Consider the following 56,347-nt stretch of genomic DNA (forward strand, 5'->3'; position numbering starts at 1 on the left):
CCGCGGCTGCCGGCGTCGGCGACCCCGACGCGTTATCGCGCAGCCCCACGAAGGCCAACCGTTTCGAGCCTCTGTCCCTGATCTCGGCTCTGTCGGTCATGACCGAAAAGCTGGGTTTGGTGTCGACGGTATCGACCAGCTATTACGAGCCTTTCAATGTCGCTCGCATCTTCGCATCGATCGATCAGCTGAGCCAAGGGCCGCGCCTGCTGGAACGTCGTCACGTCCGACCACGACGAGACCGGATACAACTTCAACCGCCAAGGCCTCGATCCGCATGCCGTCCGCTACGATCGAGCCCAGGAATTTATCGATGTCGTGTTCGGGCTTTGGGACAGTTTCGAACGGGATGCACTTCTGCTCGACCGCGAGCAGGGTGTCTATTACGACAAGGAGAAGCTCCATACGCTTGATCACATCGGCAAACACTTCCAGGTCCGCGGTCCGCTGAACATTTCTCCGTCAGCGCAAGGTCGACCTGTGATTGCCCAGGCGGGTGGATCGGAAGCCGGGATGGCGCTTGCTGCCCGCACCTCTGAAATCGTGTTCAGCCTTGCCTCCAATCTCGAGAGCAATCGGGCGTTCTATCAAAACGTGAAGGGAAGAATGCCTGCTTTCGGGCGCGACCCCGACGACATGAAGATCATGCCGGGCATCGTCATCAACGTTGGCGAAACAGAAGCCGAAGCCAAGGCCAAGGTCGATTTCCTGATCGACAATCTGCATCCCGATGTCGGACGCCTGATGCTTTCAGAATTCCTGGAAGCGGATCTTCGCGGTGTTTCCCTTCGACGAACCTTTCCCAGTGGATCGCCTGCCGGCGGAGCCAAAGGGATCCCGAAAGATGTTCGATCAATTGGTGGAGTTTGTGAAGCAGGGTCAAACGGTTGGACAGTTGATCCGCCACTATGCCGAGCGACATACAGGGAACGGCATCACCGGCACGCCCACCCAGATCGCCGACTATATGGAGGAATGGTTCGAGACGCGTGCTGCAGACGGTTTCATCCTGATGTTCCCGACGCTGCCCTCAAGCCTTGACGACTTCGTCAGGCTGGTGCTGCCGGAGCTGCGTCGTCGTGGCTTGTTCCGCGAGGAGTACGAGGGTTCGACCCTGCGTGACAATCTCGGCCTCTCGATGCCGCCGAACCGTTATACGCTGCTGCAAGGATCGCAGCGGCAGGGCGGGCTTGAGATGGACGGCAGCTCTCTTGTGAAATCCAGCGCCGAGCAGTTCAAATCCGCCATGCGACATCTGGCGGGTGCTGTCTGCGTGGTCACCACCGGCGAAGGAGATTTGCGTACCGGTTTCACGGCAACCTCCGTCACTGCGCTTTCCGCAGACGGACCAACCATCATGACCGCACTGAACCGTGGGTCTTCGTCCTGGCCAGCACTTGAACGTGGCCGACACTTTTGTATCAACGTGCTATCCGTTGACCATCAAGCGGTGGCTCATTCCTTCTCAGGATTCGGAGGCGTTCAGGGTGCTGACGCGCTACGAAGGTTACCAATGGTGGCAGATGGAGACCGGAGGACTGGCTTTGGAGGGAGCCTTGGCGAGCTTCGACTGTGAACTGGAAGAGGCGATCATTCACCGCTCTCATGCCATCGTCATTGGACTGGTCAGGTCAATTGCAACGTTCGATGCAAACGAGCCGCTGCTTTACTGGCGTGGTGCCTATCGTCATTTGAGAACCTGACGGCTGTCCCTCATGGGGCCGTCCTGTCTTCGTGCACGTGGACGGATCGATGAGCGAGGTCTCCCTGCTGCCGCCCCTTGCTCAATATCCATCGATGAAACTCCCGGCCGGCGGGCTTGTCGAAGGCGGCTGAGGACCATGCGACATAGTAGGGCTGTGGCATGGGGAGCCGGAGGTCGAATGGCACGATCAGGCGGCCGGCCACAATATCGTCCCACACCATGGACAACTGCGCGAGCACGACCCCTTCACCGTAAAGCGCTGCATCGAGAGCCGCGTTGGTGAATGAGAAGACCAGCGTAGGCTCTATGAATGGGGAGCTTTTACAGTGCGCCGCTGCCCATTGTGACCACCCCGGGGACTGTCCTTCGCTGTCTGCCCATTCAATCTCGATGAGCGGCAATTGCAAGAGATGCTCCGGCCGCGTGACCAGCTCACGGCCTTTGAAGCCGGGCGCGTAGACGGGCAGGACAATATCTGTGAACAGGCGCGCATATTGTCGATGCGGTTCTATATGCCGGCCATAGGTAATGCGGAAATCGGCATCACCATTCTCCAGGTTTGGTTCAGTCAAGTCGCCTTGCAGACGCGCTTTTGCGCCATTGCTGATCTTCTGCCATTCCACCATCCTTGGGGCCAGCCACTTTGCCGCAAGGGAGCGCAAGCTGCTCACGGTGATCGAGCTGGTGGAACGGATTTTTCTCACGGCATCTTGGGCATCCTGAAATTCCTGAAAGCCCCGAGCCAGGAAGTTTCGATAGGATTGCCCCGCACTGGTCAGCTTGACGCTATTACCCGCTCTCGTCACCAGACTGATACCGACAGACCTCTCGAGGCTCTTTATATGCTGGCTGACAGCTCCAACCGTGATGCCAAGGGCTTCCGCGGCAGCCGTCATTGTTCCGAGGCGGCCGAACTCTTCAAACGCCATCAGGGATTTCATCGGCGGAAGGTTTTTTAGGGACAAGTCCGGGGCACCCAAGTTTAATTTAGCTAAAGCAGTCTATATTAAAAGCATGCTTCTTCAATAGGCATTAAATGATAAATTGTTCGATATTGGCTATGAACGCCAATCAAAAGGGGAACGCTGCGGGCCGTCGGTCCGGGCAAAAAAGATGAGGTTACAATGGGAAGTTTCGTCTCAACTATCCGGACTGCTTTCAAGAGATCCGCGGGTGCACACCTTGCGAGCATCGTCCTTGCTGTGAGCGTTCTGGCGCCAAACATTGCCGCTGCCGATGCACTCCAGAAAGCGAAATCTGCGGGCAAGCTGGTGGTCGTAACCGAGATGCAGTTCGCGCCCTTCGACATGAAGGTCGATGGCAAATATGTCGGCGTCAACAGGGATCTCTTCGACGAGATCGGCAAGGAACTTGGTCTTGCGATGGACTACGTCGACCTGCCGTGGACAAGCGTCCTGCCTGGCTTGGAATCGGGGAAATTCGATTTCGTCGGCGCGCCCATCAATGCCACGAAAGAACGCGTCACCCGTTACGCCTTTACCAATCCTTTCGCCTTCTCCGGCAGCGCATTCATGAAGCGTAAGGGCGATGCAGCGGTTACCAAGCCTGAAGACCTCAAAGGGCAGACCGTCGGGGTGGTGAAGTCCAGCGCCATCCTGCGCCAGGTACAACGGTTCAACGAAACCACCCCCGTTACCATTCGCGAGTATTCGGACAACAACCAGCTCTATGCCGATCTCGCAATCGGCCGCGTCACGGCTGCCGCCAGCTCTTTGGCAAACGTCTCCTATGCCGCGCAGCAGCGTCCCGATACGTTCGAAGTCGTTAAGCCGACATTCGGCATCCCGACCTATTACGGCTGGATCGCCCGCAATGACGAAGACAGCAAGAGCCTGATTGCCGCCATCAACGTGGCCCTCGCCAAGGTCATTGCAGACGGACGCATGGCCGCCATCCAGAAAAAATGGTTCGGCGAAGCCTATGATCTGCCGGCAGTCATGCCCGAACCGCAGATCTAACTGAGCAAAGAATGCTGGCGAGAACCCATGCAAACGATATTACATACGCTTCCCTTCCTTCTGGAGGGCGCCTTGGTCACAATCTACATATCGGTGCTTGGAACGATCGTCGGCATTCCGATCGGAACGTTGGTTCTCATTCTGCGCCGTTCCGGAATTGCTGTCGCGGAGTTCTTTGCCCGCACCTATGTCAGCTACTTCCGCTCGGTGCCGCTTCTGGTCCAGTTGCTGCTCTTTTATAATTTCCTGCCGCTTGCCGGAATCGACATGTCGGCGACGATGGCGTCTGTCCTCGCGCTTGGCTTGATCAGTGGCGCCTATGTGGCTGAGATCCTGCGCGGCGTCCATGGCAGCATTTCGCAAGGCCAGATAGAAGCTGCCCGAACGCTTGGCTACGACCCTGTCAGCATATGGCGCACCATCCTGCTTCCTCAGGTGTTTCGCCTGGCATTGCCGGCGCTCATGAACGAACTGACGCTGATGATGAAATCCTCTTCGCTGATCTCGGTCGTCGGTATCGCGGAACTGGCGCGCACGAGCCAGAATATCGTGTCGACAACATTTCGTCCAATCGAGATCTACACCGCCACCTGCGCCATCTATATCGTCATCACGCAGATCCTGCTTCTTGCCGGTCGGATTTTCGAGCACAGAATGAGGCGAGCAGGCCGATGAACTTCGATCTCTCTGCAATCGTCCCCTATGGTCCGGCACTGCTGAGTGGATTGGGCACGACCCTGCTGTGCTGGGTCGCCGGCAGCGCGGGCGCCATGGCGATCGGTTTTGTCGTGGTGCTGTGCCGTATCTCGCCGAGCCGCATTCTGTCCGCCGCGGCCCTGTTTTACACTGAGATCATTCGCGGGACGCCGCCGCTTCTGGTCGCCTTCTTCATCTATGGAGCAGGCCCTTCCTTTGGTCTGGTTCTAGAGCCCCTGCCGGCCGGCATTCTCGCGCTTTCGCTTCACGGCAGCGCCTATATGGCAGAAATCTACCGGGTCGGCTTCAACGCCGTTCCCCGCGGTCATGTCGAAGCCGGCATCAGCTTGGGACTTCCACGCCTTGCAATCTTCCGTCGGATTCAGGCACCCGAAGCTTTGGTCGCAATCACGCCGTCACTTGTGAACGCATTGATCGTCGTCAGCAAGGAGACCTCTGTCCTTTCCATTATCTCGGTCCCCGAGCTGACTTACGAGGTTCAGAAAATGTCCATCGAAACATTTGCAGCTTTCGAATCCCTGTTCGCGCTGGCCCTCGGTTACTGGATCGTCGTCAGTTCCATCGCCAGGGCCGGCCACTATATCGAACGCCGCGTCATGCGGCACACTGTCAGGAGCGAATAATGGCGGAAGAAATGGTCCGTATCGCCAGCGTTTCGAAGTCATTCGGTCCGTTGAAGGTGTTGCACGACGTCAATCTCGTCGCCGAGAAATCCGAGGTCCTTTGCCTCATTGGGCCGAGCGGGTCTGGCAAGAGTACGCTCCTGCGCTGTGTCAATTTCCTTGAGTCCTATGACGAAGGCGAAATTCTGGTGGAGGGCAAGCTGATGGGCTACGACATGTCCTCGGGCGCGCGCAAACTGATGCGCGGGGGGCAGTTGCGCGCCATGCGACGCAGCATCGGCATGGTCTTTCAGCACTTCAATCTGTGGCCTCACATGACCGCCCTCGACAATGTCGCCGATCCGTTGCGGCAGGTAAAGGGAATGTCCAAGGCCGATGCTCATCGCAAGGCGATGGAGACTTTGGAGAAGGTGGGACTGGCGGCCAAGGCTGACGGTTATCCCGCGGCCCTTTCGGGCGGACAGCAGCAGCGCGTAGCAATCGCGCGGTCGCTTGCCATGGACCCTCATCTGATGCTGTTTGACGAGCCGACCTCTGCATTGGATCCAGAACTTGTCGGCGAGGTGCTTCAAGTCATGCGCGATCTGGCGAAAGAGGGGATGACGATGATCGTTGTCACGCATGAGATCGGCTTTGCAGCGCAGGTCGCCGACAAAGTTGCCTTTCTTGACGGAGGCCGGATCGTTCGCTGCGGCCCTCCACGGGATGTTCTCTATTCTCCAGAGGAGCCGCGCCTCAAGCAGTTTCTCCAGACCTATCACGAACGCAATCAATTTTAGGAGGGGCGGCCATGCCAACCCGCGATATTTCCATATCGGACGTCGTGCTGCGCGACGGGCTGCAGCTCGTCGACACGGTGTTGATGCCGGAGACGAAGATGCAGATTTTCGACATGCTTTACGCAGCCGGCGTCAGGTCATTCGACGTCACAAGCTTCGTGCCGCCGGCGCGATTTCCACAATATGCAGATGCTGTCGAGTTGGTCGCCCATGGCCGCAGCAAACCAGATGTTTTCCTCTCTGCGTTTGCGCCCAATCCCAAAGGGGCCGAGCGAGCGGTTGCCGCAGGCGTTGACTCCGTGAGCTTCGTGGTGTCGGCAAGCGTCAGCCACAACCTCGCCAATGTCCGCAACACGCCGACCGAGCAGATGGAGGCGGCGAAGGCGGTCAAGATCTCCATGGCCTCCGCCGAGCGCCCGGCCCAGCTCGTCCTGGCGATTGCCTCGGCATTTGGCTGCTCGATTGAGGGGGCTGTCGATCCTGAAAGCGTCTTCAGGCTTGCCGAGCAGGCGCGCGACATCGGTGCCGACGAGATCTGCATTTCTGACACAGTTGGGTATGCCAGCCCTCGGCAGGTGAAAGACATCGTCGCGGGCGTCCGATCTGCGGCAGGTGCGGACATTCCGTTGCGCATTCACCTGCACGACACGACCGGAACCGGCATGGCCTGCGCCTACGCCGCTTTGGAGGTCGGGATCACCCGTTTCGATGCGGCGCTCGGCGGTCTTGGCGGCTGCCCGTTCGCGCCGGGTGCATCCGGCAACATTTCGACCGAAGACCTTGTCTACATGATGGAGACGTCAGGTCAGCGCACGGGGATCGACCTCGAAACGCTTCTGATCGCCACCCATGCCCTTCACACGTTTCTTCCGAACGATCCCATGCCGAGCCATATTTTCACGTCGGGGATTCCCAAAGCATACGGAATGCGCACATGACCAAGACCCTTCCCTTAAGCGGCATCAAAGTTCTGGAATTTTCCCAGATGATCATGGGGCCATGCTGTGGTCTGATCCTCGCCGATCTCGGCGCTGACGTGATCAAGATCGAACCGATCAAAGGTGATCGCACCCGCAATCTGACGGGTCTTGCCGCCGGTTTTTTCGACACGTTCGGTCGCAACAAGAAAAGTGTGGCGCTCGATCTGACGCTCAATGAGGACCGTGCCGTTCTCGATGACCTGATTGCCGAAACGGATATTCTGATCGAGAATTTTCGGCCTGGCATGATGAAAGCAACAGGGCTGGACTATGAGAGCCTGAAGAGCCAACATCCAGAGCTAATATATTGTTCGCTCAAGGGGTTTCTCGCGGGCCCCTATCAACATCGTACCGCGCTGGACGAGGTCGTCCAGATGATGAGCGGTCTCGCATTCATGACGGGATTGCCAGATCGGCCGTTACGAACCGGTGCGTCCGTCAACGATATCATGGGCGCCATGTTCGGCGTGATCGGTATCCAGGCGGCATTGCGCGAAAGACAAACCACCGGTCTCGGCCAGGAAGTGCAAGCTTCACTCTACGAGAACGCTGCCTTCCTGATGGCTCCCGCCATGCTGGCGGAGGTCATAACGGGCCAGGCCTCGACACCCTTCTCGGTCACCGAACGTCCTTGGCCGGCCTACGATCTTTTCGATCTCGCCGATGGCAACAAACTGTTCGTCGGTATTGTCGGTGACCAGCAGTGGCATGACTTCTGCGTGGCCTTCGAAAGGTCCGGCTGGCTGGCCGATCCCCGACTAGCAAGCAATGCTTTGCGCCAGCAGGCTCGCTCTTGGCTTATTCCCGAAATCCGCAGTCTGTTCCTGTCGCTCGACGCACCCGAGGTGAAAGCCACTGTCGAGCAGCTTGGCCTGCCGTTTGCTCCGGTCTGCACACCCATCGAGTTGCTGGACGATCCGCATCTCAACGCGAACCATGGCATGATCGACGTGGTGCTGAGCAACGGAATGGCCTCCAAGCTTCCAGCGCTGCCGCTGACGCTCGGCGGAAAGCGTCTCGGCGGAACGCGGCCGCGAGCGCCGCATATCGGCGAGCACACGTCCGAAGTCGCCCGCTCCAGCACGTTCGCTGCGCCGATCACACAGGTGGAGTGACAGGGAACGAACCGACGCTTTGTCGCGAAACGCCGTCAGGTGAAACCCCGCCACTCAGAGTAGGCATCAAACAGTTGGAGTCCGACGTGAAGCTCGTCCCAAATCCGGCAATTGCCGACCTTCCGCTCTACAATGCCGGCATGAATATCGAGTTTGCACGGAAGGTCAGTGGTAGATCGCAGATTGCTGCGCTCGCCAGCAATGAGAATCCATATGGCTGCTCGCCTAAAGTCCGAGCGATGTTCGCGTCGGATCTGTTTGATCCGTCGCGTTATCCGGACCCTGGTTGCACGGCATTGCGGGAGGCGATTTCAGCCAGAACCAATGTTGCCCTCGAGAATATCGTGGTGGGCAACGGATCCGAGGAAATCGTGGCAGCCATTTCCCGCGCTTATTTGGTCACTGGAAGTAGAGCGCTGACCGTCACGCCGAGTTTCGGCCTGCATGAGATCGATCCGATCGCGGCCGGTGCAACGGTCACGAAGATCCCGATGACGCAAGATATGGAGTTCGATATTGCCGCGCTTGAGGTGGCGCTCGCCGCGAAGCCTGCCGTCTTCTTCCTGCCGACACCCTCCAACCCTGTCGGTTGTACGCTGGGCATGCTTCAGCTTGAGCGTCTTGCGGCAGCCACAAGTCCGGAGACCCTCTTCGTCATCGACGAGGCCTACTTCGAGTTCCAGAATGAAGTCGACGGGACGCGGTTCTTGGGTCGCAGCGGTCTCAACTGCGTCGTTCTGCGGACGTTTTCAAAAGCCTATGGTCTGGCAGGCCTGCGGGTCGGTTACGGCCTGTGCTCAAACGCCGGGATTGCCGATATGCTGAAGCGCGCCAAGCCGCCTTTCGACGTCAACTCCGCTGCGCAAATGGCAGCGACGATCGCGCTCGGCGATCAGGAATGGATGGAAGCCTCTGTTGCAAAAATAACGGCGGAACGTCAGCGCGTCGCGCTGCAAGTCACCGATCTTGGGCTGTTTGCCGCGCCGTCGTCGGCAAATTTCATCTTCGTAAGAACGCCGAAGCCGGGTTACGAGGTGGCACAGGCTCTTTTGATGAACGGGGTCGTCGTCAAGCCCTGGAAAGAAGCCGGTTTTGACAACTGGCTTAGGGTATCGATCGGCACAGATGTTGAGAACGATATGTTTCTCACAGCGCTGAAAGAAGTGATCACACCTTAACCGCGCTCTTCAATGGCGAGTTTTGAATTGCTGGACCAATTTGGGTTAGTCGCCTTTTCGGTCCGCCAGTCCAACATAACTGGTATCGAAATCTGCGTGTGCCGAATGTCGACCAATGCAATTGCCTAGCTGAATAGCCCAAGCCAATCTGCAGCTCTCAAAATCAAATCGCTTCCTTAACTAAGTTGTTTGTTCTCGTACGTCGGTTCACATCCCTTCAAGGCGAAATGGAGTAATCGCGAACATCAATGTGGTGGACATCCATTTAGAGCAGACCTGTGCGCCGGGGGCCGTCGGTCCCGGTTTCCGGCGTCGCCGTCGCTATGCTAAACCTCCTACGGCAACCCTTTTAACCGGTCTTGCGGGAGGCGAACGGATTTCGCAGTTTCTGCTGCATCTGGTATGCCCTTTGTTTTGGACGTCTGCGCAACGACCCAAGATCTGTCGCTCCGCGAAACTGCGCGGTTGTGAACCTTGCTCACCAGATTGGCTGAAAGCGTCCCCCCGGCAACAAGGTTGATCTGCCGATCGCGCCGTGTTTTGAAGTAAGAAAATTGGCGGCGGGGCTATGACAAGGAACAGCAGAACAGTTTGACACGTTTTCGGAGCAGGCTGCGGACGATCCGATTTTCACCCGTGTCGCATCCAAATCCGCCAAACCCGACAAACATGCCATCCCGATGAGTGAAGAGGACATGGCCCGGCATCTCTCGCAGACGGGCCGCTACCGCATCCTTACGAAACTGGTGCCGCGCGCGGTTGCGCCAAACCCGCGCCCGGAGTATCCCCCTCAAAAGTCTCGTTCTCGACACGGAGACGAGGGGGTCTCAAAGCGCGCAAGGATGCGTGATCCGCTTGAGAAACTCAACGCGATCATCCCCTGGCTTGTGTTTGAGAAGCCATTGGCGAAGACGCTGAAGCGGTCTGAGGAGCCGAAGGGCGGCCGACCTGTCTCCCCGTCGTGTTTGATGTTCAAGAACTTGGTGCCGCAGGCAATGTATATTCGTCTCCGAGGATCAGGCCGAGTCCGTCATCCAGGACAACCGGCTGTCATTCATGCCGTTCCTCGCTGCCCGGGAACCCAACCGTGCTTGAAGCCTCTTTCGCCCTCCGGCAGCGCGACACCAACCCGGCGACGGCTGGTGACCCCCCCAGACTGCAAATTCGACATCAATAATTCGGCCACGTCTTCGTAACTTACGATGAGTTCCGGCAACCTCGCCTTCATCATTAGAGCCAGGACCAGACCTGGCACCCACCGGGTCCAACGACCGACGGGGTAAGGCAGTTCGTCAAGCGAAACACGCAAGTCTGGGCGCGGTAGTCCCGGGAATGAGGCGATCATAGGACCTGGACACATGAGCGACCAATCGGCTCGCGAGCGTTCAAGGCGGCGCCAGTTGACCTCATGCCACCGATAAATCGGGGGGACGCCGGGTAATGCGACGCCGACCCTTTCGGTATGGGGTACGTTCAGAAGGGCTGCACCTGCCAAGAACCACATTCGATGCGGCGCGGGCAAAGCTTGCTCCCCCACGTTAACGACAGCGCTCACCAGAGACGCGAAGCTTTCGCCTTCTGTCACGTTCCCGGCGGCATTTACCAGCGCATCATGCCCGAGGATCGCCTGATGAAGCCCAGTCGAGTCGGTCGCGTCCCCGACGACAACCTTGAACGGCCATGGCTCAGGTAGTCCCCAAGCCTGCTCAAACCGAGTACGATCTCGAACGAACGCCGTCACGTCATGACCATTGGCAAGCCCCCGGGAGACCAGCCGCCGACCAAGGTTCCCTGCTGCACCCAAGATAATGACTTTCATCGTAGCGCTCCTGCCGGCGAACCGCTCAAAAAATATTGGCGATGATCCGCTCGACGTCACGCGAGACGACTGGCTTGCGACAAAGGTGAAGATCGCAAAACAGCGGTTTCGAGACCGATACCCCGGGAGAGGCAAACACGAGAAGCGGGATCGCTTTGACGCTAACCGTCACGTCAATGCATGGCTCCACGTCTACACTGTCTGCATCAATGAACGCTAGGGCAATTTCCGGATGCTCAAGCAGAGCACGACCGGCAGCTGGAGCTGTCGGTGCGAACAGCACATCGTACCCAAAGCCGTTCAGCATCAGCTCGTAGTCGAGTGCGTAGTCCGAACGGCATTCGATGACGAGTGCTTTGACTTTTGAGGCGATCAAACGATCCGAAGGTGCTACAATGACGCTATTCCGATGCTGCTGGAATGATGGCGGCGCCATGCGCCAGTTCGAACGAACCCGGCTGGTTCAGTTTACCCTCACCGATCCGCCTCAACATCAACTCCCGGAAGAGAGGTGCAAGACCTTGGTACCGATCGTGATTGAGAGTATCGATCGATGTCAGTTCGGAGATGTCGATAATCTGCACCCCCTCCTTGAGTGCTTCTTGGCGCACCACCGGACTATCGACGGAAAGCGAGCCGATCCGCCGCCTGTCCGTTGCCAGAAGTCTCGATATATCAAGCGCGCGGTCATCCTTCGTCACGAGGATCACCGGAGCGATCGGTAGCTTTCCGATGACCTTCATCTGCTGCCGGAAGACCTGTTCATCGATATCGGGGGCTGCCAGAACCAGCTGAAGAGGAGGAAGCGCTTCGTCGTGGCCGGAGAGTTTGAGTTGGCGAACAGCCTCCACCGTCAGCAACGCCCCCATGCTGTGGCCGAGCAGGATCACTTCACCGCGCCTACGCCCTTTCGTGACGTCAAGCAAAAGATCGGCAAGGTAGTCGCGCGAATAGTTGACGGAGTCCCGATCGGCGCCATACCCGTCAACAGTTCCTTCGGATGGCCAGGAGAACAGGATCGGCACGGCATCGGAGCCGGACGCCTCCTTCATCTGGGCCAGACGATACAGTGACTCTGGAAAATTGTTGTTGAAACCGTGGACGTAGATGCCGATCCTCGGCAGGCCGACGGAGCCCCGGGTCGAGGCCTGTGTCTGCACCTGGTCAAGAAACTCCGTCCGCGTCAAAATCTTGCGGTCCAGAACCGAAAAGCCAGAAAGGCTATAACCGACCTTGCCTTTGTTCGCTGCGGGAACCACAATCCTGAAGCGGGCATAGCTTAGGGCAAATGCCTTATCCGCTGTATAGACAACGGAGCCTTTCTGTTCTTTCACGGACCGAGTCGTCGCTGCAAATACGGTCACCGTGGAGCCTCCCGGTTGACCGGTCGCGCCAATCTCGATGGCTGGTTGATCAGGCCGCGATGCACAACCGCCCAGGAAGACAAGCGCGAGCAAAGCCCAACCGACCCGGCGCAGTGAGAGAATTAGAAAAGCGATCTGTTCAGGCACTTGATAGTCTCTCATTTCAGCTGAACACATCGGCGACATACCGCACGGACTCGCGCTCTATCCGGTCGGACCATGCCTGTGCCTCTTCGGACGAAGCGCCGGTTGCCTCGCGATAAATGTTGAGGAATGCATCCCGCACCGCGGGCGCCATCTTCTCGCCGTCGCCGCAGACGTAAACATGTGCGCCCTGGCGGAAGAGGTCCTCGATCTGCTTGCGATCCTGCCAGATCCGATCCTGGACATATCGGGCCTCGGAGGAGCCAGAGCAGGCGAGGCGGACGGATACGACGCCGTCCTCTTCCCAGGCCTCAAGTTCCTGTCCGTGCAGATAATCCGTGTCCGGATCGCGGATGCCGAAGAAGAGTAGAGCTGGACCGGTCTGCACGCCTGCTGCCTTGCGGGCAGCCCGTTCCTGCAGGAAGCCTCGAAATGGCGCGATGCCACTTCCGGCACACACCATCACGATCGGAACGGAGTTATCTTCCGGCGGACGGAAACCGCGCTGGCTGGGGCGAACCGCGACCGTGACGGGATCGCCCGGCTGCGCCTCCGCCAGAAAGGTCGAGGTAACGCCCTTGAACTGACCACTGCCCGATAACGCCGGCCCATCGAGAACGGAAAGCGTCAATGAGCAGACGTCGGGAGCTACGAGCGGTGACGAGGCGATCGAGTAAAGGCGGACCTTCATCGGCGGCAGAGCGGCGAGGAACTTGCCCAGCGGGAAGTCGGCCGACATGAAGCGCTCGGTGAGCTCGAGCAGGCTGACCCGCTTTGCAAGCAGCTCTGCCTTGTAGACGCCAGGATCGGCAAGCCGCTCCGCCTCCCGCCGTTCTGGTGGACACGAAATGGCCTCAACCACCGCGCGGACCTGCGCTTCGGTCACCGGCTGCTGCAACTCGACATAGTTTGCAAACAGCTCCCCTGCGCTGGTCGGCTTGTCGAGTGGAAGGGAAGAAAACGCCCCGGGCGCCCCGTGCAAGACGAGCTCGGTATCTTCACTCAAGCCAAACCTGCGAAGCACCCGTGCCACGACGTCTGCGGGATTGCGGGCAAGCACCGCCAGGTAATCGCCGGTCTGGTACGACATTCCCTTCGGCAGTCTGATTTCCAAATGCCGTTTGGAGCGCGTCCCGGGTTTGGTGATATCGACGAGTTCGGTGTTGGATACGACGGTTCCCCGCTGCAGTTCCTCCAGCCGCAACAGCCGTTCGCGCTCGCCTTTGCGGATTTCAACTTCGACACCTGCAGTAGAGGTCGTTTCTTCAGGAGCTTCCTGTCCAAGAGCCCGGGCGATAGCCGGCCAGAATGCGCTCAGCCATTCATCAAATGCGCCAAACAGATCACCCCCGGCGTCGGCTTCGCCTCGTGGGAGAATGGATATCGCTCTCGCCTGCAGGAGAGCCGCTTCTACACGCTTCGGAACTGCCTGCCAGGTGCGCGCCCATTGACGATTGCCGCAGCCGAACACAGCGACCGGGCGACCCTTGAGCATATCAGGCTGAAGGGCTTCCGCCCAGGCAAGGAATTGCCCTGCATTGTCCGGAGGCTGGCCCTCGTATGAAGCGGTCACCACGACAAACGGCACCCCAACCGGAACGCCGGAGGCATACTCATCAGCAGTTGCGACGATCGATTTGTAACCGCGCGCCTGTGCCTCGCTTCCAAGCTTCTGCGCAAACGACTCCGAGGTTCCTGTATTGCTGCCGTAAAGGACGAGCAGCGGTCCACGATCTATGGGCGAGTTCGCCTGCGGCCTGGAGAGTGGCCGGATCGAGGCTATGGGGGCTCGGCTTATTGGCGTACCTGCCGGAACATCCCGGCGCCGCGCCCGTATGCGAAGTTCTTTCGGCTTCAGCGTCAGGGATTCGCCGACGACAAGCTGATAGTTCCTGTCGACAAGCTCGATATCGAAGCGTTGCAGCATCATCGCCAGCACCAACGTTGCCTCCTGCATGGCAAACCCGCGGCCGATGCAGGCCCGCTGGCCGTTCCCGAACGGCTTCCAGGCATGCGGTGGCAGCTGTTCGGCATTCTCCGGTGCAAAGCGCTCCGGGCGAAACGCCTCCGGCTCGTCCCAGACCTTGCGGTCGCGGTGCAGGATGGGAGACAGGACCAGCAGAACATCATCGGTCTTGACGGCATATTTGCCAGCGATCGTCGTGTCCTGGAGGGGATGCACCGCGAAGGCGGGGGCGGTCGGCCAGAGCCGCAATGTTTCCATCAGAACCTGTTCGACATATTTCAGTCGCTCGAGGTGCTGAACTGTCGGGGTGTCGCCTCCCAACACGCCATCCACATGGGCCCGAAGCCTGGTCAACACCTCCGGATTTTTAAGCAGCAGAAAAGTCACGAAGCTCAGCAGGCCGCTTGTCGTTTCGTGGCCGGCGACGAGGAAGGTGATCATCTGGTAGCCGATATTTTCCCGGCTCAGAGTTTCCCCAGTTTCTTTGTCCTTTGCCGTCAGCATAACATCCAGAAGGTCGCCGCGCTCTCCAAGCCTCGGATCGCCCAGCCGTTCTACGATCAGGCGATCGGCCACCTCTCGCAAAGTTCTTGTGTCCGCGTCGAAGCGGCGATTGCGCAGCAACATCAGCTTCGAGGCGCCTTGAGGAAGTCGCGAGCGGTTGGCCCCTTCCTCCAGCGCGCCCGTCATGGCTGCAACGAATGGGTGCATTTCGTTCTGGTAAAAACTGTTGAAGCGGTAATCGAAAGCGCAAAGCGCGATCGTATCGAGCGTCAGCCGGGTCATATTGTCGGCGACATCGATCTCTGCGCCCGCGCCGAACCGCTCCCAGCGCACCATCATCTGTTCGGCCACGTCGAGCATCCGGTCGAACATGTTACGAAGCCCAAGCGGGCCGAACGCTGGCATCAACAGGCGATGCGCCTTTCCCCAGTTCGGTTCTTCGTCATAGGCGGTGAACAAGCCGTCCTTCGCTACCGCCCGCAATTCCCGCAGTGGCGGATGGAGCGCCTTGCGGAAGCGGCTTTCGTCGCAAAGTTCGGCTGTCAATTCCTGGTTGCTGACGATAATAATTTCACGTCCAAAGGTCTCAAGGCGGTAGATCGGTCCGAGTTCTCGCGCTAGCCGCATCAGGCTCTGGATCGGGGCGTCAGGATCGATGGAGGTCACATGTCCGAGGATCGGCAGTCCTCTTGGCTGAGGTATGGGCTCAAGCTTCGACATAAGTGCTGCTCCTCAAGGCGTTCGCAATGGCGGTCGGCCTTACGACATGTTTGGCATTGCACAGCGAACAGGAGATGGGATTGTGATGTTTGACCCGATCGCCCGTTCCGATTAACTGCGGTGGGTAATGACATAGGCCGGAAACCCATTGGTTTCCAGAGGTGAGACCGTTTTTTTGGAGGACACGATGGAGGGCACGGACGCCAGATCAAGGCTTATAGAAGCGGCAACGGCTGAGTTCCTCGCTCGTGGCTACGAGCAGGCCAATGTCGGCAGGATCGCGTCGGCGGCCGGAATATCAAAAAAAACCGTCTACAAGCACTTCAATTCCAAGGTGGATTTGCTTCACGCTGTCATGCACGTGAGTATGGTTGCAAAACTTGTTGGCATCGGACCCCTTGATCTCGATGTGCCTCCTCGAGAAAGGCTTGCGGCCCATCTCCATGCCTTCGCGGAACTGGCGTTTTCCACAAGGGGCATCACCTCCTATCGCCTCTTTATGAGCGAGGGGGTGCGGTTCCAAGAAATGGCAAAACTTTATATTGATGCTGTTTCTATGTTCGGCATCGAACCCTTGGCTCGTGACCTCGCGGCCTATGTCGGCGCCAACAAGCTGTCTCTTGACGATCCCGTCCTCTCAGCCAGGATGCTGATGGCGATGGTCTTTGCCGAACCGATGCGTGATGCCGGCATTGGTGTCACCAAACCTCCAACGGCTGAAGAGGCAATGAAGTTGATCGAGGTAGCTGTTGCGCTGTTCCTTCAGGGAACAAGTCCCAAAACGGCAGTGCGGCCACAACGCTCATTCGCTGAATAGAGCCGCTGTCTCAAAGGGCGACATCACAAGATTTGCCCTGGACCGCTTGCAAGGCAACGGGCTCGGCGCAGATCGCAGGAAACACAAACTTAGAGACGTCAGCGATAACCGGCTCGAAATCTGGAGAGGTCGACGGTTCGATATGGTTCAAGGCGGTAGTCTTCGACTAAAAATGTCGGATAGCATCGCTCATTCCACTGCCCGTTCATGACGGCTCCGCCATCGCTGCATAGATCGCCCGACTGAGATCGGCTGAAAATCGGCCGGCGCCGGACATGCCTTCGAATGCGGTGTTGGTCAGTGCCACAACCGTCAGGCGGTTGCTTGGGTCAATGAACCAACTGTGCCCGTAGGCCCCGCCCCAGCGCCAAGTCCCCGCCGGCTCGGCCACGCCTGCAGCCTGGCTGTCGCGCAGCACCGAAAAGCCGAGACCATAGCCCCAGCCCGGCGAACCCTCGATTTCAATTCCGGGGATCTGGTCGCGCGCCATCTCGGCGGCAAGGTCGGCCGTCATGATATCGCCGCCACCTTGCAGCAACGCTTCTATCAGCAGCAACACATCGGACGCTGTGCCGACCATACCGGCGCCGCCGGAAGGAAAAGCCTTGGTATCGAACACACGTGATGGATCCATGATGACGCCGGCCATACCGGGGAGTAACGGCAGGTACTCCGGCTCGTGCATCCGGCGGGGACGTGGCGTGGCGTCCGCGTATGCAGCCGCAACCCGGGATAAATCGGAAAGCGCAAAACCGGCATCCTCAAGACCGAGCGGCTCGGTGATGAGCGTGCGGATGGCCTCCGGCAGGGCGAGCTCTGTTGCCGCCTCAATCACCGCACCCACAACATCTATCCCCAACGAATAGCGGAATGCCGACCCCGGCGCGAAGGAGAGGGGGACGCCGGCAAGGCGCCGGATGTTGTCGGTAAGGGTCAGGTCGGAGCGGTCCATCCCGTCGGAGACCCCGGCTCGGGAGAGCGGCCCGTCTTCCGGCTCGAAGAAGCCATAGCTGAGCCCTGCGCTGTGGCTGAGGAGATGACGCGAGGTGATAAGAGCGGGTCGTCCCTCGAAGGTCGGCGTGAACGCGGGCAACCATTCCGTGATCGGTCGATCGAGATCCAGTTTCCCTTGGCTGACCAGCGCCAGGGCAGTAGCAGCGGTGAAGAGTTTCGAGACGGAGGCCAGCCGGAAGATTGCGTCAGTTCGCATCGCCGTGCCGGCCTCCCGGTCGGCGAGGCCTGCTGCGCGGCTCCAGATTATTTCGCCGTCGAGTGCGACGCGGACGACGGCTCCGACGATGCGCTCGGCTGCAATCGCACCGTCGATCACGGCGTCCAGGCGCGATGCGATTGAAGAATTTGAGGATGTCATGAGAATTTCCTTTGGATCAGGGATGGGCCGCCGCCGGGAAGGCATGATGGCGGGCGCAAAGGGTTGTGATGAAGGCCGGGAGTAGGAGGACAAGAATGGCTGGGGCGAAGCCGCCAACGCCACTCTGCTGCAGGATCAACCCGCCGGCGATTCCGCCACCGGCGATGGCTAGGTTCCAGGCGGTGACCAGCATCGACTGGGCAACATCTGCAGCATCGCCTGCGGCATTCGAAAGAGCGGTCTGAAACAGCGTGGCGGTTCCGCCAAAAGCGAGGGCCCAAACTGCGATTGCACCGTAGACAACCGCTGGGTTCCTGCCCCATAGCGCAAGCGCCAGTGCTGCAAGCCCGAACAAAGCGATGCTGGCGAGCGACAGGGTTCGCAGCCGGCGGGCAATCAGGACTCCGACGATCCAGATGGCTGCCAATGCTGTCGTGCCGAAGACCAGAAGCACAAGATCGGTCCGCGCAGCCATGCCGGCCTCGACCAGGAACGAGGCGATATAGGTATACAGGATGTTGTGAGCGAGGACGAAGGCAAGGGTGACGAACAGGACCGGGCGCACGCCGGGCAGAGTAAACACCGTGCCGAGCCCGCGGCGACGCTCCATAGGTTGCCCTTGGAAGTCCGGTACCTTCGCCATGACCCATATGATCAATATGAGCGTCAACACGCTGATGAGGCCGAAACACGCGCGCCAGCCAATCAAGGTTCCGAGAGACGTGCCGGCCGGGATGCCGAGCGACAATGCGAGCGGCGTGCCCACCATGGCCACGGCGATAGCCCGTCCCTTTAGTGCCTCGGCCACCATGCGTGCCGCATAGCCGGCGAGCAGCGCCCATAACAGGCCAGCCGAAACACCGGCGCAGAACCGGGCGATCATCGTCAGCGCATAGCTGGGTGAGAAGGCTGTCACCGTATTGGCGATTGCGAAACCGGCGATGGCAGCGAGGAGTAGCGGCCGCCGTCGTATGCCTTGCGTCGCTGCCGTCAGCGGGATCGCGGCGATGAGCGATCCAATCGCATAGATCGTCACCATCTGGCCGACAAACGCGTCCGACACGGCAAGGCCCGCGCCGATCTGCGGTAGCAAACCCGCGGGCAAGGTCTCTGTCAGAATGGTGATGAAGCCGGCCATGGCGAGTGCGAGCAGGCCGGAGAGCGGCAGACGACCGGGGTGAGGCGGGTCGACGGGGGAGGTGGCGGATACATGTATGTTTGTCATGACCCTACCATAAGTCGGTCGCCTCGACAGGAGAACTATGCCAGAGTTCCCATCATATCGGATATCAATGTCCGTAATAGGGATCAGTGGATGGAACATCTCGGCGCACTCAATGCCTTCGTGCAGACGGCAGATTCCGGCAGCTTTGCGGGTGCCGCTGCCAGACTCGGCGTCTCGGGCTCCGCTATAGGCAAGGCGGTCGCGCGGCTGGAAGAGCGGCTTGCCGTTCGCCGGCAATGTAAACTTAGCGCTTCACAGTCATGATCTGGGGTTGAGGTTATGCTTTAGGCGGCTTGAATGCCAGCGATTTGGTACCATGTTTGCATGGCTGTTTTTCGCAATTCGCGATGATGGGTGGATGGAATGTCGTGGCGGGGAATGTGAAAGAGGTTGGCAATCGGATCGTGGATGGAAACGAACCGTTGACGATGCCTCGCTGACTTGAAGCGCCTCATAATCCTTTCACGCCGTCGGACAGGCTGATGAGAATTCTCGGCCCGATTGTTCAGGCCCTTGTGCGAGCGATGTTCGATGCCGGGCATGATATCACGCTTCGCCGCACCGTAGGATCGAAGCTTGTCGGCTGAGCGCCGCCGAATGTCATTGGTGAAATGCCGGCCGAACTTCTCCGCCCAGAGCCTCACGGTTTGGTGAGAGACGATGACGCCACGGGCAGCCAGCATATCCTCGACCATCCGCAGGCTCAGCGGAAACCGGAAATAGAGCCAAACGGCATGGGCAATCACCTCGGCTGGAAATCGATGGCGACGATAAAGTGGATCACGGGCAAATCTGGTCATGCCACAAGATCCCAAATGTTGATCGATGCCAGGTTAACTTTACAGTGCCGTTTTGCGACGTGGAGCTGCCCAGCCCGCCAGCGCCTCCGGCGTTATCCAAAGGGTCAAGCTGCCACGACAGCGAAGCCCTGCCTCATAGTCCGCCCAGTTCGTTAACTTGAACTTCATCTTATCGATGTGATGGCGGCGGGCGGCGTTATGTTTGTGCGGCATGCTGGATGTGGGATGAGAGATGTGGGATCAATCAAGCTATTTTTGATCCTTGTCGCATAGATGCAGAACGTTGAAATATGGTCTGTGCACCAACTCCCTTCATAAAACGTATTTTGAAGTACAGTTTCGCTCCAACGCCGAACAACCTTGGTGAGGAGTTCGTCAGTGTATTCGCCATAAAGATATGTAATGCTCCTCCCCGGATTGGAATTAGATTTCACCGATGTAAACACCGTGATCATCATGCAGGCAGCGTTATCCGGCATTCAAATTAGAGGCAGAGGCTCAATGGACGTGGCACACAACTTGATCCCGGAAGATTGGAAATCATGCTTTTAAGAGACACACGCCTCAGGGCTTTCCATACTGTCGCAAGTCAAGGGAGCTTCACGGGTGCCGCGAGGCATCTGCTGCTCACTCAACAAGCCATTTCATTCCAAATAAAATCCCTTGAAGATGAAGTGGGCGGACAATTGTTTACGCGCGACGCTCGGGCGATAGAGTTGACCGATCTCGGTCAGTTACTTTTCTCCCATGCGCAGCGAATTCTCGATCTCTATGGTGAAGCGGAGGCGGAGTTGTCATCCTTCACGAAAGATCTTCGTGGACGCTTGAGGATTGCCACAACGAATAGCCTCGCGAAATATGTAATGCCGCGAGCAATAGGAGCTTTGCGAACGCTCAACCAAGACGTCAAAGTCACGATGGAGGTCGGCAACAGCGACTATGCGCTTGGATGCTTGCGCAACGATCTTGCAGATGTCGCTTTCTGCAGCGACGGTCCGGATCAACTGGAAAATTATCAAGCAGAGCTCTTTTTCCAGGATGAGATCGTATTTATCGTCCCTGGTGATCATCCCTGGGCAAAAACCAAGCAGGTCGCCTTCGCCGCTTTCTGCGCCGCTCCTATTATATTGAGAGAGGAAGGTTCGGGAACCCGCTCTCTCATAGAACGCGCAATGACTGAGAAATCCACATCGCTAGACCAACTCGATATCGTGTCCGTCCTCGGTAGCGCAGAAGCCGTCAAGGGTGCCGTCGAAGCAGGGGCGGGCGTCGGAATGGTCTCTCGCTTGTCGCTTAGGAGAGAACTGGCCGATGGTTCTTTGGCCGCAGTTCGGATTGAGGGTTTTCGATTGCTGCGGAACTTCTACATCGTCAGGCTTCGTCAGAAGCCAATCCACCGCCGTGTGCAGCAATTCGTCGAACTTGCTCGCCAGGCTGTCGCCTGATTTACCCGAAAATCCAGTGAGTGCACATCCGAATACGGCGATTTGCGTCCGTGTACGGTTCGCGTTGGATAGCACGAGAGCGGCAGCCATACCTACAAGTATTTGAAATTAAACAATATATTGACGTGTTTTGAATATATCCGCTTTGAGGGCAGTATATTTGTGCTGCATTGCAAAATTTCGATTGAAATCTGACAACTCTTGGTAGAGCCTCGTATTTGTGAAGGTTTTATGAAGGAAGGATGACAATCATGCGAAATCTTGATGGCAGTAATTCCGAGCTTACATCCAACACCACGAACATCTACTCCAACCCCCTGCGCAATCTCATCCGCCCGGAGAAGCTGAGCTTCCTGATGGAGGCGCATGACGGACTTTCGGCGGCTATCGCCGAAAAGGCCGGTTTCAGCGGCCTCTGGGCGTCAGGGCTGTCGATATCCTCGAGCCTTGGCTTTCGTGATGCGAACGAGGCGTCATGGACACAACTCGTCGATGTCGTCGAACGAATGGCGGACTCAGTGGATATTCCCATTCTTGTCGATGCCGATAGCGGGTTCGGCAATTTCAACAATGCGCGTCTGGCGGCACTGAAACTTCGCCAGCGCGGCGCAGCAGGTATGTGCCTCGAAGACAAAGGCTTTCCCAAGATGAACTCGTTCATCGGTGACCGGCACCCGCTGGCCGAGATCGGTGAGTTCAGCGGACGTCTTCGTGCCGTCAAGGATGCTATTCCTGAAAGTGATTTCGTCCTCGTTGCCCGGATCGAAGCGCTGATCGCCGGTCATGGTCTGGACGAAGCCTTGGCCCGCGCTCACGCTTATGCCGACGCCGGGGCGGACGCTATTCTGATTCATTCGAGAAAAGCCGAACCGACGGAAATCCTCGCTTTCGCTCGCTCCTGGCAGAACCGGTTGCCGGTCGTGATCGTTCCGACCAAGTATTTCCGTACTCCGGTTTCCGAGTATCGGGCGGTCAACATCGCCACGGTGATCTGGGCCAATCATAATATGCGGGCGGCGATCTCGGCGATGCGCAATGTTTGCGACCGGATTATTCGAGAGGAAAGCATTGCCACTGTCGAAGGCGAAGTCGCGACGCTTGAGGATGTCTTTTCGCTGCTGAAGTACGGCGAACTGGCAAAGGCAGAGGAACGCTACCTCCCTCACTGACCAAACCCACCAAAAATCCTCCAGACGTGAGTAACCTGAATGACATGAATTTCTCGGGCACATGGCCCGACCGAACCGAAAAGGAGCCAGTCATGAATGTCTTGAGCCCTCTACCCAATGCCCAGCCGGCGTCTGCCATGAACGGCAATTCGACCGAAATCCCGGTTTTCCGCGGCCTCGCCGGCGTCTACGTCGATTTCACGACGATATGCGAGATCGACAACGACACGGATCAACTGCGATACCGTGGTTATGATATCGCGGACCTCATCGAGCATTGTACCTTCGAGGAAGTCGTCTCGCTCCTTTTGTTCGGCGAACTGCCAACGCCCGCGCAGACAGCCAATATTGCGGAGGCGCTGCTTGTCAATCGCGAGTTGCCGGCTCCCATCTATGACCTTGTTCGGTCCTTGCCACGTTCGACCGAACCCATGGCAGCTCTCAGAACGGCGGTCTCGGCGCTTGGGTGCTATGAGACAGAAGGGCAGAGCCTTGAGGAAACACGGCTGAGCGCAATACGGCTGCTCGCCCAGATCCCGCTGGCTATCGGCGCTTTCGAGGCGCACCGACGCGAACGTCCATGGCTCGATCCTCTGACCGGCAGAAGTCATGCCGCGCACGTGCTTCAGCAGCTCACGCTGCAGGATCCGGACGAGCAGGATGCGCAGGTCATGGACAAGGTTCTTTCCATTCATGCCGAACATGAACTGAACGCCTCATGCTTCTCGGCCCGCGTCACTGCATCCACTCTATCCAATCTCGCGGCGTCGGTTACGGCCGCGATCGGCACGCTTTCCGGATCCTTGCATGGCGGCGCAAACGAGCGCGTCCTCATGAACGTCCAGACCATATCCGATCCGGAGCGGGTAGATGCATTCATCGATGGTGCCCTCTCTCGCAAGGAGAAAATCCATGGCTTCGGACAACGTGGCTGCGCCGGTGAAGATCCCCGGGCCGTCATCCTGCGGGGAATGGCGGAAGACCTCGTTCAACGGAAAGGCGACGACAGCGTCTTCAAGGTTCTGACAAGGCTCCACGAAGCGATGTCGACACGACGGAAGCTGTGGCCGAACGTCGACTTTTATTCCGCAAGCGTACTCTATAGCCTCGGTGTTCCTCGAGATCTCTTCACGCCGCTGTTTGCTTCAAGCCGCACGGCCGGCTGGAGCGCTCATATCCTCGAGCAGTTGGCGGACAATCGTCTGATCCGGCCGAAAGCGAAGTATGCGGGACCCGAATTGCGCAGCGTTCCGCTGCGATGAACTTCAGAGAGGTCGCAGAGAGGTCGCAATGAACGTTGCGATCTCTCGTTTAAGGGTTTGAATAATGGATATCACACTTGCTCAATACGGCCTGGTCGCTGCCTTCGCCTTCGTTGCGGCTGTCCTGGGCGGGATTGCCGGTTACGGGACAGGGCTGCTGTTGCCGCCGATTCTTGTTCCGATCATTGGCGCAGAAGCCGTCGTCCCGGTCATCAGCCTTTCGGCTCTGCTGACCAATTCCAGCAGATTGGTGGCTTTCTGGAAAGACTTCGATGGAAAGAAGGCAGCTCTTGTCATTGTCGCAGCCTTACCGACCTGCCTTCTAGGTGCTTATGGATACACGAAACTCTCCGGTGCAAATGTGACAATCCTGATCGGCGTCTTGCTGATTATCCTGGTTCCTCTTCGGCGCTATGCCAACCTTCTTCATGGCCATCTGCGAACCCGTGGGTTGATTGTTGCCTCGGGCGGTTACGGCGTTCTTGTCGGAGGAACGTCAGGATCGGGTGTCGTGCTGCTTTCCATCCTGCTGGCGACGGGATTGCAGGGTGTCTCGGTGATCGCGACGGATGCTGGGATTTCGCTGATGCTGGGCGTCGTCAAGACATCGGTTTTCCAGGCGGCCGGTGATCTGACCTTGCCCCTCTGGTTTATGGCGCTGCTGATAGGCCTTTGTGCGACCCCGGGCGCATTCATTGCCAAGCGTCTGTCTTTTCGCCTGTCGTCGTCATTCCACACGGTGATCCTTGACGGCGTTGTCGCCCTTGGCGGTGTCATGCTTGTCGTCCAAGGCTTTCGCGCTCTTTAAATGGCGTCGCTCTCGATTGTGTTTGCCCGCTGGACAAGTTGCCTCATGAAGTCAGCGAGGTGTGGCATCTCGGAAAAATGACGGCGGCGCAGTTCCACATTCAGCACCGTTCCGGACTTGAAGGGGAGTGGAGGAAGAATCTCCATCCACGGTATCGCACCCAATCCAGGCGGCAGGTGGAGATCGCCCATCCCATAGGCAACGTCCTCTCCTACACTGTGGCCACGAATATAACGTGGCCGACCGAAGCTGTCGTGAACATGCACATGGCCCGCCACATCGGCGAAGCGACGAACCGCTGCCTTGAAATCCAGTCCCCTGAACTGCGTCATGATGAATGCATGGCTGAAATCCAGCGTGCCAACGACATTTGGATGCCCGATCGCCTCGATCTCATTGGCGAGCCGGAAGGGATCGGCCGTATACATGTCGTCTTTCTCGACGAACAATGTTTCCACCCCGATCCGGACGCCGAGACGCTGCGCGCGTTCGGCGAACATTCCAAGTGTGTTCCGTTCTATGGCGTGAAGCCGATCAATTTCCTGCACTGGGGCTGCTGGTATGACCGCCGCGTGATGAACCAGGATGCTCGCCCCGACAATTCCGGTAAGCTCTAGCATCGCGGCAAAGACATCACGATGAAGAGGCAGGTTGGCCTCATCCATGAAATTCACCGCAAGCGCGCCATGAACGGTATAGCGGAGATTTCGTGCAGCACAGATCCGGGCGAGCTTCTCGGCCTTTTCCGGCAGGATTCGACGGTTGACGATCAACTCGTAGCGGGCGAGATTGAGTTCGCAATGCGTCGCGCCGGTATCCTCGATCCGTGCGAGGATGTCCGGGAGATCGGAAAGATCGGGGCTGGCGTCGCCGGAACTGAAGCCGAACCCCGCAATTTTCGGAGCATCTGTCGTCATGCCGCTGTCCCGATTTTTTCAAAGGTCTGGCGCGCAAAGGGATGCAGTATGCGAACCATGGGTGGCCCGAACAGTGCGAGAAGGGCCATGATCAGCAGCGACAGCGACAAGGAATGCGAGACAAAAACTCCGAGGTCCCCCTGACTGATCGCCATGGCGCGTCGGAACTGCTGTTCCGCCATGGGACCAAGGATCATGCCGACAATGAGGGGTGTTTGTGGAAAATCCAGTCGCCGCATGAAATAGCCGAGCACACCGAAGGCATAGAGAACGACAAGATCGAATGCCGACTGGCTGATCGCGTAGGTACTGATTGTCGAGAGGACAAGAATGGCCGCAAGCAGAGGTGGTTGCGGGATGGTCAGCATGCGCGCCCAGACACGGGCAAGCGGCAGATTGAGAACCAGAAGAAAGAAATTTCCGATCAGGAGGCTCGCCACAAAACTCCAGACGAGATCGGGTTGATCCTGCAGCAGGAATGGGCCGGGCTTTAATCCATAACCTTGAAGTGCGGACAACATTATCGCCGCAGTTGCCGACGTCGGTAGCCCGAGGGTCAAGAGTGGCAGTAGAACCCCGGCCGTCGATGCGTTGTTGGCGGCTTCGGGACCAGCGACGCCCTCGATCGCGCCATGGCCGAATTCGTGCCGCCGCCGCGAGAATGTTTTTTCGACGAAATAGCTGATGAATGTTGGAATTTCGCCCCCACCTGCCGGTAAGGCACCAAGCGGAAACCCGATAAATGTTCCTCTCAACCACGGTCGCCAGGAGCGGCTGAGATCCTCGCGGGTCATGCCGATTTTGCCGGAGATGGGTTGGGTTGTGCTATGTTCTTCGGGTTGCGGGTGGAGTGCCAGGTGAAACACCTCGCCCACGGCGAAGAGGCCGACAGAAATGGTGGAAAGGGAAAAGCCGTCGAGAAGCTCCATGGCACCGAATGTCATCCGCGCCTGGCCTGTCTGGAGATCAAGACCGACGAAGCCTGCCAGAATTCCAATCGCAAGACTGGCGAGGCCTCGGGTGATGGATCGTCCAACAAGCGCGGTGGTGGTCGAAAAGGCGAGGACTGCCAGCATAAAATACTCGGCAGGGCCGAATTTGAGTGCGAACGACACGATGACGGGCGCCACGAAGGTCAGTGCAATGGTGGCGATCGTCCCGGCGACGAAAGAACCAATCGCGGCGGTTGCGAGAGCGGCCGCCGCGCGCCCCTTGCGCGCCATCTGATATCCGTCGATCGCGGTCATCAGGCTGGTGCTTTCGCCCGGCATGTTCAGCAGAATAGAGGTGGTGGAGCCACCATACATCGCGCCGTAGTAGATCCCGCCGAAAAGGATGAAGGCCGATATCGGATCGCCCTGAAATGTTAGCGGCAAAAGAAGCGCAATGGTTGCAGAGGGTCCGATCCCGGGCAAAACACCGATCGCCGTGCCGAGCGTGACCCCGAGGAGGCTCCACAATAGATTGACAGGTGTTGCCGCGATCCAGAAACCGTGAAGCAATTGATTGAACGTATCCATGTGGCAATTTACCAGGTGATGCTGAGCAGGCCGGTTCCGAGATCGACGCCAAGCGCGTGGACGAAAACCAACTCAAGCGTAAGACTGAGGATGAACCCGAAAAACAGGCTTCGGAAGAAAGACCTCGCTCCCAGCGCCCTTGTGATCGCGCCAAAGAGAATGGTTGATGCCGGTGTGAAACCGATGGGTCCGATCAGGGCAAGGCTTGAGAGAACACCTGTCACGAGCCAAACGAGGGTTGCGGGGCGAAGCTTGCCTGGGGAAGGACTGAATGCCTCGCATTCCCAACGTCCCGTTAGGGCGTGGACGCACAATACGATACCCGTCACCACGAGGAGGAGAGAGACTGCAAGAGGAGCAGTTTCCGGTCCAACGATCTGCTTGGTTGTAACATGTATCGAAAGTGCCGAGACCGCAGCGATGGCGCCCGCCACGGAGAGAAAAACTCCGGCGGCAAGGCCGAGAGGGAATGTATGAGACACTGTCATCGTTTACGCCAATCCGAGCGAGGACAGCGTATGGCGATAGAGGTTCGCCTGCTGCTTGACGAAAGTTTCATAAGCGGCACCTGGAAGATAATAATCGATCCACCCCCGTTTTTCGCTTTCCACCTTCCAAGCGGGATGGCTAACCATAGTATCGACCATCGCAAGCATATGGTCGCGATCTGCTGGCGAAATAGCCGGCGGTCCTTGTACGGCACCCCAGCTGTAAAAGACGACATCGAGGTTCTGATTGCGCAATGTCGGTACCGATATCCCAGCGGTAGGCTGATCAGCTGTGATGCCAAGGCACCGTATCTGACCGGCGCGGATCTGTTCTGAAAATTCTGACCATCCCGACGACGCCATCGTCACGTGCCCGCCAAGCAAGGCGGCAAGAATTTCACCACCACCGGTAAACGGAACGAAGTTCAGGCGTTTCGGATCGATGCCAGCAGCCTTTGCGACCATTCCCGCGATAAGGTGGTCGCCACCCCCAATCGACCCTCCAGCCCACGAGACCGAACCGGGATCCGACCGCAGAGCTGCGACAAGATCGCCCAGGCTTTTGAAGGCCGAGGAGGCCGGTACGACGAGCGCGTTGAAGGTACCGAACAGTCGCGCCAGCGGCGTCGTCGCACTGAGGTCAATCGGAACTTTGTTCGCGATAATGGCACTGACCATCGTGCTGCCTGAAGCCAGCCAGGCATCTGTACGCCCGTCAAACTCCTGGGCGAATTTCGCAAGCCCGACCGTGCCGCCGGCACCCGGAATGTTGGTTATCTGCGCGCTATCGATCACTCCGGCGGCGCGAAGGACGGTTTCAAAGCTTCTCGCCATGGCGTCATAGCCTCCGCCGACAGATCCAGGCGCGATGATGCGCAGGCGCCCTGGCGCGGCTATTGCCTGGCCGGCCGCAAACGACGGACGGATGCCTGAAGCAGCGGACAGTGCGAGCGCAGATGCATTTTTGATGACGTTTCGACGGGAGATCATTCCGGTCCTCCTGATAGATTTACCGAACGGTGTTTGTTGGAGTTCCGAAGGCGACTGGTGAATGCGCCATCGGGTCCTTGGAAGATCAGGCGAGCCCCAGGCTTCTAAGCGTTGTCCGGAAGATCTGCGACTGCTCCTCCACAAACGAAGCAAACGCATCACCAGGGAGATAGAAATCGATCCAGCCCTGTCGTTCGATCTCCGCTTTCCAAGGGTCGCTCTTGATCATGGCATCGACGGTTGCGAGAAGATTTTCGCGTTGTTGTACGTTGATGCCCGGTGCACCGAGCAGCGCGCGCCATGTATAGAAAACGAGATCGACGCCTTGCGAACGGAGGGTCGGGGCAGTGATGCCAGTCTCATCTTTTCCGGCAGTAACGCCCAGGCAGCGTACCTCACCGGACCGGACCTGTTCGGCGACCTCACCCCATGTCGATGATGCCATTGTGACATGTCCGCCAAGAAGGGCGGCCAAAATTTCTCCGCCGCCGGCAAAAGCCACATAGTTCAATCGCTTAGGATCGACACCGGCCGTTTTTGCGAACATGCCCGCAATCAGGTGATCGCCGCCGCCGATCGAGCCGCCTGCCCAGGAGATCGTCTCTGGCACCTTGCGGAACGCGGACATCAGATCACCAATGGTCTTGTATGGGGAACTCGCCGGCACGATCAAGGCATTGGCGGTCCCATAAAGACGGGCGATCGGTGCTGCAGCAGAAATCTCGACTGGCGTCTTGTTGGCGATAATGGCGCTTACCATCGTGCTGCCAGAAACAAGCAGCGCGTCGTCGTGGCCGCGGTACTGCTCCAGAAACTTCATCAGTCCGACGGTGCCCCCGGCGCCCGGAATGTTTGTGATCTGGGCACTTCCGATGAGCCCCGATTCTGTCATGACCCTTTCGCATACCCGTGCCGTTTCATCGTAGCCGCTGCCAGCGGCGGCAGGTGCGATGATGCGCAATCGTTTGATGCGAGGCGTTTGCGCCAGAGCAAGATGCGGTGGAACCACAGCAAGCGCGGCAGCCGCAAAACCTGTTCCTGCGAGTGTTTTCAACAGTGTTCGACGCTCAATCATGTGATCCTCTTTTGGCCGAACAAGCAGCCGTTGGCGAAACGATTTGTGATGGCTCCAAAAATTACAGTTGCGTGACAGAAATATGAAGTTTAGATGACAGTATTTTTCAATAATGTACTTATAAATCTCTGTCTCAACGCCAGTATTTCATTCGGAAATAAATATCGAACGGTCAAACACAATTGACTTGTTAAGCCACCATATTTTCTTGTTGGCCAAATCAGCCGGTGGCGAGCTATTTCACGTCGATATGAGGAGCGCCGGAAAGCTTGGTGTTATCCGTTCAGAATGATGTGAGGACGCTGGCAGATGCTGAAACAGGAAAAAATGCCGCTTGAGGGCGTAAGGGTCTTGGACCTGACCCGTCTGGTTGCCGGCAACATGATGACACTTCAGTTCGGGGATCTCGGGGCCGACGTCGTCAAGGTCGAGCAACCGGGGCGGGGCGATCCGCTTCGCGCCTGGCGGCATGATGGCATGGATTTGTGGTGGCGAGAATACGGTCGCAACAAACGCAGTATCTCCCTGGATTTCTCCATCCCGTCGGATCACGCGGCTCTACTCGCCTTGATCGATCGAACCGATATTCTCTGCGAGAATTTCATTCCGGGAGGCCTTTCCAAATGGAACTTGTCCCACGACATTCTGCTGGAGCGAAACCCGGGACTGGTCATTGTCAGCATCACCGGATGGGGGCAAACAGGTCCTTATGCATCCCGCCCGGGTTTCGGCACACTCGTTGAAGCGATGAGTGGGCTTGCGGCAATGACGGGGTTCCCGGATCGCCCTCCGACCATGCCACCGATCCCGATCGCCGATATGATCGCTGGCCTCTACGCAGCATTTTCGGCAATGGCGGCGCTGCGCCATCGCGATCTGACGGGACAGGGACAGGTCGTCGACATCTCGCTGCTCGAACCCATCTTCTCGGTTCTCGGTCCTCTGGCTGCTGCTTACACACTCACCGGCAAGACACCGCAACGCCGCGGCAACCGGTCTCCAAACAATGCGCCACGCAACACCTATCTGACCCGCGACGGCGAATGGATTGTGATATCGGTCTCCACACCGGCCATGGCCGAGAAGTTCCTCCGGGTCTTTGGTTTGGGTGATTTATTGAAAGATCCGAAGTTCTCGACGCATGAAGCGCGTGTCGAGAATGGTGACGAAATAGACGCGACCGTTACCATGAAGCTGGCGGAGCACGACCTCGCGGATCTCCTTGAGATTTTCGAGCGTGAAGGACTTGCCGGTGCGCCTGTTCTCGACGTTTCCCAACTTCTTGTAAATGCCCATGTGCGCGAACGTGGTGTCGTCGAAACGGTCGAAGACCCGGATTATGGCGCCTATCCCATGCACGCCGTCGTTCCGCGCTTTTCGTTGACACCCGGACGCATCCGCTCCGTTGGACCACGGCCGGATCAGGACCGGGCCGAAATCCTCGGAGAACTCAATCTTCCCGATAAGAAACCAGCAGACGAGATCAAACTGGCGAGGATAGCCTGATGATGAAAAGCGCGGAAGAACTGCAACATGCCGTCTGGCGCACGGCCATAACCGATTTCGGTGACGGGCGTATCAACATCCGTGGCGTCCCCATCGAAGAGTTGATGCATTGGGGCTCGTTCGGGGAGGTCGTTTTTTTGCTCTTTGCCGGAAGAAAACCGGACGTTGGCGAGGGACGTCTCTTCAACGCCATTCTGATCGCAGCTTCGGATCATGGTCCGACATCGCCTTCCACATTGGCCGGTCGCGTGATCGCAAGTGGCAACAGGCGTGCACCAGAGGCTGCTGTTGCGGGTGGCCTGTTGGCGATCGGCGACGCGCATGGTGGTGCTGGCGAGGCCTCCATGGTGATGTTGTCCGAGGCCTTGCGAGCTGCAGACAACGTTGGCAATTTCGACGCAGCCGCTCTATCGATTGTGAAGCGAGCCAAGGAACAAAAACGGCGCCTTCCGGGTCTCGGGCATCGGTTCCATGGTGCTGATCCTCGCGCTAACGCGCTTTTTTCCCAAGCAGAGGCCCAATCGGTTTCGGCCGGTCCCATTGCGATGATCAAAGCGATCGAACGCGCGCTGGAGACCGAGAGCGGGCGCCATCTGCCAATCAACGTCGATGGGGCTATCGCCGCTGTCTTGCTTGGTATGGGCTTCGAGCCACTCATCGCACGGCTCATTTTCATCATTGGGCGTTGTGCCGGTGTCGCAACCCATGTCCGCGAAGAGCTGGAGCGCGAAAAGCCGATGCGCATCCGGTTCCCCTACACCTATGACGGCCCGTCGCCACTTGAGTTGGATCGTCAAATCGAGGCTGCAGAATGACATTACTCTCTCACCACATTCTTCCCGAAGAGCGACGACCAAAGCTTAAAGCGCTATTGGGACGGGGCCGCCCGCTCCGTTTTATGGAAACTCATAATCCTCTTTCCGCGATCGTAGCACAGACCGCTTCTGCTTTAGCTTTGAACGGAGAAACAGCTCGCTTCGACGGGCTGTGGCTGTCTGGGTTCAGCATGGCCACATCTCGCGGTTTGCCGGATATCGAGTTGGCCAAGTTCGAACGGCGGCTGGAGACCATCGAAGAGATTGCCGCCGCTACCGATCTGCCTCTTATCGCAGATGGTGACACTGGTGGAGAGAGCCTGGCTTTTCAGCTGCTTTGCGCCCGCCTCGAAACAATCGGTGTGTCGGCAGTGGTGATCGAGGATAAAATGTTTCCTAAGCGAACGAGCCTCGCCGATGGCGTTCGCCATGCGCTCGAGGATCCCCACTTGTTTGTTTCGAAGATCGCCAACGCCAAAAGTAGCCTGAGGAGCACGGACTTTATGATTTTCGCTCGTACTGAAGCGTTGATCGCAGGCGCGGGGATCGAGGAGGCATTGCGCCGCGCTGAAGTCTATCTGGAGTCGGCGGCAGACGGAATTCTCGTTCACTCTAAGGTGAATTCTGGAAAAGATGTCTTTGAATTTGCAACAAACTACCGCAGATTGTGCAGTGCAAAAGGCATCAGTAAGCCGCTCGTCGTCATACCGACCGCCTATCCGCAATTCTACGAGTGCGATCTGGCTGAGGTTGGGATCGATTTAGTGATTTATGGCAATCACCAGATCCGCGCGGCGCACGCGGCGATGACGAATGTCTGTCAGCTGATTTTGCAGCACGAAAGAGCTCTTGAAGCTCAGGATTCCATTTCTACGGTCAGAGAGCTGATCGACGCCGTTGGAAGTGGCGAGTGAGGAAAAACGAGGGGATTTAACGCTCGTGAGAGAAAAGCACCCTTTACCACATGTCAGTGCTGACGAAAGCTTAGCTCCGGATCATCCGGAGAAGTCGGCGCGGGTTTATATCTCGCTTCGAGATGACATCTATGCTCGACGGTGGAATGCGGGCAGCCAGTTCAATATTCAAACACTTGCAGACGAACTCAAGATCAGCCGGACGCCAGTCCGCGAAGCGCTGATTAGGCTGTCTGTTGAGCAACTCGTGCAGTTCCGTCCAGGGAAGGGCTTTTTCGCAAAGGCTCGATCCAGCGATGAGGAGCGCAATGAAATTGATCTGCTATTCACCATCTTGAAGGGATTTATTCAGAAGGGTGTCGATCACTTCACTGGGGAAGGATTGCACCAGCCATCCTCCTTCCCGGGAGATAATTCTAATGCCCTTCTCAGGGTAATGTTTATGGAAAATATCTACGAACGAATTGTTGCTCCAACCGGAAATCTAACTGCGACGCGCCTCGTTCGCGCCCTAATAGCCCGGACCACAACTGTTCGTAAGGAAATTATAAAAGACGAAGAGTTGGGCGACACGGTGTTTGCGCTCGCTCAAGAACTTGCGATTGAACTCGAATCGCAAAATCTGCGGCAAGCGCTGTTCCTTCTTGACAAAATTTCCGCAGTGAAAATCAATTTCATCACACCCTCGGCTCGGGTGGTTTAGGCTTTGTTTTGATTATGGAATGGCCCGGGTATCGCCAAGTTGTTTGACCCCGGCATTTTGGGTATCGAGACGGAATGAAATTACCGAGCTCATTTCCCCGCCTGAAGGGGTTTCGTTTTCCGCGTGAGGATGTCGCCAACGCAGTGTGGGTGTATCACCGGTTTGCTCTCAGCACAGCGGATGTGGAAGACCTTCTTGGCGGGTGTGGCGTAATTGTCAGCCGGGAAACCGTTCGTCTTTGGATCAATCGCTTTGGCCGTCATTTTGCCGACTGCATTCGCAGGAACCGACCAAAGCCAAACGACAAGTGGCACATCAATGAGGCTGTCATCACGATCGGCGGAAAGAAATCCTGGCTCTGGCGGGCAATTGACGCAGACGGCGATGTTCTCGACATTCTGGTTCAGACTCGCCGTAACACCAAGGCTGCCAAGCGTTTTCTCTCCAGGCTGGTTAAGCAATTTGGTGAACCGCGTGTCGTCGTGACGGACGAGCTGCGCAGCTACATCAAGCCGATACAAAACCTGGCACCAGATGCTGATCATCGGGCTCATAAAGGCCTGAACAACAGAATTGAAAACTCACACCGCCAGACGAGGAAGCGAGAGAAAATCATGGGGCGGTTCAAATCGCCTCGTCAAGCGCAACGCCTCCTGTCAGCCCACGATCAGATAAACACCATCTTTCGCCCTCGCCGATACAACCGCTCAGCTCTCTCATATTGCCACGCAAGGGCAGATGCCTTCTGCCTGTGGACCGATTATACTGCAGAAATGGTAGCTTGAAATACCGCCCGCCTCGCCGCCTCGAAACCAAAGGCGAACAACTTGGCAATACCCTTATCGGAAATAACGCTCTAGCATGAAGCGGAAGTGCCAACGGCGCGGCGCCGGGCCCCTTGCGTGTCATATCGAGACGAAGTTCAACAGATCCGCGTCTTTCAAACTGCTTATAGGCATTAGGGGATGAGGACGAAAACTTGGACTACCAGGGGGTAGTTCATGTATTCCTATGAAGACAGGATCCGAGCGCTCGAGCTCTACATCAAGCTGGGCAAACGTGTCAGGGCAACCATTCGTCAGATGGGTTACCCAACCAAGAATGCCCTGAAGGGCATCGTAACGTTAACCGAACATCGAGCAAAATGTGGGATCTGGCTGGATGACCAGATTTACCCGTGATCCTCTTTATCGCCGACATCGATTTCCAGCGGAAGTTATCGCCCATGCCGTTTGGCTATATTTCCGGTTTCCGCTTTCCGCTCAGCCTGCGGATGGTTGAGGATCTGCTAGCAGCGCGTGGCATCATCGTCTCTCATCAGACCGTTTGACTTTGGGCCGAGAAGTTCGGCAGACACTTCGCCAAGGACATCCGCAAGCGATCTGCGGGCAAGCTCGGGGACAAATGGCACCTTGATGACGTAGTTATCACCATCGGTGGAAAGAAGCACTGGCTTTGGCGCGCCGTTGATCAGGACGGCTTTGTTCTCGACGTGCTGGTGCAAAGCCGTCGCAACGCCAAGGCGGCAAAGCGTTTGATGCGCAAGCTCCTCAAAGCGCAAGGCCGCGCGCCGCGTGTAATGATCACTGACAAGCTACGCTCCTATGGCGCGGCAAAACGGGAGATCATGCCCGGCATCGAACACCGTTCTCATAAGGGACTGAACAATCGAGCGGAGAACTCCCATCAGCCCGTCCGACGAAGGGAGAGGATCATGAAGCGCTTCAAGTCGGCGCGACATCTTCAGTGTTTCGCGTCCATCCGCGACCCGATCGCAAACCTCTTCAACCTTCCCCGCCACGATCTTCCATCCAACCATCATCGCGAACTGCGAACAGCAGCCTTGGATATTTGGCGAGACGTCGCTCGCCTTCAAGCTGTCTGATCGAAGCAAATATCGCGCTTCCTTGGAATTGGCACGTTAACTTTACGATGCCGGACAATCAGCTCGTGTCCCTGGTCTGCGGATGATGATCGCCTCCCGTAAGAATTCGAAAATTCTTGTTCAAACTTCCCGACTAGAAGGCTCGACCCATTTTCTCATCATTTTCAATTCGTGTGACACAGCCCGTGATCTTAGCAAGCAGGATGTCGAAATCAATCGGCTTGGTTAGGTAGTCAGCGGCTCCGCTCTGAAGGCCAGCAATCATATTGTCCCTGTCGGCGAGCGCGGTTAGGAAAATGAACGGGACATTGGAAAACTCGGGATGGTTGATCTGGATCTCCGCCATCACCTGATGCCCGTCCATTTCCGGCATCGTAATATCGCAAATAACGATGTCGGGCCATTTTGTCAGGATCACTTCCAGACCCTCCCTTCCGTTGCTGGCCTGCAACGTCTTAAAGCCGGCATCCTCCAGTTCTTCCACCACCAGAGTGCGGATCGCGTCCTCGTCTTCGATGCATAGGATAGTAATCTTGCTCATGCTGAATTCCCGCCTCAGGCGGCCTCTGTTTTGTGGATGTCTGATGTGATCTTTTCGGTTGCGGCAAATGGGAGGCTGATGGTGAAGATCGATCCCTGGCCTTTTTCACTTGTGACCGAAAGCGTACCCCGGTGAAGTTCGACGATCTGCTGCACCAGGCTGAGCCCGATACCCGTCCCGGCTATGCCGGTGGACGTGCGAGCCCGAAAGTAGCGCTGGAACATTTTCGGCAGGTCGTCGGCGTCGATCCCGATGCCCCGGTCCCTGACAGATACATGAACGCTGCCGTTCTCCTGCCATCCCCGAACGTCGATCTCGGGTGAATTGGGTGCATATTTGACTGCGTTGGAGAGAAGGTTCGTAACGACCTGCTGCAGCGCAGACCGATCAGCCGAGATCATCGCCGGTAAATGCTCGAGATCCAGATTGAAGCGATGGCTGGGGGTGATATCGCGTTGGCTTGCGGCGCAAAGGCGGATCAGGTCGGCAATGGCGCAAGGTTCCGGCCGGATGTCGATCATGCCATGGTCGAGCCGGCCGACAGCGAGGATGCTTTCCATCAGGTCAACCATGCGCGATACCGAGCCACGGATCTGGCCGACCTTTTCGCCAACAAATTCTGGCGTGACCTCGCTCTTGCGCCGCATCAGGCGCTGCGCCGCCCCGTCTATGATGGCCAGCGGCGTGCGGAACTCATGTGACGCCATGGCCACGAACTGGCGCTGCGGCACTGTAAAGTTAACCTGGCATCGATCAACATTTGGGATCTTGTGGCATGACCAGATTTGCCCGTGATCCACTTTATCGTCGCCATCGATTTCCAGCCGAGGTGATTGCCCATGCCGTTTGGCTCTATTTCCGGTTTCCGCTGAGCCTGCGGATGGTCGAGGATATGCTGGCTGCCCGTGGCGTCATCGTCTCTCACCAAACCGTGAGGCTCTGGGCGGAGAAGTTCGGCCGGCATTTCGCCAATGACATTCGGCGGCGCTCAGCCGGCAGGCTCGGTGACAAATGGCACTTCGACGAGGTTGTCATCACGATCGCCGGCAAGAAACATTGGCTCTGGCGCGCCGTCGATCAGGACGGGTTTGTTCTCGACGTGCTGGTGCAAAGCCGCCGCGATGCCAAGGCGGCCAAACGTTTGATGCGCAAGCTCCTGAAAGGGCAATGCCGTGCGCCGCGTGTGATAATCACCGACAAGCTTCGATCCTACGGTGCGGCGAAGCGTGATATCATGCCCGGCATCGAACATCGCTCGCACAAGGGCCTGAACAATCGGGCCGAGAATTCTCATCAGCCCGTCCGACGACGCGAGAAGATCATGAAGCGCTTCAAGTCAACACGACATCTTCAGCGTTTCGTTTCCATCCATGACCCGATCACCAACCTTTTTCACATTCCCCGCCACGACATTCCATCCGTCCACCATCGCGAACTGCGAACAGCTGCCATGCAAGCATGGCACCAAATCGCGCGCCTTCACGCCGCATGAACTAATTCCTCACGCCAAGATGGTGCGTTCAAGGCGATAAGTTTACAGTGCCTGTCCGGCAGATCTGCACATTGCGAACCGCGCCCTTGCGCGCTTCCATCTTCGCGGCTTGAGCGCTGCCAGCCCGAACAATCAGGAAAGCTAAAGGAAGTGATATGGCGTTGGTGCGCGGATCAGCTAATGTGCGGGCATCGTAACGTTAACCGGACATCGATCAAAATGTGGGATCTGGCTGCATGACCAGATCCAGCCGTGATCCCCTTTATCGTCGCCACCGATTTCCCGGCGAGGTGATTGCGCATGCTTGTTTGGCTCTATTTCCGGTTTCCGCTTAGCCTGCGGATGGTCGAGGATCTGCTGGCAGTGCGTGGCATCATCGTCTCTCATCAAACCGTGCGGCTCTGGGCGGAGAAATTCGGTAGACATTTTGCCAACGATATCCGGTTAACGTTACGATGCCCTTAAATAGCTTATTCGTCCATTGTGAGTTCACGGCCACCTGCAAGGATGCGCAGGATGACCCCGTCGTCGTCCTCAACCACGAACCCCACGCTCACGCTCCGCTCGAATCCGACGATGCCCAGGCCGGGACGTATTTCGTTACGCACCGTGCCACGTTCGGGGAATACGTCGAATGATGACAGGAAGCCGTCGATGCGCTCAATGTAGCGGTCGGCGGTGACGGCGGAGCCGGAACGCGTCGTGATGGATTCATGGATTTCCACCAAATCGGTTTGCGCTTCCAGTGACAGGCGGATTGTATAGTGCTTCATCAAGAACGGCTTTTGGCCTTGGCGATGTGCGCACGAACATTTGCCATGCCGTCAGCGAGAGGCACCGCCCGCGTCGGATCGGCCTTATGGGCGTCATAGGCGGGAGCCACTTCCTCACGGAGCCAGCGTTCCACCACAGAATCGCGTGCGGCGAGCGTGCGCAGGCCGTCGCGGATAACCTCGCTTTCGGAAGCATATTCGCCGGACGCGACCTTGGCCTTGACCATTTCGGCCATCTCAATGGGAAGGGTGATGCTGAGGGATTGGGTTGTGCGCATTGGGGGTCACTTTCGTTTCTGACTTCTTATACCATGCGACACGATTTAATCCTACTGCTTCCTGACTACCTTAAAATGTCGCTATCTGGCGGTGCGGCACCGTAAGGTTAACCTGTCGGCGATAGACCTGTGCGATCTTTCAGTATGACCCAAGTCCCTCGCGAACGCCTTTATCGTCGCCATCGGTTTCCAGCTGAAGTGATTGCCCACGCCGTGTGTCTCTATCTTCGTTTTCCGCTCAGTCTGCGCATGGTCGAAGATCTGCTGGCGGCGCGAGGGATCATCGTTTCGCACCAGACCGTGCGTTTCTGGGTTGAGAAATTCGGCCGACATTTCTCCAATGACATCCGGAGAAGATCCACCGGTCGGCTTGGCGACAAATGGCATCTTGATGAGGTTGCCATCTCCATTGGCGGCAAGAAACACTGGCTGTGGCGCGCCGTCGATCAGGATGGCTTCGTTCTCGACGTGCTGGTGCAGAGCTGCCGCGATACCAAGGCCGCCAAATGTCTTATGCGAAAGCTTATGAAAGGACAGGGGCACTCGCCGCGCGTGGCAATCACCGACAAGCTGCGATCCTATGGCGCGGCAAAGCGCGACATCATGCCCGGCGTCGAGCATCGCTTGCACAAAGGACTGAACAATCGGGCGGAGAATTCCCATCAACCGACACGGCGACGAGAACGGATCATGAAGGGCTTCAAATCAGCGCGACATCTCCAGCGTTTCGTTTCAATTCATGACCCTGTCGCCAACCTTTTTCACATTCCACGCCACGAGATCTCATCAGACAATCATCGCGAACTGAGAACCCAGGCCATGCAGATGTGGAACGAAATCGCATGCCTGCAAACCGCATAAGCGAAAGCCGAGCGCAATATTTTTGACCCGTGTCGGTTAACTTTACGGTGCCGATGGCATCATTCCCGCGCTGACGGTTGGCAAAGTCGATGCAATCATGGCCGGCATGTCGATCACCGATAAGCGAAAAGCCGTCATCGGGTTTTCGGAGCCTTATGCCCTTACCTCCAACTATTTTGTCGTCGCAAAGGCGCTTAAGCTTCCAGAGATGGACGGCACAGCACGTCTTTCACTCTCATCCATGGGAGTGAAAGATAGCCAGTCCCGGCCGGTCATGGATGACCTCATCCAGCCGCTGAAGAGCCTCTCTCACCTCGCCCGTCGATCGATTACATTCAACGGTGGCGTCGCCTTAACGGCCTATCAAAGACTAAATGACGAACTGTCGCTGAAGGCTGCACCACCGCCGTCATGTTTTCAAAAGGTCCAGCAATTGCTCAATCACATGTTCATCTTTGAGTATGGTTTGATGATTGCATTCCTTTACATAGGAAAGCCTGGTGAATTCTCCGAGATATCGGTGAAGAGATTCAGGCGGAATTTGAGTTTCCCTGTCCTGCTGCATGAAAATTCTAGCCGCTTTCGATGGCGGCATGGATGTTTGAGCGCTTGTCAGTAGCCAGATGTTTTCGACCATGCAGTCAAGGTTGGATAGCTCGCAATCAACGAGATCAAAGATATACTGATAGGACTCGTCTTGTTGCAAGCGCTTGAGGATTTTGGCGCGGTCGATGCCGGCAAGTCCCTCGAGTGCTGGCGGGTCAATCATGAAGAGTTGAGGAGAACCTCCACCTTGGCGCGTGATTGCCGCAATCACATGGGCTGCGAGATGTGCGCCAAAGGAATAGCCAACAACTTTGGTAACCTGCTGCCCCCTGTGTCGGCTGACGATACTGGCCGCAAGCTCTTCAAGAGAGCCGTAAGGCCAATAGTCATTGTAATCCTCGGCCACGGCAACCACGGCCTCCCCGAGATCTTTCATCAGGCCCATATAGCAAAAAGGATATCCAACAAAATCCGGCAGCAACAGTATCATAGGTTATCCTTCAGCGTTTCAAGAAAGCAGTTCAGAAACGGTGCCAGCCTTTCCTCATCAAGCCTGGAGGCAAGATGCAAATGCAGTTGCGCGCCCGCCACGATAAAGGTCAGATCGAGATCCGTTCGGGGATTTTCGGAAGGCGCATCCAGCAGGGTGCTCTTCATCCAGAGCAAGTCTTCCTCCGGCATCGTGACAAAATTGAACAGGTAGGAAATCTGCCCCGCATCCCATCCAGTGGCAGCCTGGATCTCTTCCGAACCAACGATGCTGTGATTGCGGAACGCCTCCATACAGTCGTGGAAATCCTCCGGCATGTCATCGACGCCAAGAAGGTTGTCCTCGAACAGAATTGGGGCGGCGACCGTGTAGAAACCCAGGCCCTGCTGCTTCTCACGCAGCGAAAACAGGCATAGCACCAGGGGATCGGTGGTCCCGCTCAACCGGCCAATCGCAGAGCGATAGGCCCGCATGGCAGCCCATTGCAGGCGAGTATAGCGGGTCCAAGGCAGAGGGATTTCTGTCTGATGCCAGATGACGCCGCCTCCATCGTGACTCAGGCTCGAAACGGTTGCCCTTTCACCATAGCCTGCCCAGAAATCCAGGCTCTGCTCCACAGCATCGCCGTGACGTCTTTCCAGCTTCAAAGTCTCAGGAACGAAAGTAAGGTCCGGCAAGCTCTCATCAAGAGCAACCTTGCCTGGCGCACAAAACGCCATCAGCGCACGAAGCAATTGCAGCTGGCCAATATGGTCGCCAAGAATATGGTGAAACAGCACGGCGAGATGTCGCTGTCCCAGGATATCGACGTCGCCCAACCGCAGCAGCGGCCCTTCGAACAGGCTTATTGGGCGATCCAACAGAAAGGAAATACAGTCGCGTTCGTCGATAAAACCCCGCTCTGCCCGAAAGACAAAGTGTTCGCCCAGAACCTCTTCTTTTGGCAGACGAAATGCGAAACCATCGTCACCCTCGACAACCACCGCCGTCACCAGGGGAAAGGCCAGTCCCAGGCATGTCGCAATCTCTTCAAGGTCCGGGTCGATTTGGCCGAAAGCGCCGGGCTTGATGATGTAGGCGACAGTATTCGCCGTCAGATGACCGTGAAAAAACTCGGGATACACCATTGAGGCCTGCATCGGCGTCAAGGGAATTTCCGTCAGTTCATGGGCATAATCAGGCGTCAGCAATGCGCGGCGCCCGGCCAAATGCTCTTTTGCCTCCTCTCTGCCGCGGGCATAGACAAAGGCAAAACGTCCGCTGGGGAGGGTGAGCGTTACAATCTCTGGCAGTGGCGGCATGACGCGCTTCCTTCCGCTTCAAAGCCGGATGATGTGATAGTCGTAGATATCAGGCTCAGGATCATGGGACAGCTCATCGCTCACCTCGTCCAGCAGATGCGCCATACGCGGCCAGGAACAGTCCCGATAAAATTCCGTCAGGCTAAGCGGCACCTTCCGATGCCGGTTGAGCAAGCTCACCAGCTTGACCGCCAGGACCGAGTGACCGCCAGCCTGAAAGAAATCCTGATCCGGTTGCCAATCCGAGAGCCCGCAGGCATCCAGCAACCAATGAAGAGAGGTGACGGGGCGGTCCTTGGCCTCGTTCATTGCCTCCAAGGCGGCCATGTCGATCTTGCCATGCGCCGTGACGGGCAAGACCTCAACCTGCACGAAGCGGTCGGGAACCATGAAATCCGGCAGGGAGATGATGCCAAACTCTCTTAACTCCGCCTCTTCTGGCGAAGTTGCCATGCTTTTCACCAGGTAGTAGAGCATGACCCTCTTGCCGGTGGGCGTGGCCTGCACCGCAGCCACACAATTTGCGACGCCGGGATGCCGCCCATAGGCAAGCGCAATGTCACTCAGGGATGTCCTGTTGCCCCTGATCTTGATCTGATCATCCTTGCGCCCGGCATAGTGAAAAAGCCCCCCCTCATCGCGGGACACCAGATCACCGCTGGCATAGGCCCTCTCCTCACCCAATAGCGGGAAAGCGCGGAATTTACTGGCGGTCAGCAGCGCATCGCCGATATAGCCAGGCGATAGCCCGTCTCCGGCAATCACCAGTTCTCCCTCCTCACCAAAGGCGCAAGGCCTTCCTTCCTCGTTGGCAACATAAAGACGGCTGTCATGCACCGGATATCCGATAGGGATGGCCCGAGAAAAATGATGGCTTCGTGGGATACGGTAGACGCAGGTACCCATGGTATTTTCCGTCGGGCCATAGCCGTTATAGACCGTGATGCGCGGATTATGACGGTACAGCCTGTCGATATGACACGGAGAAAGCGCCTCGCCGCCCACCATGATATTGGAAATCCCTCCCAGGCATTCGGGATCTGCATCCATCAGCATGTTCAGCAAGGAGGTCGTCAGCCAAAGGGCATTGGCGCCGCTTTCGACAATCAGCTGGCGCAACGTGTCCCCGGTCAGATGCTCCTCCGGTGCCAGCACGAGGCAGCCACCATTGCACAGCGCAGTCCAGATCTCGAACTGCGATGCGTCAAAAGTCAGCGCCGAGTGATGGATCATCACGGTTTCAGGACCCGCCGGAAAATGCGGCGGCTGATAACAGAAGCCGATCACCCCCAGATGGGTGCAGGGAATGATTTTCGGCGCTCCGGTTGTGCCGCTCGAAAAATTGACATAGACGATATCCCCCGCTGCCGGTCTTTGAGGCAAGGACGCATGCCCGGGAGCCAGCAGGTCCGTGGCTTGGAGATGTCCCGCAAAGGTGACGTTGCACAGCGGGCCATCGGTAATGAACAGCCGAACCTTGGCTCTTTCAATCACCGAATTGTTCCAGCTCTGCGGATTCTTCGGACTGATGAAACAGAAGCCGCAGCGCGCCTTCAAGGTCGCCAGCAGCATGACGATCAGATCTATGCCGCGCGGCATCTGGATGCCGATCGTGTGGCCGGGCCGGGCACCCGCCTGCAACAGGCGCGTGGCGGCCAGACTGGAGCGTGCATCCAGTTGCGCATAGGTCAGCGTAGCGTCCTGATAGCGCACCGCACACCCCTGTGGATTGGCTGCCACGGCCTTTTCAAATGCATCAATGACCGTCGAGACCAACACCCTCTCCTCTGTCACCATGGCGTATGAGACTGAAACCCACGGGAAACGCCGCTTCACCGCGATAGAGCGCCAAGGCCTGACGTGGCGAAAAAACTGTTCGTGGCAGTGTGGCGGCAAGTTGTCGCTGCCGGTCGATCAGCGCCAGCGCCCTTGCCAGATTGTCATCCACCCGCGCCTCGCCGGGTAAGGGAACCACATCGGCAAGGCCAGCGTGATAGCGGTCATCACGATATCCGGCACCGCAACGCGAGACATTGACGAGATCGAAATTGCCGGAGGCTGGTGAAAATCCGATCCGGCCCGACAGCCTGCCGAGATTGACCAGCATGGAGCGATCCTGACCATTGCCATCCGGGTCCAGCAGGTTGAGAAAACCGCCGATCTGATCACTGACATCGCCATCGGCGCAGAAATAGATCCTGGTAAACCGTCCGCCACTGCCGGGCCGCAACTGACCCGGATCGAAAGCCGGCCAAGCGGCACATTGGCGCATCCGCTCCGCTTGCAGATCGCAGATGCAAACCTCCGCGCCAGCATCCGTTGCCATAAGCGCCATAAGCATGCCAAGCCCGCCCAGACCAAGGATCAGAACCCGGTCGCGGCTCGTCAGCCGGCTTCTGTCACCGGCATGGATCACCGTGGCCGCGAGTGTGGCCATGATGGCGAGTTCCCCCGGCAAATCCCCGATGATCCGGCAGACCAGCCGACGCGGCATGACCAGGTAATCCGAATGGATGGCTTCGCGCCACCCCATGGCGATCACCCTGTCTTCCTCCTCGACATGATCGACATGCGCGCCCTTGTGCAGCACCGTACCGACGGCGCAGTAACCGAGTTCCAGCATTTCGCCCGTTTCGCGTGCCTGACGAATATAATGCATTTCCGTACCAGGGCTGATCATGGTGAACTCCGTTGCCACGACCACATGGTTGTCATCGCAGGGCGGCACAGTTTCGCGCCGGACCTGCACACCTTTCGCGCCTTGAACCGCAAACAGCTGCCGTATTTCCTGCTGCATCATATCTGCCCCGCGAACACGGCCTGGAGGCACTTGTCAAAATGCGGAAAGGAGGTCTTGTAGCACTCGCCGCCGGGAATACGGCCCGCAAGCCCATGCGCCAGCATCAACACATGCGCCGTCATCGACAGCCGGTGATCGTTGAAAACGGCGATATCACCCTGCACGCTCGGCCTTTGCCCGCCCGTGGTGCGGATCGCATAGCCATCGATGACCGTGTCGATGCCGAGGCTGCGCACCATCTGGCAGGTCGCCGCGATCCGGTCGGATTCCTTGAATGTCAGCTCGAAAAGGTCTTCGAACACCGCCTCGCCCGGCAAAAGACCGGCGATGGCAACCATCAGGGGAATTTCATCAATCATCGAATGCAGGCTTTCTTTGCCGTGCATGCCCTGCGCCTTGAATGTCCCGCCGCCTTTCAGGGTAATCGCGCCCACCTTCTCTCCGCGTGCGCCCTCATCCGGGGATATCTCCAGGCCGAACCCGCAGGACTGCATCCAGTGGAAAAAGCCGATCCGGGTCGGATTGATGCACACCCCTTCAAACCGCAGGCTCACCTCCGGCCTATCCCTGTTCATCAGCCAGAAGAGCGCAGCCGGATAGGCAAGCGCCGAGGGGTCGAGCGGAATGGTCAGGGTGTCTGGAACTTGAAACTGGCCTGGCCTGTAGGTGACGACATGATCCCGGTCCTCGACCGCATCGCCAAAGCCCCGTGCCATCAACTGGGTGTGATCCCTGGCCACAACCGGATACGCGATCTCGACCGGCACCCGCGCGGCGATGGCGGCAAACAGGATGGCCGAGACCGATTGCGCACTGCCGATGGTGGTCTGAACCCGGCCCGGCCCGATCTGCGCGGGCAAAATCCGCAGCGGTAGGCATCCCGGTCGCTCGAGATATTCGAACCGGCCACCCAATTCCGTCAGAGGTTCGACGATCCAGTCGAAAGGTCTGTTGCGTAATGTCTCGTCGCCATCGACAACGCAGCCGACACCAAGTCCGCACAGCACCCCGATCAACAGCCGGGCCGCCGCGCTGGAAGGCCCCAGGTACACCCTCTCTTGCCTTGTTTCGGGCAGGCCCTGGCTTGCCATGATACAAGGAGTTATGGAACGCCACCGTGCCAGAGTATCGGTCGAAGTCGATCAACACCCCCAATTGCTGTAGGGCATCGATCAGCAGGGTAATGGCAGCCCCCTGATTGATGCCGCTGATCGTCACCGGACGGTCGGACAGGGCGGCAAACAGCAATGCCCGATGCGAGATGGATTTGTCGGAGGGAATATGGGCAGCGGCAGCGGCCCAATCCGGCCGATCCGGCGGGGTGGTGGAAGGAATATGACGGTCCGGATAAATCAGCACGCTCTCAGCCCCGTTTGTAACGCTTGGGATCGATCAGTGCCTCGTCGCTGAGGATCTGTTCAGGATCGAATATGTCAGGTGCCGATGGCCCCTTAGGCACCGGCAAAGCTCCGGCCTCATAGGAGCGGCGGCGGTTGCGCTTGCGCTCCAAACCGAGATTGAACCCCTCCAGATCAATCGGCCATTGCTCCAGCAATCCTTCATCACGGCAATAATCGGCAAGCTTCTGGCCGATTGGCGTCCTGACGAGGACGCGGCCATGTTTGCCGAACGCCGTGCCGTTGATGCTGGCATCGAAAATATTGGGATCACCGTCACAGACGCTGATGTCGGCAAGGCCGCTCATCCAGTCGCCGCAGGAGAGGCAGCGGTGGTTTTTCCCGCCCTTTAGCTCTTTCAGGATCTGCCAGAATTCCAGAGCATGGCTGCCGCCATCCTTGGTGGAAACCGTCAGTTTTCCCGGATAGGGACCGCTGCGGTAACGAAGGTCACTAACGGCGTCCAGCGGCAGGTTCAGGCAGCCTTGAACGATATCCGCCGTTCCCTTGGGCAATGTGCTGGACGAGCAGGCCGTTTCAATCAGGAGGATGATGTTTTCCCGCGCCCAATCGGCAATATCGCCCTGCAATTGCTGAAGCTTGCGGATGGCCTGCATATGACAGGCCAGGCCGACGACGGCGATCTTGTCATTGCGACAATGTTCGTAAAGGCCTCGCAATTCGGCCAGATAAGGCGCCAATTGGTAGGTGGATTGGGCATTGGCGATGATGGTTTCCTCATCCCCGGAGACCACGCCCTTGGCGCGCCAGCCTGCATCAGGGTTGCGGCCCATGGTCAGAACGTGGTCAACACCAAAACCAGTGCTGCGGCTGGCCAGCAGCAGGGTGGTGACGGTTCCGCCGCTGGCCGAAGCCTCGAACACATCCGCTCGTGTCGAGCGCGCGCCGAAGAGATCAATGTGGATGCCCAGCCACCGTTCGCTGGATTGGCGCTCGCGGCCGAAAAGCTGCATCTCCGCCGCATCGGTGGCGGGGTCAGCACCGGGACAGACATCATGGCAAAGGTGGCAGTCACCACAAGAGGCCGGGTCGAAATCCAGCACCGGCAGAAGAGTGTCCGGGTGCAGGACAATCAGTTGCTCAGGACAAACCAACTGGCAGGCCCCGCAACCGGCGCATAAATTGGAATCAAGAACATTTTCCTGTAAAATTCTGATCGACATCAATATAGTCCTTTTATCAGAAGAATTACTTTGAAATAATTTTTAAATATTCAAATATTTACTCAATCGACATGCAGTTCCATTTGCACGATTTCAAGAGAAACCGTACCTGGCCCGTGAGAGAACGTGCCGGTTCCAATTTCGGCAAAACCCAATTTCCGGTAGAAATCCCGGCCAGTGAGCGTTGATTCCAGATAGATACGTCTTTCCCCAGCCTGCCTGATGTGGGCGATTGCCTGACCCAACAGGGCTTTACCCACACCAGCCCCGGCAGCTGCCCCGCTGACGAACAGCTTGGTCACCTCATTGCCCTGCACTTCCACCAGACCCAGAAGAGCCCCGGAAGACACCGCAACCCAAAGCTCCCTGCGCTCGATAGCGGGCAGATATATGCCGGGATGGCGCCCATCCAGCCACATGTCGATCTGTTCACTGGTATAGTGTCCATTACAAAGGCTTCGCACCGACTGGCGATGAACATCGAACAGGTCCGGACAGTCTTCAGCGGTGGCAGGACGGATCTCGAAATGCTGCATCTCGCCAACCCTCACCCTGATGACCGTGCAGACGCCGTCTTGCGTCTGAACAGCGTTTCGAACCTGAGGCCGATGACGCATCCGACAACGACCAGAAGACTGCCACCAATCATCGCGGCACTGATATCGGTTTCACCGAACACAAAGGAAATATAGGTGGCAATCAACGGATAGATGAAGCCGATATAACCGGCATATTCAGCCCCTATCCTGCCAACCAGCGCAATATACATGACAAAAACCAGCGCGGAGCAGACAATACCGAGATATGCCAGAGGCAGCAGATAGGACAGACTGAGCGGCACGGCCAGTGACGTGCCTTGAGCAAGGGCGACAGCAAGATAAAGCGCACAGGCAAAGCCGATAGCGATCCGGTTGATCCGCACCGAGGTCAGCTTATGGGTTTTCTGAATATGTTCAGAAAGGACCGAGCCTGCTGCAACGGCCAGGAACGACAAAAGCGCCAGTCCCAACCCCAGCCAGACATTGGAGGCCCCGCCTTCGCCGCCTAGAAAAAACAAGGCGACACCCAACGAGGCCACCACGGCGCCGATGAGATTGCTGGCGCGAATGCGCGCACCCTGGAAAACCCGCTTCAAGGCCATCGCGAAGAAGATAACCGATATGCTGAGACAGGCCACATAGGAACTGGGCAGATAGTGGGTGGCGAGATAGGTCAACCCGATCCCGGCAAAATAATAGACCGTCCCGACGAGACCACAGAGCAGGAACGGCGCCGGCATCCGCTCGCCAGAGGGCCGTTTGACCATATCAACGATGGTCAGTGTGACAAAGGCCAGAAGAAACCGCCAGAACAGCGACACCACAGCAGGTGTCTCGACGATCTGTGTGGTGATTGCGATCCAATTGGTGGACCATATCGCCACGCAGGCGAGAAACAGCAGGAGAGTGCTCGCGGCCATACCCTTGGCGTCTGTTGCGGACGGCTCCCTCATGCCGCCTCTCCTGCAAGCGTGATCACTCCGCAATCGCGCAGTGCTGTTGCGATATGCCGCCCGATATCAGAAACAAGCGCATCACCCAGCGCGGTGGCATTGTAATCCAGCTTGAGCAGCAGGCGCCCGTCATGCTGGTAGCCGGTCACTTCCAGATGGTGGCTGGGCCGGCCATGCAGTGTAGTGAGCGAAAGCGGGTTGACTGAGAAGCGGTCCGTCGAGGAGATCGCGATGTCGCCAAGGTAATTGAAGCTGGCAAAACACTGCCGTTCCGCAGAGACCCCGCTCCGTTCGCCGGATCGATAATGTTCATTGCCGAAGGTATGAGCAATCTTTTCAACCTCATGGCGATAGTTTCGAACAGCATTGGCCGCCGCTGCCACATCCAATCCCCGCACGTTGACGAGGAACGGACAGATGACCGTGAACCAGCCGAAAATACCATCGGTCGACAAGCCTCCGGCAGTCAGTCCCCGACCATGCCCCAGAACATCGATTTTCTGACAAGCGGCGGGAAAGACCTTATCGAAAGCCAGTAAAACTGCGGCCAATACCCAGTCGGCGACCTCCATCAAGGGATCGCAGGCAAGCATCTTTGAGGGTGATCCGATGTCGAGATGCAGGATCTTGAACGCATCCCTTGCCGGGAAGGCCAAATCCCAGGCAATCGGCTGCGGACACTCACCCCATGGCAGCCGATCCCAGACTTCGGGCGCTCGTTCACTCGACAGAAACTGCCCGTAAGCCCTCACCCAATCCGCATAGTCCATATCCGGCTTTGGCCAAGCCTGGACCACCTCAGCCGTATCGGCCTCCGACAATTCCGACAGCAGAATGATCCACGACACCCGATCCACCCGGAACTGATGGCAGCTAACGACGACGCTGAGTTGCTCCCCTTCGGCCACAAGGGCCACGACAACAACCCGGTTGTTGCGAAACGAAATCGCGCTTTCACACTCCGCCACGGCCTGCGACAGCGTCACCCCTGACTTGAGAGCATCAATCTCAATCAGGCTCGCATCCGGCACATGCCGTTCCAGCAAGGCCTTCACAAGGGAACCGATCCGGTCTGCGTCACTGACAGGTCCCGAATAATCGATCACACACGTCTGGCACCAACCATCCAGATCAGGAATGCCGCGACTTTCGAGAAAATTTCGGTTGGGAAGTGCTGCATCCAACCCGGTCGCAGCCACGCGCATTACGGGAGCCACCGGATCGGCTTGTTGCTCTTGTGCCTTTAGAAGACCGGAAATCGGCTCATCAGAGATAATTTTTTCGAGGGCCAGCTTGATTCCCTGCCGTTTCAAGGCCGCCACGACGGAAAGCGCCAGCAGCGAGTTACCGCCGTTTTCGAAGAAGCTGTGATTGATATCGAGACTGGCGCCCTTCAATGCCTTGGCTATCGCCGCCAGAATCGGCGCATGCTGCGGGCTGACGGTCTCCGCTACCTGCTGCTTGGCGCGGGCCAGCTGCGCCAGCCTCTCGCGGTCAAACTTGTTGTTACGGGTCAGCGGTAGCCTATCCATGAGCACTATCAGGCGAGGCCGTTTGTGACTGTCCAGACAGTCCGCCAACGCTTTCTGTATCCTCGCTTCCGTAACACCATCACCACTGGCAACGACGGCTGCAACCACCTCATCCCCATCCTCACCAACGAGGGTGAAGACACAGCAATCCGCCACCATATCGAGCGAGAGAAGCCCGGCCTCGACCTCGGCCAGCGACACTTTCAGCCCGTTGACCTTGATGACAGAATCCTTCCGTCCAATGATGACCAACCGCATCTGATCGTCATAGCGGGCAAGATCGCCCGTGGCATAGGCACGCGCCGTGCCAGCCAGCCCCTCTCCCAGAGGCACAAAACCGCCATGCGTCAAATCCAGCAAGGACGCGACGAGATCGGAGATCAAGGTGACCTCCCCCTCCACGCCGCTCGTGGATATGCGATTTCCGTCTTCATCCCGCAGTTCGGTGATCACGCCGGTCACCGGATGCGCCAGGGGCCATAGCCCAGCCTTCCGCTCCGCGCCATGGTCATGCACGGCATACATCGCCGTGGTGCATTCGGTCGGCCCATAGGCATTAAACAGCCGGGACCCCACAGGAAAACAGCCGTTGAACAGATCGAGATCGCTATCGTAGATTTTCTCGCCACCAATGACGATCCGCTTCGGCTGACGGTAAGTCCCAAGCCCAGCGCGGTGGAAATGTCGGAAATAGGGTACCGTCATATGCAGCACGTCGATCTCGTGCCGCGCGATAAAATCAGCCACCGTCTCCATGGAGGAGGCCCTGGGATTGATCGTACACAGCACCCCGCCATGAAACAGGGCGGAGAACACATCCATCAACCCGGCATCCCAGGCCGTCGAGGCCAGTTGCAAGAGCTTTTCCCCCGGCCTGATCTGCACATAACCTGCGTAATTGGCGATATGCTGGCGCAGCGCCGCCATCGTCTGCACAATGGCCTTCGGCGCTCCTGTGGTGCCACTGGTCAGAATGACATAGTCATCACAGAGGAGAGGATGCTCCACCATCTCCCCATGGCCCAGGAATTGCGGATCATCCGGCTCGTATGCGCCTTCAGCGACCGTGATGAAACCCGCCTGCGGCAGCCAATCGCGCACGCTATTGAGAGGCGCATCATCGCCGAGATTGACCACGCAGCCAATGTTCAGCGCCGTCATCACCGGCTCTAACGGCTCAATCTGCATTTCGGGATCGATGAAAACCACACGCCGCGCCATCCCCAGCACGGCAATCAGGGCCGCATAGCTCCCCGCGCCATGGGAGGCGCGCAGAGCAACGGTTTTTCCCTGCGCCCCGGCAGCGGCAAGCTTGCCGGAGAGGGAACAGATCCGCCGCTCCAGCGCCCCCCAACGCCACGCACCATCAAGATCAATCGCGGCTAGATCAGCCGGATTGCGACGCAGCAGACAATAATCTGCCATCTCGGCTTTCACTGGCATCGGCAGGACTCCAGTGTCTTATCCAGCGCGGCGAAGAATTCATCCATATGCGCCTCACTGAAGGTCAACGGCGGCGTAAGCTTCACCGTTGCGCCATCGAGACCACCGGTTCTGACAATAACGCCATTCTTCAGCAGTTCTGCCCCCACCTCTGCGGCCAGCGGCACCCGCGCCCCGGAACCCGAGATCGCTACATCGAATGCCAGCATAAGACCAGTGCCGCGAATACCGCTGATACGGTCGTCACGATTTGCCAGCTCATGGAGCCGTTCGGTAAATCGGCCTCCGCTTTGCGCCGCCCGATCAGCAATATTGTCCCGTCTCTGCACCTCCAGAACCGCATTTGCCACAGCGCAGGCCAGCGGCATGAAGGTGAAGGTGGACGAATGCTGACTGAAGCCCAGCACATCGATGATGCTAGGCGGACCGGCAACGGCGGAAACCGGCACTCCATTGCCAAGAGATTTTCCAAGCACGATCATGTCGGGGCAAACCTGCCGCGAGGCCACGAAAGGTGTCCCCGTGCGGCCAAGACCGGTGTAAATCTCATCGAAAATACTCAATACGCCAAATTCGGCGCAGGCTGAAATCATTTCCGCCAGCAGGGATGGCGCTATGACAAAAATACCTTCCGCCGCCTGGATCGGCTCAATAATCGCCGCTGCCGGCAACTGGTGTCGATCTTTGGTGTCCTGCAAAAACTGCCGGAAAGCTAGCCCCCACTCTTTGCTATCCAGCACGGGCGTTCCACCCGGTCCGGCTAGGGAAAACCATGGATTATCCTTCAGCCCCATGGCCAAAAGATCCCGAAACTTCCCATTGGATGTCACGGAGAGCGCACCCTGCGTCTTGCCGTGAAAGGAGTTTGCAAAATAGAGTATAGGCTCCCGCCCGGTCTTCTTGCGGGCAATTTTCACGGCAACTTCCACCGCTTCAGCACCTGTGACCGCGCCCATGACCGAAGCTTCTGGAAAGGGCAGAAAATGCTCAAGCCGGTCGATCATCTCATGCCGAAAAGGATTGTCGATATTCCAGCCGGTATGGATCAGTTTTCCCGCCTGCAATGTCAGCGCTGAAACGATCTCGGGGTGCTGATGTCCCAGATTGACCGCTCCACTGCCGCCCGTCATATCGAGAAATGAACGACCACGGTCATCGTATAAATGACAATCCAGCGCCCCAACCATGGCAGGCGCACCGCCTTGATGCCGCGATACGGATATGGATAAAGCTTCCTGATAAGCCCCGACATTATTTTCCAGCAAAACATTCAGCATCTGGCGATTACTCCAGTAAAAATATATGGAAACAAAACATCAACGCAAATCTAAAAATAACATATACTTTTCGAGGTAGTGTTATTTTTGCAATTTCTAAAATATTGTTTTCGTCAAATAAAATATAATGAAAATTATAGATGGAAGAGTTTTAGTTTACAATCAAGGAATTCCCTCACAAATCCGTGAAGACAATGCGATGCCAGATTCCGCCAAATTTCCCGGCGCAATCCTTCTGCTTGTTGATTTCCACTGAGAACTGACCCGGTGGGGATGCGGAGGAAAACTTGGACCACCAAGGAGGTAGTTCCTGTATTCATACGAAGACAGGATTCGAGCGGTCGAACTCTATATCAAGCTGGGCAAACGTCTCATGGCGACCATTCGTCATTTGGGTTACCCAACCAAGAATGCCCTGAGAGGCTGGCACCGCGAATACGAACAACACCTCGACTTGCCTGTTGGCTGTGCGGTCCGAGCCCCCAAGTTTACACAGGCCCAGAACGAGGCGCGGTTGAGCACTATCGCACCCATGGTCGCTGCATTTCGTCGACGATGAGGGCGTTTCTAGGCACTGTAAACTTACCGCCTTGAACGCAACATCTGGGCATGAGGAATTAGTTCATGCGGCGTGAAGGCGTGCGATTTGGTGCCATGCTTGCATGGCTTCGGTTCGCAGTTCGCGATGGTGGGCGGATGGGATATCGTGTCGGAACGTTAAAGAGGTTGGCGATGGGGTCATGGATGGAAACGAAACGCTGAAGATGTCGTGCTGACTTGAAGCGCTTCATGATCTTCTCGCGTCGTCGGACGGGCTGATGCCGAGTTTTCTGCCCGATTGTTCAATCCTTTGTGAGAACGATGCTCAATGCCGGGCATGACCTCCCGCTTTGCTGCACCATAGGATCGTAGTTTGTCGTTAATCATCACACGCGGCGCACGGCCTTGGGCTTTCAGGAGCTTGCGCATCAAACGTTTTGCCGCCTTGGCATTGCGGCGGTTTTGCACCAGCACGTCGAGAACAAAGCCATCCTGATCAACGGCGCGCCAAAGCCAGTGTTTCCTTCCACCGATGATGATGACAACCTCATCGAGATGCCATTTGTCCCCGAGCCTGCCGGCAGATCGCTTGCGGATATCATTGGCAAAGTGTCTGCCGAATTTCTCAGCCCAGAGCCGCACGGTTTGATGAGAGACGATGACGCCACGCGCTGCCAGCAGATCCTCGACCATCCGCAGGCTAAGCGGAAACCGGAAATAGAGCCAAACAAGCATGGGCAATCACATCGGCTGGAAATCGGTGGCGACGATAAAGTGGATCACGCGTAAATCTGGTCATGCAGCCAGATCCCACATTTCGATCGATGTCCGGTTAACGTTACGATGCCATCGGCGCTTCTTGGCCGGAATGATTTCTATAACTTTCTGCGCACGGCCATCGTCAATCAAGTGACAATCTTAATTAGTGGCGGGACCAGTACAGGTAAAACGACGTTCCTGAACGCCTGCCTGCATTGCGTTCCGGAGCATGAGCGCATTCTGACGCTGGAAGACACCCTTGAACTTAGTCCACCTCATAAAAACGTCGTTTCGTTGCTGGCGAGCAAGGGTAATCAGGGTACTTCAAATGTCACGATCCAGGATCTTTTGGAAGCGTCATTGCGTATGAGGCCTGATCGGCTGTTCGTTGGCGAAGTCCGCGGAGCTGAAGTCTTTTCGTTCATCCAGGCAGTTAACACCGGCCACCCCGGATCGATGTGTACCGTTCATGCGGATCGGCCCAGCGCCGCTTACGAACGGCTGGCCCTTATGGTGATGCAATCAGGGATGGCCCCTACCCTCACGAAAACGGAACTGATCGATTACATCAAATCGATCATTCCTGTTGTCGTTCAGCTCGGCCGTGAGAACGGTCGGCGTGGCGTCTCTGAGATCTTCTACGCGAGGGCGAAGAATGGCAACTAAGGTGATCGTTTCCGTCGGTGTTGCCGGCTTGATATGCACTCTCATTGGTGCGTCATTGATCTATGGCGTCATTCTGGGAGTCGTCTATGGGGACTATCGGATATTATCTGCGACAGGCGACAATCCTCTCGCCCCTGCCCTCCAGCTTTGGCAATATGGTGGTGACAGTAAGGTTCTGCAGAAGGTTGCGGCCGCTTCTTTTTTGATTGCTGGGTGCGGATCGGCCGCGCTGCTCTTTCAGGTATTGCGGGTAAAGAAAGAACCACTTGGCAATGCAGCGTTCCAAAACAGAGCGGAATTGCAGCAAGGCGGTTGGTTTGGAAAAAAGGGCCATGTCTTCGGCCTCCTCGGAAAGAAAATGCTTCGGGTCAATGGGGACGGCCATTACGTCATCATCGGGCCAACAGGGGCCGGTAAAGGTGTAGGCTTCGTTATTCCCAACGCTCTATGCCATATCGGATCTATGTTGGTGTTTGATCTGAAGGGTGAAATCTGGGAAGCCACCGCTGGCTACCGGAAAAAAACAGGGAATAAGGTATTTCGCTTCGGGCCAGGTCAGGAAGACACCCATCATTATAATCCGCTGGATTTCATTCGCCTGGAGATCGGCAACCGGACAACCGATATCCAGAACATGGCCAGCATCCTGATTCCTGAAAAAGGTGGCGATAACGCCGTCTGGCAGGGAATGGCGCAACAGGTTGCAGCCGGTCTTATCAGCTATGTTTTGGAAAGCGAACACTATGCAGGCCGTCGCCATCTGGGCGAGATCAATTCGCTTCTGAATTGTGGTGAGAATCTTCAAATTTTGATGAAGCTCATTATCGAAAAAGAGCCTGGTCTCAGTCGGTTTACGACAGAGAGTTTCAACTTCTATATTGCGCTCAGTGAGAAAACGGCCGCATCTGCACTGACTGACCTTCAGAACGCACTCAAACCATGGAAAAATGAGCGTATTGTCGCTGCAACTCAGTTCACTGACATCGACTTGAAATTGAACTTGCAACCGATCTCTATTTATGGCTAATGTAAACTTAGCGCTTCACAGTCATGATCTGGGGTTGAGGTTATGCTTTAGGCGGCTTGAATGCCAGCGATTTGGTACCATGTTTGCATGGCTGTTTTTCGCAATTCGCGATGATGGGTGGATGGAATGTCGTGGCGGGGAATGTGAAAGAGGTTGGCAATCGGATCGTGGATGGAAACGAACCGTTGACGATGCCTCGCTGACTTGAAGCGCCTCATAATCCTTTCACGCCGTCGGACAGGCTGATGAGAATTCTCGGCCCGATTGTTCAGGCCCTTGTGCGAGCGATGTTCGATGCCGGGCATGATATCACGCTTCGCCGCACCGTAGGATCGAAGCTTGTCGGTGATTATCACACGCGGCGCACGGCATTGCCCTTTCAGAAGCTTTCGCATCAAACGCTTTGCCGCCTTGGCATCGCGGCGGCTTTGCACCAGCACGTCGAGAACAAACCCGTCCTGATCGACGGCGCGCCAGAGCCAATGTTTCTTGCCGGCGATCGTGATGACAACCTCGTCGAAGTGCCATTTGTCACCGAGCCTGCCGGCTGAGCGCCGCCGAATGTCATTGGCGAAATGCCGGCCGAACTTCTCCGCCCAGAGCCTCACGGTTTGGTGAGAGACGATGAACGCCACGGGCAGCCA

Annotated in this window: 49 protein-coding genes and 11 pseudogenes; 29 read left to right on the plus strand and 31 right to left on the minus strand. The window is 57.3% G+C overall.

All coding sequences use genetic code 11. The features are described 5' to 3' along the window. Both IEI95_RS28845 and IEI95_RS28850 read left to right on the plus strand, forming a co-directional pair. Positions 1–1,156: pseudogene (locus tag IEI95_RS28845) on the plus strand (LLM class flavin-dependent oxidoreductase); the annotation flags it as partial. A 39-nt stretch (positions 1,157–1,195) separates the two neighbouring features. After that, positions 1,196–1,703: pseudogene (locus IEI95_RS28850) on the plus strand (flavin reductase family protein). Positions 1,704–1,713: 10 nt separating this feature from the next. On the opposite strand, the gene IEI95_RS28855 reads toward IEI95_RS28850, so the two are convergent. Beyond that, positions 1,714–2,646, minus strand: a complete 933-nt coding sequence (locus IEI95_RS28855; protein WP_194417394.1) for a LysR substrate-binding domain-containing protein — start codon at positions 2,644–2,646, stop codon at positions 1,714–1,716. Between the two features lie 261 nt (positions 2,647–2,907). On the opposite strand from IEI95_RS28855, the gene IEI95_RS28860 reads away from it, so the two are divergent. From IEI95_RS28860 to hisC, 7 genes are all read left to right on the plus strand, one after another. Continuing rightward, on the plus strand, positions 2,908–3,684 hold the full coding sequence (locus tag IEI95_RS28860) for a transporter substrate-binding domain-containing protein (RefSeq protein ID WP_234614283.1): 777 nt from the start codon (positions 2,908–2,910) through the stop codon (positions 3,682–3,684). Positions 3,685–3,711: 27 nt separating this feature from the next. Next, positions 3,712–4,359 carry an amino acid ABC transporter permease gene (locus IEI95_RS28865; RefSeq protein WP_156536608.1) on the plus strand — a complete coding sequence of 216 codons (648 nt, stop codon included), beginning with the start codon at positions 3,712–3,714 and terminating at the stop codon, positions 4,357–4,359. Further along, positions 4,356–5,024 (plus strand): amino acid ABC transporter permease, encoded by a 669-nt coding sequence (locus tag IEI95_RS28870; RefSeq protein WP_060716613.1) that lies wholly within the window; start codon positions 4,356–4,358, stop codon positions 5,022–5,024. Before IEI95_RS28865 ends, IEI95_RS28870 begins: the two co-directional genes overlap by 4 nt. Then, positions 5,024–5,803: an amino acid ABC transporter ATP-binding protein gene (locus IEI95_RS28875; protein WP_272950909.1), complete on the plus strand. Its 780-nt coding sequence runs from the start codon at positions 5,024–5,026 to the stop codon at positions 5,801–5,803. Before IEI95_RS28870 ends, IEI95_RS28875 begins: the two co-directional genes overlap by 1 nt. 11 nt (positions 5,804–5,814) lie before the next feature. Continuing rightward, a complete protein-coding gene (locus IEI95_RS28880; RefSeq protein ID WP_156536609.1) occupies positions 5,815–6,741 on the plus strand; it encodes a hydroxymethylglutaryl-CoA lyase in 927 nt (308 codons plus the stop codon). Next, entirely contained in the window at positions 6,738–7,898 is a 1,161-nt protein-coding gene (locus IEI95_RS28885; protein WP_060716610.1) for a CaiB/BaiF CoA transferase family protein, read from the plus strand. Before IEI95_RS28880 ends, IEI95_RS28885 begins: the two co-directional genes overlap by 4 nt. Positions 7,899–7,984: 86 nt before the next feature. Beyond that, positions 7,985–9,076, plus strand: coding sequence for a histidinol-phosphate transaminase (hisC, locus tag IEI95_RS28890; protein ID WP_272952514.1), 1,092 nt, complete (start codon positions 7,985–7,987; stop codon positions 9,074–9,076). 1,054 nt (positions 9,077–10,130) lie between these two features. Here hisC and IEI95_RS29850 read toward each other — a convergent pair. From IEI95_RS29850 to IEI95_RS28910, 4 genes are read right to left on the minus strand one after another with little or no spacing between them, the layout of a single operon-like run. Continuing rightward, positions 10,131–10,895 (minus strand): NAD(P)-dependent oxidoreductase, encoded by a 765-nt coding sequence (locus tag IEI95_RS29850; protein ID WP_156536611.1) that lies wholly within the window; start codon positions 10,893–10,895, stop codon positions 10,131–10,133. 25 nt (positions 10,896–10,920) lie between these two features. After that, the gene (locus tag IEI95_RS28900) at positions 10,921–11,331 is read right to left on the minus strand and encodes a hybrid sensor histidine kinase/response regulator (RefSeq protein ID WP_194417395.1); all 411 of its coding nucleotides are present in this window, start codon (positions 11,329–11,331) and stop codon (positions 10,921–10,923) included. Then, entirely contained in the window at positions 11,297–12,406 is a 1,110-nt protein-coding gene (locus IEI95_RS28905; protein ID WP_194417396.1) for an alpha/beta hydrolase, read from the minus strand. The genes IEI95_RS28900 and IEI95_RS28905 overlap by 35 nt, the downstream gene beginning before the upstream one ends. A gap of 16 nt (positions 12,407–12,422) precedes the next feature. After that, on the minus strand, positions 12,423–15,593 hold the full coding sequence (locus tag IEI95_RS28910) for a bifunctional cytochrome P450/NADPH--P450 reductase (RefSeq protein WP_194417397.1): 3,171 nt from the start codon (positions 15,591–15,593) through the stop codon (positions 12,423–12,425). A gap of 187 nt (positions 15,594–15,780) precedes the next feature. Between IEI95_RS28910 and IEI95_RS28915 the strand changes: the two genes are divergently transcribed. Further along, positions 15,781–16,410, plus strand: coding sequence for a TetR/AcrR family transcriptional regulator (locus tag IEI95_RS28915; protein WP_194417398.1), 630 nt, complete (start codon positions 15,781–15,783; stop codon positions 16,408–16,410). A 205-nt stretch (positions 16,411–16,615) separates the two neighbouring features. Here the strand turns inward: IEI95_RS28915 and IEI95_RS28920 are convergent, their stop codons facing one another. After that, entirely contained in the window at positions 16,616–17,782 is a 1,167-nt protein-coding gene (locus tag IEI95_RS28920) for a serine hydrolase domain-containing protein (protein ID WP_194417399.1), read from the minus strand. Positions 17,783–17,798: 16 nt separating this feature from the next. Continuing rightward, the gene (locus IEI95_RS28925) at positions 17,799–19,007 is read right to left on the minus strand and encodes an MFS transporter (RefSeq protein ID WP_194417400.1); all 1,209 of its coding nucleotides are present in this window, start codon (positions 19,005–19,007) and stop codon (positions 17,799–17,801) included. Positions 19,008–19,097: 90 nt separating this feature from the next. On the opposite strand from IEI95_RS28925, the gene IEI95_RS28930 reads away from it, so the two are divergent. Continuing rightward, entirely contained in the window at positions 19,098–19,271 is a 174-nt protein-coding gene (locus IEI95_RS28930; protein ID WP_234934298.1) for a helix-turn-helix domain-containing protein, read from the plus strand. Between the two features lie 20 nt (positions 19,272–19,291). On the opposite strand, the gene IEI95_RS28935 is transcribed toward IEI95_RS28930, so the two are convergent. Together IEI95_RS28935 and IEI95_RS28940 are read right to left on the minus strand one after the other, a co-directional pair. Then, positions 19,292–19,807 (minus strand): DDE-type integrase/transposase/recombinase, encoded by a 516-nt coding sequence (locus tag IEI95_RS28935; protein ID WP_194417401.1) that lies wholly within the window; start codon positions 19,805–19,807, stop codon positions 19,292–19,294. A gap of 48 nt (positions 19,808–19,855) precedes the next feature. Next, positions 19,856–20,020, minus strand: a pseudogene (locus IEI95_RS28940) (IS5/IS1182 family transposase); the annotation flags it as partial. Between the two features lie 329 nt (positions 20,021–20,349). Between IEI95_RS28940 and IEI95_RS28945 the strand changes: the two are divergent. From IEI95_RS28945 to IEI95_RS28960, 4 genes are all read left to right on the plus strand, one after another. Beyond that, the gene (locus tag IEI95_RS28945) at positions 20,350–21,252 is read left to right on the plus strand and encodes a LysR substrate-binding domain-containing protein (RefSeq protein WP_234934299.1); all 903 of its coding nucleotides are present in this window, start codon (positions 20,350–20,352) and stop codon (positions 21,250–21,252) included. A 251-nt stretch (positions 21,253–21,503) separates the two neighbouring features. Next, entirely contained in the window at positions 21,504–22,421 is a 918-nt protein-coding gene (aepX, locus tag IEI95_RS28950; RefSeq protein ID WP_194417403.1) for a phosphoenolpyruvate mutase, read from the plus strand. A 92-nt stretch (positions 22,422–22,513) separates the two neighbouring features. Next, positions 22,514–23,683, plus strand: coding sequence for a citrate/2-methylcitrate synthase (locus IEI95_RS28955; RefSeq protein WP_194417404.1), 1,170 nt, complete (start codon positions 22,514–22,516; stop codon positions 23,681–23,683). A gap of 64 nt (positions 23,684–23,747) precedes the next feature. Continuing rightward, on the plus strand, positions 23,748–24,491 hold the full coding sequence (locus IEI95_RS28960) for a sulfite exporter TauE/SafE family protein (protein WP_194417405.1): 744 nt from the start codon (positions 23,748–23,750) through the stop codon (positions 24,489–24,491). On the opposite strand, the gene IEI95_RS28965 is transcribed toward IEI95_RS28960, so the two are convergent. From IEI95_RS28965 to IEI95_RS28985, 5 genes are all read right to left on the minus strand, one after another. Beyond that, entirely contained in the window at positions 24,488–25,408 is a 921-nt protein-coding gene (locus tag IEI95_RS28965; RefSeq protein ID WP_194417406.1) for a sugar phosphate isomerase/epimerase family protein, read from the minus strand. The genes IEI95_RS28960 and IEI95_RS28965 overlap by 4 nt on opposite strands. Further along, entirely contained in the window at positions 25,405–26,928 is a 1,524-nt protein-coding gene (locus IEI95_RS28970; RefSeq protein ID WP_194417407.1) for a tripartite tricarboxylate transporter permease, read from the minus strand. The genes IEI95_RS28965 and IEI95_RS28970 overlap by 4 nt, the downstream gene beginning before the upstream one ends. An 8-nt stretch (positions 26,929–26,936) precedes the next feature. Then, the gene (locus tag IEI95_RS28975) at positions 26,937–27,416 is read right to left on the minus strand and encodes a tripartite tricarboxylate transporter TctB family protein (protein ID WP_194417408.1); all 480 of its coding nucleotides are present in this window, start codon (positions 27,414–27,416) and stop codon (positions 26,937–26,939) included. Between the two features lie 3 nt (positions 27,417–27,419). Continuing rightward, entirely contained in the window at positions 27,420–28,406 is a 987-nt protein-coding gene (locus IEI95_RS28980) for a Bug family tripartite tricarboxylate transporter substrate binding protein (RefSeq protein WP_194417409.1), read from the minus strand. 85 nt (positions 28,407–28,491) lie between these two features. After that, positions 28,492–29,481 (minus strand): tripartite tricarboxylate transporter substrate binding protein, encoded by a 990-nt coding sequence (locus tag IEI95_RS28985; protein WP_194417410.1) that lies wholly within the window; start codon positions 29,479–29,481, stop codon positions 28,492–28,494. A 309-nt stretch (positions 29,482–29,790) separates the two neighbouring features. On the opposite strand from IEI95_RS28985, the gene IEI95_RS28990 reads away from it, so the two are divergent. The 7 genes and pseudogenes from IEI95_RS28990 to IEI95_RS29020 all read left to right on the plus strand — a co-directional run bounded on the left by IEI95_RS28990 (position 29,791) and on the right by IEI95_RS29020 (position 35,304). Further along, complete coding sequence (locus IEI95_RS28990; RefSeq protein ID WP_194417411.1) at positions 29,791–30,987, plus strand: CoA transferase; 1,197 nt, start codon at positions 29,791–29,793, stop codon at positions 30,985–30,987. Further along, the gene (locus IEI95_RS28995) at positions 30,987–31,802 is read left to right on the plus strand and encodes a citryl-CoA lyase (protein ID WP_194417412.1); all 816 of its coding nucleotides are present in this window, start codon (positions 30,987–30,989) and stop codon (positions 31,800–31,802) included. Before IEI95_RS28990 ends, IEI95_RS28995 begins: the two co-directional genes overlap by 1 nt. Continuing rightward, entirely contained in the window at positions 31,799–32,716 is a 918-nt protein-coding gene (locus tag IEI95_RS29000) for an isocitrate lyase/phosphoenolpyruvate mutase family protein (RefSeq protein WP_194417413.1), read from the plus strand. Before IEI95_RS28995 ends, IEI95_RS29000 begins: the two co-directional genes overlap by 4 nt. Before the next feature lie 25 nt (positions 32,717–32,741). After that, a complete protein-coding gene (locus IEI95_RS29005; RefSeq protein WP_194417414.1) occupies positions 32,742–33,419 on the plus strand; it encodes a GntR family transcriptional regulator in 678 nt (225 codons plus the stop codon). 74 nt (positions 33,420–33,493) lie between these two features. Continuing rightward, a complete protein-coding gene (locus IEI95_RS29010; RefSeq protein WP_194417415.1) occupies positions 33,494–34,204 on the plus strand; it encodes an IS6 family transposase in 711 nt (236 codons plus the stop codon). Between the two features lie 216 nt (positions 34,205–34,420). Then, a complete protein-coding gene (locus IEI95_RS29855; RefSeq protein ID WP_070165866.1) occupies positions 34,421–34,600 on the plus strand; it encodes a hypothetical protein in 180 nt (59 codons plus the stop codon). Beyond that, positions 34,581–35,304 (plus strand): annotated as a pseudogene (locus tag IEI95_RS29020) (IS6 family transposase). Before IEI95_RS29855 ends, IEI95_RS29020 begins: the two are co-directional and overlap by 20 nt. A gap of 133 nt (positions 35,305–35,437) precedes the next feature. On the opposite strand, the gene IEI95_RS29025 reads toward IEI95_RS29020, so the two are convergent. Further along, positions 35,438–35,845 carry a response regulator gene (locus IEI95_RS29025; RefSeq protein WP_156616697.1) on the minus strand — a complete coding sequence of 136 codons (408 nt, stop codon included), beginning with the start codon at positions 35,843–35,845 and terminating at the stop codon, positions 35,438–35,440. Between the two features lie 14 nt (positions 35,846–35,859). After that, positions 35,860–36,585, minus strand: a pseudogene (locus tag IEI95_RS29030) (sensor histidine kinase); the annotation flags it as partial. Positions 36,586–36,620: 35 nt separating this feature from the next. Here IEI95_RS29030 and IEI95_RS29035 point away from each other — a divergent pair. Beyond that, the gene (locus IEI95_RS29035) at positions 36,621–37,337 is read left to right on the plus strand and encodes an IS6 family transposase (RefSeq protein WP_156537537.1); all 717 of its coding nucleotides are present in this window, start codon (positions 36,621–36,623) and stop codon (positions 37,335–37,337) included. Between the two features lie 236 nt (positions 37,338–37,573). Beyond that, a pseudogene (locus IEI95_RS29040) lies at positions 37,574–37,781 on the plus strand (IS6 family transposase); the annotation flags it as partial. A 26-nt stretch (positions 37,782–37,807) separates the two neighbouring features. Here the strand turns inward: IEI95_RS29040 and IEI95_RS29045 are convergent. Both IEI95_RS29045 and IEI95_RS29050 read right to left on the minus strand, forming a co-directional pair. Beyond that, a complete protein-coding gene (locus tag IEI95_RS29045; protein ID WP_156537538.1) occupies positions 37,808–38,110 on the minus strand; it encodes a type II toxin-antitoxin system RelE/ParE family toxin in 303 nt (100 codons plus the stop codon). Then, positions 38,110–38,388 carry a ribbon-helix-helix domain-containing protein gene (locus tag IEI95_RS29050; RefSeq protein ID WP_156537539.1) on the minus strand — a complete coding sequence of 93 codons (279 nt, stop codon included), beginning with the start codon at positions 38,386–38,388 and terminating at the stop codon, positions 38,110–38,112. The genes IEI95_RS29045 and IEI95_RS29050 overlap by 1 nt, the downstream gene beginning before the upstream one ends. Positions 38,389–38,532: 144 nt before the next feature. Between IEI95_RS29050 and IEI95_RS29055 the strand changes: the two genes are divergently transcribed. Both IEI95_RS29055 and IEI95_RS29550 read left to right on the plus strand, forming a co-directional pair. Then, a complete protein-coding gene (locus tag IEI95_RS29055) occupies positions 38,533–39,249 on the plus strand; it encodes an IS6 family transposase (protein WP_156537540.1) in 717 nt (238 codons plus the stop codon). A 106-nt stretch (positions 39,250–39,355) separates the two neighbouring features. Next, positions 39,356–39,439: pseudogene (locus IEI95_RS29550) on the plus strand (transporter substrate-binding domain-containing protein); the annotation flags it as partial. A 219-nt stretch (positions 39,440–39,658) separates the two neighbouring features. Here the strand turns inward: IEI95_RS29550 and IEI95_RS29555 are convergent. From IEI95_RS29555 to IEI95_RS29110, 11 genes and pseudogenes are all read right to left on the minus strand, one after another. Next, positions 39,659–40,285: a thioesterase domain-containing protein gene (locus IEI95_RS29555; protein ID WP_156537541.1), complete on the minus strand. Its 627-nt coding sequence runs from the start codon at positions 40,283–40,285 to the stop codon at positions 39,659–39,661. Next, positions 40,282–41,586 carry a condensation domain-containing protein gene (locus IEI95_RS29065; RefSeq protein ID WP_156537542.1) on the minus strand — a complete coding sequence of 435 codons (1,305 nt, stop codon included), beginning with the start codon at positions 41,584–41,586 and terminating at the stop codon, positions 40,282–40,284. Before IEI95_RS29065 ends, IEI95_RS29555 begins: the two co-directional genes overlap by 4 nt. Positions 41,587–41,604: 18 nt before the next feature. Next, on the minus strand, positions 41,605–43,362 hold the full coding sequence (locus tag IEI95_RS29070; RefSeq protein WP_194417416.1) for a non-ribosomal peptide synthetase: 1,758 nt from the start codon (positions 43,360–43,362) through the stop codon (positions 41,605–41,607). Beyond that, on the minus strand, positions 43,343–44,383 hold the full coding sequence (locus IEI95_RS29075; RefSeq protein ID WP_194417417.1) for an MDR/zinc-dependent alcohol dehydrogenase-like family protein: 1,041 nt from the start codon (positions 44,381–44,383) through the stop codon (positions 43,343–43,345). Before IEI95_RS29075 ends, IEI95_RS29070 begins: the two co-directional genes overlap by 20 nt. Beyond that, positions 44,383–45,477: a carboxyvinyltransferase gene (locus IEI95_RS29080; protein ID WP_273545189.1), complete on the minus strand. Its 1,095-nt coding sequence runs from the start codon at positions 45,475–45,477 to the stop codon at positions 44,383–44,385. Before IEI95_RS29080 ends, IEI95_RS29075 begins: the two co-directional genes overlap by 1 nt. Before the next feature lie 31 nt (positions 45,478–45,508). Then, positions 45,509–45,745, minus strand: a pseudogene (locus IEI95_RS29860) (carboxyvinyltransferase); the annotation flags it as partial. 4 nt (positions 45,746–45,749) lie between these two features. Then, the gene (locus tag IEI95_RS29090; protein WP_156537545.1) at positions 45,750–46,967 is read right to left on the minus strand and encodes a Coenzyme F420 hydrogenase/dehydrogenase, beta subunit C-terminal domain; all 1,218 of its coding nucleotides are present in this window, start codon (positions 46,965–46,967) and stop codon (positions 45,750–45,752) included. Positions 46,968–47,029: 62 nt separating this feature from the next. After that, positions 47,030–47,503: a GNAT family N-acetyltransferase gene (locus tag IEI95_RS29095; RefSeq protein WP_194417419.1), complete on the minus strand. Its 474-nt coding sequence runs from the start codon at positions 47,501–47,503 to the stop codon at positions 47,030–47,032. A gap of 11 nt (positions 47,504–47,514) precedes the next feature. After that, the gene (locus tag IEI95_RS29100; protein ID WP_156537547.1) at positions 47,515–48,459 is read right to left on the minus strand and encodes a DMT family transporter; all 945 of its coding nucleotides are present in this window, start codon (positions 48,457–48,459) and stop codon (positions 47,515–47,517) included. After that, entirely contained in the window at positions 48,456–51,434 is a 2,979-nt protein-coding gene (locus tag IEI95_RS29105; protein WP_156537548.1) for an AMP-binding protein, read from the minus strand. Before IEI95_RS29105 ends, IEI95_RS29100 begins: the two co-directional genes overlap by 4 nt. Continuing rightward, a complete protein-coding gene (locus IEI95_RS29110; protein ID WP_156537549.1) occupies positions 51,425–52,711 on the minus strand; it encodes an aspartate aminotransferase family protein in 1,287 nt (428 codons plus the stop codon). Before IEI95_RS29110 ends, IEI95_RS29105 begins: the two co-directional genes overlap by 10 nt. 310 nt (positions 52,712–53,021) lie before the next feature. Between IEI95_RS29110 and IEI95_RS29115 the strand changes: the two are divergent. Then, positions 53,022–53,275 (plus strand): annotated as a pseudogene (locus IEI95_RS29115) (IS3 family transposase); the annotation flags it as partial. A gap of 58 nt (positions 53,276–53,333) precedes the next feature. Here the strand turns inward: IEI95_RS29115 and IEI95_RS29120 are convergent. Next, a pseudogene (locus IEI95_RS29120) lies at positions 53,334–54,050 on the minus strand (IS6 family transposase). Positions 54,051–54,109: 59 nt separating this feature from the next. Between IEI95_RS29120 and IEI95_RS29125 the strand changes: the two are divergent. Then, positions 54,110–54,676, plus strand: a pseudogene (locus IEI95_RS29125) (ATPase, T2SS/T4P/T4SS family); the annotation flags it as partial. Beyond that, positions 54,666–55,703: a type IV secretory system conjugative DNA transfer family protein gene (locus IEI95_RS29130; RefSeq protein ID WP_194417421.1), complete on the plus strand. Its 1,038-nt coding sequence runs from the start codon at positions 54,666–54,668 to the stop codon at positions 55,701–55,703. The pseudogene IEI95_RS29125 and the gene IEI95_RS29130, both read left to right, overlap by 11 nt. A 47-nt stretch (positions 55,704–55,750) precedes the next feature. Here IEI95_RS29130 and IEI95_RS29135 read toward each other — a convergent pair. Next, positions 55,751–56,347 (minus strand): IS6 family transposase (locus IEI95_RS29135; RefSeq protein WP_194417422.1); only part of this gene is annotated, 597 nt, incomplete at its 5' end.

This window comes from Agrobacterium vitis (genome assembly GCF_014926405.1).
GTDB lineage: Bacteria > Pseudomonadota > Alphaproteobacteria > Rhizobiales > Rhizobiaceae > Allorhizobium > Allorhizobium vitis_H.

What these genes read in the sequence shown, in the direction of transcription:
- IEI95_RS28955 (WP_194417404.1), top strand. Translation starts at nt 22,514, where the DNA reads ATGAATGTCTTGAGCCCTCTACCCAATGCCCAGCCGGCGTCTGCCATG.
- IEI95_RS28985 (WP_194417410.1), bottom strand. Translation starts at nt 29,481, where the DNA reads ATGATTGAGCGTCGAACACTGTTGAAAACACTCGCAGGAACAGGTTTT.
- IEI95_RS28930 (WP_234934298.1), top strand. Translation starts at nt 19,098, where the DNA reads ATGGAACATCTCGGCGCACTCAATGCCTTCGTGCAGACGGCAGATTCC.
- IEI95_RS28875 (WP_272950909.1), top strand. Translation starts at nt 5,024, where the DNA reads ATGGCGGAAGAAATGGTCCGTATCGCCAGCGTTTCGAAGTCATTCGGT.
- IEI95_RS28900 (WP_194417395.1), bottom strand. Translation starts at nt 11,331, where the DNA reads ATGGCGCCGCCATCATTCCAGCAGCATCGGAATAGCGTCATTGTAGCA.
- IEI95_RS29090 (WP_156537545.1), bottom strand. Translation starts at nt 46,967, where the DNA reads ATGTCGATCAGAATTTTACAGGAAAATGTTCTTGATTCCAATTTATGC.
- IEI95_RS29555 (WP_156537541.1), bottom strand. Translation starts at nt 40,285, where the DNA reads ATGATACTGTTGCTGCCGGATTTTGTTGGATATCCTTTTTGCTATATG.
- IEI95_RS28970 (WP_194417407.1), bottom strand. Translation starts at nt 26,928, where the DNA reads ATGGATACGTTCAATCAATTGCTTCACGGTTTCTGGATCGCGGCAACA.
- IEI95_RS29080 (WP_273545189.1), bottom strand. Translation starts at nt 45,477, where the DNA reads ATGGCAAGCCAGGGCCTGCCCGAAACAAGGCAAGAGAGGGTGTACCTG.
- IEI95_RS28960 (WP_194417405.1), top strand. Translation starts at nt 23,748, where the DNA reads ATGGATATCACACTTGCTCAATACGGCCTGGTCGCTGCCTTCGCCTTC.
- IEI95_RS29100 (WP_156537547.1), bottom strand. Translation starts at nt 48,459, where the DNA reads ATGAGGGAGCCGTCCGCAACAGACGCCAAGGGTATGGCCGCGAGCACT.
- IEI95_RS28935 (WP_194417401.1), bottom strand. Translation starts at nt 19,807, where the DNA reads ATGACCAGATTTGCCCGTGATCCACTTTATCGTCGCCATCGATTTCCA.
- IEI95_RS29055 (WP_156537540.1), top strand. Translation starts at nt 38,533, where the DNA reads ATGACCCAAGTCCCTCGCGAACGCCTTTATCGTCGCCATCGGTTTCCA.
- IEI95_RS28920 (WP_194417399.1), bottom strand. Translation starts at nt 17,782, where the DNA reads ATGACATCCTCAAATTCTTCAATCGCATCGCGCCTGGACGCCGTGATC.
- aepX (WP_194417403.1), top strand. Translation starts at nt 21,504, where the DNA reads ATGCGAAATCTTGATGGCAGTAATTCCGAGCTTACATCCAACACCACG.
- IEI95_RS28995 (WP_194417412.1), top strand. Translation starts at nt 30,987, where the DNA reads ATGATGAAAAGCGCGGAAGAACTGCAACATGCCGTCTGGCGCACGGCC.
- IEI95_RS28910 (WP_194417397.1), bottom strand. Translation starts at nt 15,593, where the DNA reads ATGTCGAAGCTTGAGCCCATACCTCAGCCAAGAGGACTGCCGATCCTC.
- IEI95_RS29110 (WP_156537549.1), bottom strand. Translation starts at nt 52,711, where the DNA reads ATGCTGAATGTTTTGCTGGAAAATAATGTCGGGGCTTATCAGGAAGCT.
- IEI95_RS28885 (WP_060716610.1), top strand. Translation starts at nt 6,738, where the DNA reads ATGACCAAGACCCTTCCCTTAAGCGGCATCAAAGTTCTGGAATTTTCC.
- IEI95_RS29850 (WP_156536611.1), bottom strand. Translation starts at nt 10,895, where the DNA reads ATGAAAGTCATTATCTTGGGTGCAGCAGGGAACCTTGGTCGGCGGCTG.
- IEI95_RS28925 (WP_194417400.1), bottom strand. Translation starts at nt 19,007, where the DNA reads ATGACAAACATACATGTATCCGCCACCTCCCCCGTCGACCCGCCTCAC.
- IEI95_RS28870 (WP_060716613.1), top strand. Translation starts at nt 4,356, where the DNA reads ATGAACTTCGATCTCTCTGCAATCGTCCCCTATGGTCCGGCACTGCTG.
- IEI95_RS28865 (WP_156536608.1), top strand. Translation starts at nt 3,712, where the DNA reads ATGCAAACGATATTACATACGCTTCCCTTCCTTCTGGAGGGCGCCTTG.
- IEI95_RS29050 (WP_156537539.1), bottom strand. Translation starts at nt 38,388, where the DNA reads ATGCGCACAACCCAATCCCTCAGCATCACCCTTCCCATTGAGATGGCC.
- IEI95_RS28880 (WP_156536609.1), top strand. Translation starts at nt 5,815, where the DNA reads ATGCCAACCCGCGATATTTCCATATCGGACGTCGTGCTGCGCGACGGG.
- IEI95_RS29855 (WP_070165866.1), top strand. Translation starts at nt 34,421, where the DNA reads ATGTATTCCTATGAAGACAGGATCCGAGCGCTCGAGCTCTACATCAAG.
- IEI95_RS29130 (WP_194417421.1), top strand. Translation starts at nt 54,666, where the DNA reads ATGGCAACTAAGGTGATCGTTTCCGTCGGTGTTGCCGGCTTGATATGC.
- IEI95_RS29010 (WP_194417415.1), top strand. Translation starts at nt 33,494, where the DNA reads ATGAAATTACCGAGCTCATTTCCCCGCCTGAAGGGGTTTCGTTTTCCG.
- IEI95_RS29105 (WP_156537548.1), bottom strand. Translation starts at nt 51,434, where the DNA reads ATGCCAGTGAAAGCCGAGATGGCAGATTATTGTCTGCTGCGTCGCAAT.
- IEI95_RS28990 (WP_194417411.1), top strand. Translation starts at nt 29,791, where the DNA reads ATGCTGAAACAGGAAAAAATGCCGCTTGAGGGCGTAAGGGTCTTGGAC.
- IEI95_RS29035 (WP_156537537.1), top strand. Translation starts at nt 36,621, where the DNA reads ATGACCAGATTTGCCCGTGATCCACTTTATCGTCGCCATCGATTTCCA.
- IEI95_RS28945 (WP_234934299.1), top strand. Translation starts at nt 20,350, where the DNA reads ATGCTTTTAAGAGACACACGCCTCAGGGCTTTCCATACTGTCGCAAGT.
- IEI95_RS28965 (WP_194417406.1), bottom strand. Translation starts at nt 25,408, where the DNA reads ATGACGACAGATGCTCCGAAAATTGCGGGGTTCGGCTTCAGTTCCGGC.
- IEI95_RS28975 (WP_194417408.1), bottom strand. Translation starts at nt 27,416, where the DNA reads ATGACAGTGTCTCATACATTCCCTCTCGGCCTTGCCGCCGGAGTTTTT.
- IEI95_RS29045 (WP_156537538.1), bottom strand. Translation starts at nt 38,110, where the DNA reads ATGAAGCACTATACAATCCGCCTGTCACTGGAAGCGCAAACCGATTTG.
- IEI95_RS29000 (WP_194417413.1), top strand. Translation starts at nt 31,799, where the DNA reads ATGACATTACTCTCTCACCACATTCTTCCCGAAGAGCGACGACCAAAG.
- IEI95_RS28855 (WP_194417394.1), bottom strand. Translation starts at nt 2,646, where the DNA reads ATGAAATCCCTGATGGCGTTTGAAGAGTTCGGCCGCCTCGGAACAATG.
- IEI95_RS29095 (WP_194417419.1), bottom strand. Translation starts at nt 47,503, where the DNA reads ATGCAGCATTTCGAGATCCGTCCTGCCACCGCTGAAGACTGTCCGGAC.
- IEI95_RS28915 (WP_194417398.1), top strand. Translation starts at nt 15,781, where the DNA reads ATGGAGGGCACGGACGCCAGATCAAGGCTTATAGAAGCGGCAACGGCT.
- IEI95_RS29025 (WP_156616697.1), bottom strand. Translation starts at nt 35,845, where the DNA reads ATGAGCAAGATTACTATCCTATGCATCGAAGACGAGGACGCGATCCGC.
- IEI95_RS29075 (WP_194417417.1), bottom strand. Translation starts at nt 44,383, where the DNA reads ATGCAGCAGGAAATACGGCAGCTGTTTGCGGTTCAAGGCGCGAAAGGT.
- IEI95_RS29065 (WP_156537542.1), bottom strand. Translation starts at nt 41,586, where the DNA reads ATGCCGCCACTGCCAGAGATTGTAACGCTCACCCTCCCCAGCGGACGT.
- IEI95_RS28980 (WP_194417409.1), bottom strand. Translation starts at nt 28,406, where the DNA reads ATGATCTCCCGTCGAAACGTCATCAAAAATGCATCTGCGCTCGCACTG.